The following is a 56,189-nucleotide window of genomic DNA, read 5'->3' as shown; positions in this document are numbered from 1 at the left end:
CGCTCGGCCCGGAGCGGCTCGAGCAGGCGACGTCGCTGCTCGTACGGAGCCGGTCGGTGACGGTGGCGGGCTTCCGCAACAGTTACGCGCTGGCGCTGCACCTGCGGTCGCAGCTGTCGCAGAGCCGCGCGGGCGTGCAGCTCGCGCCGCAGCCCGGGCAGACCCTCGCCGAGGAGTTCGCCGAGCGGGATGCCCGCGACGTGCTGGTGCTCTTCGGCTTCCGCCGCCGGCCCGCGGGATTCGGTCGTCTCATCGCGGGCGTCGCGGCGCGCGGGATGCCGATCGTGCTGATCGGCGACCCGTCGGCCCGGCGCTACGCCGAGTTCGCGACGGTGTGGATCGAGTGCCCGATCGACAGCGTGTCGGCGCTCGACAGTTACGCCAGCGCGATGAGTCTCGTCAACGTGCTCGCGAGCAACGCGCTCGCCGCGCACACCCGCGAGAGCCGCACGCGCATCGCCGAGATCACCGGGCTCTACGAAGAGCTCGGCGAACTCGAGGGCTGAGGCCGCGCCGCGCCGCGTGCTACCGGGTGGCTTCGGCCAGACGCGCGCGCACCTCGTCGGCCGTCATCCGCACGCCGTACGCGGGCGTGTCGCGCTGGAAGCGCCAGCCCTCGGCCAGCGCACCGGCGTCGACCGCGTCGAAGCCGAACTCGTCGAAGAGAGCGGTGACGGTGGCTTTCGCGTCGGCGTCGTCACCCGCGATCGGAAGCGCCCGGCGGTCGGGGGTGCCGGCCGGCGCGCCGTCGGTGGTGAGGTCGGCGGCCATGATGTTGTTGACGCCCTTCACCACGCGGGCACCGGGGAGGTGGGCCTGCAGCATCTCGGAGACGGTGGTCGAACCCTCCTCGAGCGGGGCGATGCGACCGTCGCGCTCCCAGTAGTAGTTGTTGGTGTCGAGCACGGTCTTGCCGGCCAGCGGCTCGGCGGGCACCTGGAGGTAGTTCTTGAACGGCACCGTCACCACCACGAGGTCGCCCGCTGCCGCGGCGTCCGCCGCGGTCGCCGCTGTGGCCTGCGGCCCGAGCTCTGCGACGAGGTCGGCGAGCGTCTCGGGACCGCGGGAGTTGCTGAGCACGACCTGGTAGCCGTGCGCCACGGCGAGCCGCGCGAGCTGGCTGCCGATGTGGCCGGCGCCGATGAATCCGATCGTGGTGAGTCCTGTGGCTGTCATGTCTCCAGTCAACGCGGCTCGGGCCGCCAGGCTTCCCGGTCGCGGTGAACTGACGGGTGACCGTCAGCGTTCGCGGAGCGGGAGCTCGTCGACGTCGTCACCGCCGCCCAGATCGGTGCAGTCGATCGCTTGCGCCCCGTGCGCCCTCAGGTAGGGGCGTGCACCGACGTCGCCGTGGAGCGCTGCGCGGAGCCCGGCGAAATGACCGGCGCCGATGAGCACCGGATGCCCGGGGCGGCCCGCATAGAACGCCTGACGCAACGAGTCTGCCGTGGCGCCGTTCGCGACCCGGCGGATCGCCTCGGCGCTGAGCTCCGGCAGGTCGACGAGCGTCACCACCGCGAAGCGTGCGGCGGGGACGCCCGGGCTCGGCTCGAGGGCGGCGAGCCCGGCGCGCAACGATGCGCCGATGCCCTCGCTCCAGTCCGTGGCCACCACGACGGTGGGCGACGTGTGGGCCGGCTCGGCGGCCGGCAGCAGGGCGCGGGCTGCGGCGGCCTCTGCGCCGAGCACGACAACGACCCGGCCGCAGCCGGCGTCTTGCAAAGTGCGCACCCCGCGCGCGACCCAGGGCTCGCCGTCGGGACTGCGCACAAGGGCTTTGGGACGACCCATCCGTCGACCCGCTCCCGCGGCGAGCAGCATGCCGACGCCGCCCTCCGGCACGGCCGCCGAAGCCGGTTGCGGAGGCGCGCTCATGCCCTCATCGTAAGCTGGAGCACATGGCCGAACCCTCTGCTGCCGTGCTCGATTCGCCGGAACTCCGCGACGCCCTCCGCTCCTGCCTGGGCGTCGACCGCTTCGTGGCGGAGGTCGCCGACGGGGCGCCTTATGCGACGGCTGCCGAGCTGCACGCCGCCGCAGCCCGGGTGGCGTCGAGCCTCACGGCGGCCGAGGTCGATGCGGCGCTCGCGCACCATCCGCGCATCGGTGAGCGCGCCGCCGGAGACGGTCAGGCGCAGCGCTTCAGCCGCGCCGAGCAGTCGGCGGCCGACGCCTCGGACGCCGGCCTCGCCGAGGCGATCGCCGCTGGCAACGCGGCGTACGAGGAGCGCTTCGATCGGGTGTTCCTCATTCGGGCCGCGGGGCGGTCGCGTGCCGAGATCCTCGCCGAGCTCAACCGACGGCTCGAGCTCGACGACCAGGCCGAGGCGGCGACGGTCGCCTCGGAGCTGCGCGACATCACCCTGCTGCGGCTTCAGCAGCTCTACCCGGCCTGAACCGGGGCAGTCCACCCGCGCATCCGCCCGTCCACCCCTCACGACAGGAGCACCATGGCACCCGCGAACGACTCCGAGAGCAGTCACGTCACCACCCACGTGCTCGACTCCACGATCGGCCGGCCGGCGGGCGGGGTGCCCGTCGTGCTCGAGCACGACGACCTCGGCAACTGGGTGATGATCGGCGCGGCCGAGACCGACGCCGACGGCCGGGCGAACTCGCTCGGCCCGGTCGCGCTGCCGGCGGGCCGCTACCGGCTGAGCTTCGACACGAAGACCTACTTCGCCGAGCAGGAGGTGCACGCCTTCTACCCCGAGGTGCAGATCGTCTTCGAACTCGCCGACACCGCGGCCCACTACCACGTCCCCCTCCTCCTCAGCCCCTTCGCCTACTCCACCTACCGCGGCAGCTAGCTGGTCAGCAGCGGCAGCTAGCCAGTCCGCAGCGCCTCCCGGGCACCCCGAGGCCACGTGATGGTCCGGAGAACCTCCACAGCGACCCCACGCATCAGGCCGTACCCGACGACCCAAGGTGAGGGTGTGGCCGCGAAGCGACCGCACCCTCACATGTCGCGCGGCGCCGGGCAGGGACCGGCGACGCCCGAGGACGCCGCGCGAAGCACGGCGCCCGAGGCAAAGATCGCGCGAAGCACGGTGCCCGAGGCAGCAACTACGCGAAGCCCCCCGCAATGGTCCACGCCGGCCCCGCCGGCGGGGCGTCGTCGCGGAGCACCGAGGCCTGGATGAGGCCGTAGGGGCGGTCGTCGGCGTTGTAGACCTCGTTGTCGTTCGTGACACCGAAGGGGGAGAGGTCGTAGAGGAAGTGGTGTTTGTTCGGCGCCGTCATGCGGATCTCGGCGAGGAACGGGTAGGCCTCGAGCACCGCTTTGCCCATTTCGTAGAGCGTCTGCTGCAGGGCGAGCGAGTGCACGGCGGCGAAGGTCGACACCATGATCTGCTTGATGCCCGCGTAGGTGGCTTCCCAGTCGATCTCCGTCGAGGTGAACCGCCACTGCGCCACGAGTGAGGTGGCCATGATGCGGTCGTCGGTGGGCTGCAGCAGCGTGTAGTCGTCGGTGAGGAACCCGTGGAACTCCGAACCGGTCGTCTTCAGGAGCACGAGGTCTTTGAATCCGCCGATCACCCATTCCTGGCGAGCGTCGCCCTTGCCTTCGACGGTGATCGCGGCGGTGCGGATCTCCTGCCCCTTGCGCACGAAGGTGAAGTCGTGCTCGGAGCCGTCGACCAGCGCGCGCTCCCACGCGAACTCCTCGATCTCGATGCGGGCGCCCGACACGGGCGCCACGTCGTCGACGAAGTGCCGAGCGAGCTCGAGCCCGTAGGTCTCGATCGAGGTGAGGCCCTTCTCCTTGGCGTAGGAGTACGCGGTCTGCTTCTGCGTGTCGGTGGGGAGCACGGTGCCCTGGTCGCCGTGCAGGTGGGCGGCGTCGAAGTCGCCGCGCAGCGCGGTCGACACGTTCACGTCGTGGATCTCGTGGCGGGGGCTGTCGCGGTAGACCCGCACGATGCGGTTCTCCGCCTTGCCGTACTGGTGCGGCCCGAGGACGATCGACATGGTTCCTGCTTTCTGAGCGACTGTCGGCGCGATGGGATCTCGCGGTGCCGCGCCGTACCAGTCTGGCGTGCGACACGCCCGGGAATACGCCGGAGCGGGGTGCAGCGGGCGGAATTTACGCCCAATTTACGTGGCGGATCAGAGCGTGGAACGGCGTTCGAGCAGCCGCCCCCGCGGTGCCCGCTCGGCATCGTCGCCGCCCCGGGCGTGCACCACTTCGCCGGCGAGCCACGTGGTCTCCACCTGCCCGTAGAGGGTGCGGCCGTCATAGGCCGACACGGGGTTCTTGTGGGCGAGCGCCGAGGCCTCCACCGCGAACGACACCTCGGGCGAGAAGGCCACCAGGTCGGCATCCGCGCCCACCGCGATGACACCCTTCGCGCCGGTCAGGCCGACGAGTTCGGCCGTGTTCGCGGCCATCCAGCCGAGCACCCGCTTGAGCGGGATGCCGCGCTCCCGCGCCGCCGTCCACACCGCCGGGAAGCTCACCTGCAGCCCCGCGATGCCGCCCCAGGCCTCCTGGAAGTCGCCGTCGCCGGCGAACTTCAGCTCGGCGGTGGAGGGCGAGTGGTCGGAGGCGATCAGGTCGATCGTGCCGTCGAGGAGGGCCGCCCACAGCAGGTCCCGGTTCGCCTCGTCTCGGATGGGCGGGCAGCACTTGAACTGCGTGGCACCGTCGGGGATGTGCTCGGCCGCGAAGCTGAGGTAGTGCGGGCAGGTCTCGACCGTGATCGGCAGCCCCTCCGCCTTCGCCGCACGGATGCTCGCCAGGGCCTCGCCGCTCGACAGGTGCAGGATGTGGGCGCGCGCCCCGGTGGCCCGCACGCCCGCGATGACGTGGGCGATCGCATCCTCTTCGGCCGGCTCCGGCCGGGAGGCGACGAACGCCGCGTACTCCGGCCCCGCGGGCCCCGCTGCCGCGTCGAGCACCTCGGGGTCTTCGGCGTGCACGATGAGCAGGCCCCCGAAGCCGGCGATCTCGGCCAGCGCCTCGCGCAGCTGCTCGGTCGACAGGTGGGGGAACTCGTCGACGCCCGAGGGGGAGAGGAAGGCCTTGAAGCCGAACACCCCCGCCTCCCACAGCGGCTCGAGGGCGCCGAGACTCGACGGGATGGCGCCGCCCCAGAACCCCACGTCGACCCGCGCCTGCGGCGCCGCCGCAGCCCGCTTGAGTTCCAGCGCCTCGACGGTGGTGGTGGGCGGAATGCTGTTGAGCGGCATGTCGACGATGGTCGTGACCCCGCCCGCGGCGGCCGCCCGGGTGCCCGTCGTGAACCCCTCCCACTCGGTGCGGCCGGGTTCGTTCACGTGCACGTGCGAGTCGACGATGCCGGGCACGAGCACCTGGCCCGCCGGCAACGTCACCACCGTGTGCGCCGGCACCTCCTCGTCGAACTCGGTGATGGCGGCGACGAGTCCGTCGCGCACGAGTACCGTCGCCGGGCGCCACTGCCCCTCGACGAGAGCCGATTCGGCGCGGAGGGCGAGGTCGTAGGGCTGGGTCATCCGGGCTCCTGGTGAGTCGATGCGGTCGATGCGAGCGGTGCGGTCGGGTGGGTGGCCTCCAGCCTAAGCCGCCGCGGTTAGCATGAGCGGATGGTGGTCTCCCTCGAACTTCGCCGCTCCTGCCCCAAGCACATGGAGTACGGGCCGTGCGGCGGCGTGGAGTTCGACGGCACCTGCGAGGTGGCCGAGTTCCGCTGCGTCTTCCTCGAGACGCCGACCGTGCCCTGGCACGGGATCGCGCCGAACCCGGAGTCGCCCGCCGGCCTCGCAGGCGCCGATGTGCACCACCTCGCCGACGCACACGAGTTCCCCGTCGAGGCCCAGCCCGGTGCCGCGGCCATGCGCGCCCTGATGGCCACCCGGCCGATCGTGGTGGCCGACTTCCCGGGCCGCTCCGTCGACCGCGCGTCGCTCACCGAGTGCGCGCAGGCGCTCGCCGGGCGCGTGGATGCGACGCTCGCCGGCGACTCCGGCCGCTCGCGCGTGCAATTCTCGCCGAGCTACCGCGCCGAGCTGGTGCAGCAGCAGGGCCTCGCGGTCTGGACGGGCCTCAACTGCCGCGACCGCAACCGCGTCGCGCTCGAGGGCGAACTCGCCGGCCTCGCCGACGTGGGGGTCGCGGGTGTGCACTGCGTGACCGGTGATCACACCGCCACCGGCAACCGGCACGACGCGCTGCCGGTGTTCGACCTCGACTCCACGCAGCTCGCCGCGCTCGCCCGGCAGACCGGACACCTGGTCTCGGTGGCCGAGGCGCCGCTCACCCCGCCGGTCGACCGCCGCGCCGCGCGCCTGCGCGAGAAGGTGCTCGCGGGTGCTGACGTGTGCTTCGTGAACCACGCCGGCGGGGTCGAGCCCGTGCGCCGGTTCATCGCCGAGAGCCACGAGCTCGGTGTCGCGCCCGGCTTCATCCCCTGCGTGCCGATGGTGATCGACGCCGGGAGCGCCGCTCTGCTGAAGTCGTTCACCACCCTGGTGCTGCCCGACGGGTTCCTCGACGGCATCCTGCACGCCGCGCATCCGTTCACCGCAGCGCTCGACGCCATCACGCGGCTGTGCGAGGAGTTCCTGGCGGTGCCCGGGGTCGCCGGGGTCAACCTCTCCGGCGGGCCGGCCGCGGGGGCCGAGGCGGCGTTCGCGGATGCGATGGGTGCCGTCGCCGATCGGCTCGGGTTGCGCTAGACAGCGACCACCCCCGGGGTGAGAAGCTGGTCGACATGAGTGACCAGACACAATCCGGAAACCCCGCCCCCCTGACCGTCACCCTCGGTCAGTACCTCGCCACCCGCCTCGTGCAGCTCGGCGCCCACCACGTCTTCGGCCTGCCGGGAGACTTCAACCTCAGCCTGCTCGACCAGATGGTGACCGTCGACGGCTTCCACTGGGTCGGCTCCACCAACGAGCTGAACGCCGCCTATGCCGCCGACGGGTACGCCCGGATGCGGCGGGGCCTCGGCGCCCTCGTCACCACCTTCGGGGTGGGCGAGCTCTCGGCCATCAACGGGGTGGCCGGCAGCTACTCCGAAGACGTGCCGGTGGTGCAGATCACCGGCATGCCGACCACGGCCGCCCGCGCGGCCGGCGCGCACCTCCACCACACCCTCGTCGACGGCGACTACGACCACTTCGTGCGCGCCTACCGGGAGGTGACCGTGAGCGCCACGGTCGTGAAGGCCCAGACCGCCACGCGCGACATCGACGCCGCGCTGATGACGGCGCTCCGCGAGTCGAAGCCGGTGTACCTCGGCATTCCGAGCGACCTCGCCGCCCTGCCGGTGCACGCGGCCAACCTCCGCACCCCGCTCGTCGCCGCGTCGAGCGACCGCGCCGAACTCGAGCGCTTCACCGAGGCGCTCGCCGAAACGGTGGCTGCGCACGAGCGGGTGACCATGCTCGTCGGGCCACAGGTGCACCGCTGCAGCCTCGAGCCGCTGGTGCGGCAGATCGCCGACCACGACGGGGTCTACATCGCCTCGCAGAACATGTCGAAGGCGGTGCTCGACGAGTCGCACCCCGCGAGCCTCGGCACCTACATGGGGGCGTTCACGCGCATCCCGGCCGCGCGCGACGCCGTCGACGCGGCGCCCCTCCTGGTGCTCGCCGGCACGGTGATGAGCGACTTCCTCACCGGCTTCTTCACGCAACGCTTCGACGAGGACGACGCGATCGAGCTCGGGCTCACCACCGCGCGCATCGCCGACACCACCTTCTACGGCGTGCGGCTGGAGGACTCGCTGCGCGCCCTGCACGAGGTGCTCGGGCGCACACCGCGGGCGGAGGTCGAGCCGGTGGGGCATCCGGATGCCGCCGTCGCACCCGCGCCCGTCGACGGCGCCGGCCTCGACCACGCGTTCTTCTGGGCGGCGATCCAGGGGTGGCTTCAGCCGGGCACCACGGTGATCGCGGATGCCGGCACCTCTTTCTACGGCGCGCTCGACCTGGTGCTGCCCGACGACTCCGACCTCCTCGGCCAGCCCGTCTGGTCGGCGATCGGCTACACCATCCCGGCCACCCTCGGAGCCTGCCTCGCGCTGCCACGACGCCGTTCGGTGCTCTTCGTCGGCGACGGCGCCGCGCAGCTCACCGTGCAGGAGCTCGCCTCGATCCTGCACCGCGGGTTCACCCCGGTGATCTTCCTGATCAACAACGACGGCTACACGGTCGAGCGCAAGATCCAGAGCCCCGACGCGGTCTACCAGGACATCACGCCCTGGGACTGGACGCTCGTGCCGGCCGCGTTCGGCGCCGCCGACCGGGCGGTGACCGCGTCGGTGCGCACCCAGGACGAACTCGCCGCGGCGCTCGCCGTCGCGCACGCCACCGCCGAGAAGGCCGTGCTGATCGAGGTGCACCTGCCCGAGCTCGACTCACCGCGCCTGCTCAGCGTGCTCGCCGACGCCATCTCGGGGGCCGCGCCGAAGGCGTAGGGGGCCCTATCATCGGGACATGATCTCGTTCGCCAGCTGGCTCACCTTCGCGCTCGCGGCGCTCGCGCTCATCCTGCTGCCCGGGCCCAGCGTGCTGTTCGTGATCGGGCGGTCGCTGGCCCTCGGCCGGCGGGGCGGGCTGCTCAGTGTGCTCGGCAACGGGCTCGGCATCCTGCCGCAGGTGGTCGCGGTGGCGCTCGGCGTCGGGGTGATCGTGGCGCAGTCGATCGTGGCCTTCACCATCGTGAAGTTCGTCGGGGCCGCCTACCTCGTGTACCTCGGCATCCAAGCCATCCGGCACCGCAACGAGATCACCGGGGCGGCCGGTGCCACGACCCAGCGGTCGTCGTGGCGGCTGCTCGCCGAGGGCTTCGTGGTGGGCCTCACGAACCCCAAGACGATCGTGTTCCTGGTGGCGGTGCTGCCGCAGTTCGTCGACTACCACTCCGGCGCGGTGGCGGTGCAGATGCTGGTGCTCGGCGCGACCTTCATCGTGATCGGTCTGGTCTGCGACTCGGTCTGGGCGCTCTCGGCCGGTTTCGCGCGCGACTGGTTCGCGAAGTCGCCGAAGCGGATGGCGCGGATGCGCGCCACGGGCGGCGCGATGATGATCGGGCTCGGCGGCACGCTGGCCCTCACCGGCAACAAGTAGCTGCCCGGCGACAAGCACGGGTTGCGGCTCAGCCGGCCCGCACGGAGCGCTCCCAGGCGCCGGACTCTTCGCGCGTGAACTCCGTGCGCCGGCTCGCGGTATCGGGGCGCCCCTCCCAGAACGTCAGACGCACGGGCCGCACGAGGTAGCCGGCCCAGGTCGGCGGCGGATCGAGCGACGGATGCGCGGCGTCGAACTCCGCCCAGCGCGCCTGCCGCTCGGCCAGCGGCACGGCGGCGAACTCCGGGGTGTTGAGCCAGGCGAGCAGCTGCAGGTACCGGGAGCGGTGCCGGTAGGCCCACAGCTCCTCGTCGCCGTCGGCGCGTGACACGTCGCCCTGCACCACGAGCTGGCGCCCGGGCCTGACCAGGGTGAGGGAGGCACGCGGGTCGCCCGTCACATCCTCGACCTTGCGCGACCGGGAGTCGGTGTGGAAGTAGAAGCCTCGCTCGTCGTACTCGCTCAGCAGCACGCTGCGCGCATCCGGATACCCGCTCGACGAGCGCGTGCCGAGCGTCATGAGCGGGCGCGCCGGGTCGTCGTTCGCGGGGAGCCACGTGGCCAGCAGGGCGAACGGGTCGGCCGCGCCGATCTCGCCGTCGATTTCCGCGCCGGCCCCGCCGTCGCTCATGCCGCGCCGGCGGCGTCGAACCGCGCCACCTCGGCCAGCGCCTCGACCGCGTCGGCCACCGACGCCTCGAACAGCTCGGCGCCGTAGGCCGCGTTCGCCCCGGTCGGGTCGCCCAGCGTGCCGTTCGTGCCGAAGTCGTTCGAGAGCCAGCCGAAGGTCACGCGCTTCTTGAAACCGATGTGCTCGAAGGTGTCGAGGTGCTCCGGCACGCTGCGCTCGGCCAGCGACAGGTCGACCAGCTCGGGCCGCAGGTGCAGCACGAGCGAGGTCTCGGAGTGACCGGCATGGATGCCGAGCCCCAGCTCTTCGGGGCCGTCGTGGGCGCCCGGCGGCACGGTGGCGCCCATCAGGAAGGTCTGCAGCCCGAAGCGCCGCCGCAGCTCGCGGCAGGCCACCTGCAGCAGGGCGAGGTTGCCGCCGTGCCCGTTGAAGAACACGAGCTTCTTCGCGGGGGTGGCGGCGATCGAGTTGCCGAGCTCGACCACGGTCTGCATCAGCGTGTCCCAGCTGATCCACATCGTGCCCGGCGCCCAGTGGTGCTCGTCGGACTTCGTGTAGGCGATGGTGGGCAGGATCCAGACGTCCTGGCCTGCCTCGGCCGCGCGCTCGACCGCCGCGTTCGCGACGCTGTCGGCGATGAGGCAATCGGTCATGAGCGGCAGGTGCGGCCCGTGGAACTCGATGGCACCGGTGGGCAGCACGATCACCGAGTCCGTTGAGAGCGCGGCGGCGGCGGCGGTGCCGGAGAGTTCGACCAGACGGCGGGTCATGCCCACTTCACCCCGGTCGGCACGGTCTCGTTCAGCGGGATCTTGCCCGGGTTGAGCAGACCCTCCGGGTCGGTGGTGGCGGCCAGTGCCTTGGTGCGCTCGACCTCGTGGTCGACGAACCACTGGTGCGGGCTGTGGAACCGCACGCCGATGGCGGTCAGCCGGTCGTAGCCCGCGTACACCTCCTCGGCGCTCACGTACGGCGCGGCGAGCATGCCGATCGGGTGGTCGCGCTGCGCCTCGATGTGCAGCATCGCACCGGGGTAGACCTGGTGCACCTCGTCGAGGCGCTCGACCAGCGCCGGCCCGGAGACCTCGACGTGGAAGTAGGTCTCGTCGGTCGACTTCTGCAGCCACTCGATGGGGTGGTTGTACGAGAGCATCGAGATCTTCACGGTGGCCTGCGGGCCCTCGCGCACGTCTTCGACGCGGCCGCCTGCACCCTCCACCAGGGCCGAAGCGGCCTCGACGGTGGCGGGGTCGAGGATGGCGCGGAGCGACGCCCGACCCTTCGGGATAGCGGGGTCGTCGGGGAGCGCGTCGGCGATGCGGGGCAGGTCGGCCGAGACGAGGCGCGGCGTCGGCTCGAGCCAGCCGATCTGGCGGATGACCGAGGTCGCGTCGGCGAAGCTGGGGAAGCTCGCGTAGAAGCCCACCCACTCCTGCATCGGCTCGAGGGCGATGGTGGCGCGGGCGATGATGCCGGCGGTGCCGTAGGTGTGCACGTACGGCTGGGCGTCGGCGCCTTCGAGGTGCACGAGCTGAGCATCCGGGCTCGCGTACACGACGTCGAGCGCCAGCACGTACTCGCCGCTCATGTTCGAGCCGTGCTTGATCGAGCCCGTGCCGCCCGAGCCGCCGGAGAGGAACCCGCCGATCGAGGACTGCGCGGTGGAGGGGTACATCAGGATCTGCTGGCCGGCCTCCCGCGCGGCCTGCTCGATGACCACCATCGGTGTGCCGGCCTCGGCCACCAGGTAGCCGTCGCCGACCTCCACCACCGCGCGGGCCTTCGACATGTCGAGCACCAGGCCGCCTTCGAGGGGGATGGCCTGGCCGTAGTTGCCGGTGCCCTTGCCGCGCGGTGTGACCGAGACGCCGTGCCGCACGGCGGCGGCGACGGTCTGGGCGATCTGCTCGGCGTTCGCCGGGAAGGCGACGATGTCCGCGAGCCCCAGCGGCAGCTGCTCGGCGAGGATCGGCGACATCTTGGCGCCGTCGAGCGAGGCCTTCTCGCGTCCGCGCAGCTCGGTGGTGACGCCGCGTTCGCCGAGCAGGGCGGTGAGTTCGGCCTCGAGGGCGGCGATCTGATCGGGGGAAGCGGTCATCAGGGGATCCTTCGGTTCAGTGCATGATCATGCCGCCGGTCACATTGACGGCTTGGCCCGTCATGTAATCCGAGTCGGCGGAGGAGAGGAAGGCGGCGACGCCCGCGACGTCGTCGGGTTCGGCGCAGCGGCCGAGCGGGGAGAAGCTCGACCACTCGGCGACGTCGGCTTCGGTGCGGGTGGCCGCACCCATGTCGGTGAGCACGTAGCCGGGGCAGATGCAGTTGGCGGTGATACCGGATGCGCCGAGTTCGAGCGCGGTCACGCGGGTGAGGGCGATGACGGCGGCCTTCGAGGCGGCGTAGTGCGCTTGCCCGGCGCCGCCGGCCTTGCCCGCCATACTGGCGAGGTTGACGATCTTGCCGCCGGTGCCGGAAGCGATCATCGAGCGGGCGGCCACCTGGGTGGTGACGAGCATGGCGGTGGTGTTGACGGCGAAGACGGTGTTCCAGTCGTCGACCGTGATGTCGAGGAGCGGTGAGAAGCGGAGGATGCCGGCGTTGTTGATGAGCACGTCGATGCCGTCGAGGGCCTCGACGGCCCGGCTCAGCGCATCCGTCGTCTCCGCAGGATCGCTGAGGTCGGCGGCGACGAAGTGGCCGCCGACCTCGGCCGCGAAGGCCGAACCCTGGTCGGCGAGGAGGTCGAGCACGGCGATCTCGGCGCCCTCCGAGGCGGCGCGGCGGGCGATGGCGGCACCGATGCCACGCGCCCCGCCCGTGACCACGATCCGTCGGCCGAGAAGGCGCGGAGCGGGTCGGGTGGTCACGGACGGGAGCGTCATGGTGTCGGGTCCTTACGGGTTCTTCGGTCGGTCGCTACGGCCGGGTTACTTCAGGCCGATGGAGCTGTCGATGAACTCGTTGGTGTAGAGGTCGTCGGCGGTCAGGCCGTCGGCCGGCGTGATGCCGATCGACTCCAGGATCGGGACGGCCTTGCCGAAGAACGAGGTCATGCGCGACTCGTCGAGGTCGCCGATGGTGTCGTTGGCGCCGTTCGAGACGAGGCCGAGGTCGATCATCTGCTTCACCGAGAAGTCGGCGACGCCCTGCGAGTACACCCAGCCGGTGTCGAACTGGTCGACCAGGTCAAGGATGAGGTCGTTCACCGGCTGCGGGTCGGCGAAGTAGTCGACCTCGGCCTGCTGCAGCACGGGCACGAGAGCCTTCAGGCAGTCGGCGTTGGCCTCCAGGTCACCGGTGCGGGTGGCCATCACCGACTGGTAGTAGTCCCACCCGGTGTCGTTGATGAGCTGGAAGTCGACCGGCTTCATCCAGTCGCTCACCTCGTTCTCGTAGATGTACGGCTCGGCCGAGGCGAAGCCCTGCTGGGCGGCCTTGCCGCCGTCGGCCACGAAGTTGGCCGGGGTGCCGTCGTAGCTCGAGTCGGCCTGCGCCTCGGGCACGATGCCCTGCGCCTTCAGGTACTCCATGTAGGTGGAGTCGGCGAAGTAGCGCACGATCGCACCCTTCGAGGTGACGTCCTTGATGGTCTTGGCGTCGGGGTAGGTGGCCGGGTCCCACATGATCATGAGCGGGCTCTTCTCCAGCGGCGCGAAGACGCCGGTGGTGGGGAAGTCGGCCGAGTTCTGGATCTGCTCGTCGGTCGAGACGTAGCCGAGCATGATGTCCGGGTCCTGGTACATGATCGAGGTCACGCTCTGGAAGCCGATCGCGGGCCCGCCGGAGCGGATCTCGACGTTCACGCCGGTGTACTCGCCGCCGGAGTAGAGCGGGCCACTGACCTTCTTGTTGGCGGCGTCGATCTTCGGGTCGGGTCCGAGCAGTTCGTAGAGGTGGCCATGCTCGGCCTCCGGGTTCCAGTCGGTCTGGAGCACGATGTTCGCCGGGCAGACGCCGGAGAGGTCGACCGCGCCGATGGCGGTGTCTGCCGACGGCGTCGAGTCGTCGGTGGCCGACGAGCTCGAGCTACAGGCTGAGAGGGCGATCGCGGTGGTCGCGACCAATCCGGCGGCGAGGACCAACCGGGTTCGGGTGCTGCGCATGTCTTCTCCTTCTGGGTGGAGCGGTGTGGTGCAGGGAATGGGATGGTGCGGATGGAACGTCTAGTTGGCCGAGAAGTCGTACCACTTGCCGACGACGCGCTTGCCGATCCAGCCGAACAGCGCGAAGATCGCGACGCCGAGGAGGGCTGCGACGAAGATGGTGGCGAACAGCTCGGCCGAGCGGAGCCGGGCGGTGTAGGTGCTGAGGAGCGACCCGAGACCGGGCTCGCCACGACGGAAGAAGAAGTCGCCCACGATCGCACCCACCACGGCGAGACCGGCCGAGATGCGCATGCCGGCGAAGATCGCGGGCAGGGCGGCCGGGAACTCGAGCTTCGAGAGCACCGTCCAGCGGCTCGCCCGCTGCAGCTGGAACAGCTCGCGCTGACCGGGGTCGACCGACTGCAGGCCGAACAGGGTGTTGGAGACCATCGGGAACAGCGCGATCATGATGCACACGATCACGCGCGCCGGATACTCGAAGCCGAACCAGAAGCCGATGAGCGGCACCAGCGCGAGGATCGGGATGCACTGCAGCACCACCGCGTAGGGGTAGAGCGAGCGCTCCACCCACTTGGCCTGGCTCATCGCCACCGCCCAGAGCACGCCGATCACGATCGCGAACGCGAGGCCGACGAGCGCGACCATCGTGGTGCGGCCGAGCGCCTGCACGATCTCGAGGAAGGTCGCCGGGTCGAAGAACGCGGCGACCACCTCGTGCGGCGGCGGCATCAGGAAGCGGCGCTTCTCGTCGAGGATGAGGTAGGTGATGGCGTACCAGACCGCCAGCACGCCGAGGAAGACCAGCACCGGCGGGATCCAGGTGGCGGCGCGGCTCTTCGACCGCTTCACGGTGGCGGGCCGGACGGGCGCGCCGGTCGTCGGCGCCGAGGAGGTGGTGGTCATGAGTGTCCCTCTCGGAGAGCGTGGGAGACCTGGCCGCAGAGTTCGGCGAACTCGGCCGTGAAGCGGATGTCGGGGTCGCGGGGGAACGGGAATTCCACGGGGAACTCGTCCACGATGTGCCCGGGTCGGCCCGACATGACGATGACCCGGGTGGAGAGGTAGACCGCCTCCGACACCGAGTGGGTGATGAAGAGTCCGGCGAACTGCTGCTCCGTGAACAGGCGGATGAGTTCGTCGTTGAGGCGCTCGCGGGTGATCTCGTCGAGGGCGCCGAACGGTTCGTCGAAGAGGAACAGCTCCGGGTTGAGGGTGAGGCTCCGCGCGAGGCTCGTGCGCATCTTCATGCCGCCGGAGAGCGTCTTCGGCAGGTGCTTCTCGAAGCCGGAGAGCCCGACCAGGTCGATGGCCTCCTTCGCCGTCTTCTTGCGGGTCGCCTTCGGGATGCCGTTGAGTTCGGCGAGCAGCTCGACGTTCGACTGCACGTCCCGCCAGGGCAGCAGGGTCGCATCCTGGAAGACGTAGCCGATGCGGTTCGTGTCGACCTGGGTGACGCCCTCCGTGGCGGGCGTGAGGCCCGACGCGATGCGCAGGAGCGTCGACTTGCCGCAGCCCGACGGCCCGACGACGGTCACGAACTCGCCGCGGTTGACCGTCAGCGAGACGCCGGAGAGGGCGGTGGTGCCGTTCGGAAACGTCATGGCGACGTCGTCGAAATGCAGCAGCTGATCGGTGGTGGTCGCCGGGGCGACGGGGGAGGGTGCGATGGTCATGGAGCTTCTCACCTCGTTTCGAGAATGGGTTCGATGGCTGGAGCGGGGCTGATCGGGCTCGCAGGAGCGGGCCGGCGGGCGGCGGCGATGGTCTCGGGTACCGCGATGGTGCGGGTCACGACGGATCGGGCGACCACCCGGCCGGCGTGCACGACGACGCGATCGGCGCTCGCGTTCGCGATGGCATCCGCGAGGCCGCCGGCGCGCACGGCGAGGAACTCGGCCCGCGCGCCGACGAGGGCGCCGGCGACCGGCAGGCTCATCACGTCGCGGGCGCCGGCGCTGACGGCGGTGTAGGCCTCGTCGAGGGTGAGGTGCCCGGCGGTGACGAGCAGCGATGCGGTCTCGAGGGCGTCGCTGCGGCCCACCGGGTTGAACGGATCGCGCACGTTGTCGGCGCCGGCGCCGAGGCGCGCACCCGCGTCGAGCAGGCGCCGCACCGCGGTGAGTCCGCGAGGGGTGGCGACCGGATGCTCCCAGCCCTGCAGGTAGAGGTTCGTGATCGGCAGCGTCACCACGCCGATGTCGCTCCGCACGATCTCGGCGATCACCTCGTCGAGTTCGGCGAGTTCCATCGTGCCGAGCCGAACGCAGTGACCGGCGGTGACCGGCCGGCTCGCGTCCCAGTCGCGCACGACCTCGGCGAGGGTGCGCATCGTGAGGGCGCCGTCGAGGCTCTCGTCGGTGTGCATGTCGACGCCCACGCCGCGGGTGGTCGCGAGGGCGAGGAGGCGGCGCAGGTCGGCGTCGGGGTCGTCGGCGAGGTGCGGCGCGCCGCCGACCAGGTCGACGCCGAGGTCGAGCGCTTCGAGCACGTGCTCGTCGGGCGCGGTCGGCCCGGCCAGCGCCACGAGTTCGAGGTCGAGCAATCCGCGGAGCTCCTCGCGCACCTGGGCGAGGGCGCGCACGCCCCGCATCGGCTCCGGGCCCTGCAGGATGTCGACGTGGCAGCGGATGGCCGTGGTGCCGTTGGCGAGCATCCGCAGGGCCTGCTCACGCGCACGCTCGGCGATGCTCTCGGTCGACATGGTGGCCGCGTAGCGCCGCCAGGACTCGATGGCGAGGCCCAGGTCGCCCATCGGCGGCTCGATCAGATCCCAGGAGAGCGCCTTGTCGAGGTGGGCGTGCGGCTCGGCGGGAGCGGTGAGGAGGAGGAAGCCGGTGAGGTCGAGCGTGGTGGGCTCGGCGGAGTCGGCGCGGGCGACGCGGCCGGCCGACGGCGTCACGGCGGTGACCCGGTCACCCGCGATCTCCACGTCGACGACGCTGCCGTCGGGGAGCGTCGCGCCTGTCAGCCGCTGCAGCTGCTGGGGGAGTGCGGTCATTCTCGGGCTCCCCGTCGTCGGTGGGCGCGGCGCCCTGGCTGGTGATCATCGCGACGTCGGGGTGATCGATGGATGTTGATGGGTTCAACAGGGCTCACGCTACGGACGGCTCGTTTCGGTCACGTAACGCGGTCATTTCCGAATGTAAATTGCGGCCCGCGCCGATTTCGCGCGTGGGCGGGTTCGTGGTTACTGTCTGAGGTGTCCGCCGGGAATCGGCCCGGCGACGACCGGAAGGGGTGTCGATCGTGTCCGTCGTCCTCGACGAGCAGACCGAGCGTCTCGGCGCGCGCATCCGCTCCTTCCGGCAGGCGCGCGGCCTCACGCTGGTGGAGCTGGCCCGGCTGGCGGGGCTCTCGCATCCGTTCCTCAGCCAGCTCGAGCGCGGTCAGGCCCGGCCGAGCATGCTCTCGCTCGAGCGGATCGCGCGGGCACTCGGCTCCAGCCAGATCGAGTTGATCGCCGCCGCGACCGACGACCTGGTGCCCGGCGCGAGCGTCGCCCGGGTGTCGCTCGTGCGCAAGGCCGAGGGCCTGCAGGGGCCGTTCGGTGGCGGTTCAGCGCGCATCCTCGTGCACGGCGAGGGACCGTTCATCCCGATGGAGTTCCGGGGCTCGAACCGCGACCCGGGCGAGTTCTACCACCACGCCGAAGACGAGTTCCTGCACGTCGTGAGCGGTCGCGTGCTGGTCGACCTGGCCGACGACGGCGAGTTCGAGTTGCTGCCGGGCGATTCGATCCACTACGCCGGCGGCACCCTGCACCGCTGGTGCTCGGCGGGCGACGGCGAGTACCGCCTGTTCATCGTGAAGGAACGGCGGGCCGAGGCATGAGCGCCGGGGCGCTGCGCGAGATCGACGCCGTCGTGGCGTCGGCGAAGCGGGTGGCCGACGACGTGGTGCTGCTCGAGCTGCGGGCGGCCGACGGGGCGCTCCTGCCCGCGTGGGAACCCGGGGCGCACCTCGACGTGCTGGTGCAACCGGGGGTGGAGCGGCAGTACTCGCTCTGCGGTGACCCGGCCGACCGGTCGCGTTACCGGGTGGCGGTGCTGCGCGAACCCGACGGACGCGGCGGGTCGGAGCACGTGCACGCGCACATCGCCGAGGGGTCGGTGCTGCACATCCGGGGTCCGCTGAACCACTTCGCGCTGGAGCCAGTGACGGCTGCGTCGCGCCTGGCCTTCGTGGCGGGGGGCATCGGCATCACGCCGCTCCTGCCGATGATCCGGGCCGCCGAGGCGGCGGGCTCGGCGTGGACGCTCGACTACGCCGGTCGCGCCCTCGAACGCATGCCGTTCGTCGACGAACTGGTGCGCGACTACGGGCCGCGCGTGCGGGTGCACGTGCCGTCGGGGCCGGGGGCCTCGCGGTTCGACGTCGGATCGCTCAGCTCGGCGGTGCGGGCGGACGACGCCGAGGGGCCGCTCGCGGTCTACAGCTGCGGGCCGGCGCGGATGCTCGCCGCACTCGAGCAGGAGGCCCGCGAGGCCGGGTGGCCGGCCGGCACCCTGCACCTCGAGCGCTTCGAAGCCCGCGAGGTCACCGAGCCCGTTCGGCACGAGGCGTTCGAGGTCGAGTTGGAGCTCTCCGGGCTCACGCTGACGGTGCCGCCGGACCGGTCCATCCTCGACGTGGTCGAAGAAGCCGGCGTGCTGGTGCTCTCCTCCTGCCGGGAAGGCACCTGCGGCACCTGTGAGACGCCGGTCGTGTCGGGCGAGGTCGATCACCGCGACTCGGTGCTCACCCCGGACGAGCAGGAGTCGAACGAGGTCATGATGATCTGCGTGTCGCGGGCGGCGTGCCCGCGATTGGTGCTGGAGCTGTAGGGCGGGGTCCTTTCAGCGGCGGGCCGCCAGCAGACCGTTGAGCGCGCTCGCCAGCTCGCGCTCGTCGTGGTCGACGAGCTCGTAGTCGCGCACCACCACGCGACCGCCCACCACCACGTGCCGCGGCCGGCGGCCGGGCGACGCCCAGAGGAGTCCGGCGACCGGGTCGGCCACGCCCGCGTCGGCGACGCCCGAGACGTCCCAGACGCAGAGGTCGCCGGCGGAACCGGGGCGGAGGTGACCGAGTTCGCCGCGCCCGAGTCCCTGCGCCGATCCTTCGGAGGCGATCGACAGGATGCTCCGGGCATCGATCGGCGGCCCGGCGAGCGGTGCCACCTGCAGCGCGAGCCGCGCATCCGCCAGCAGATGGCCGGCGTCGTTGCTGCCGCCGCCGCTGGTGCCGAGGCCCACCGTGATGCCCGCGGCGCGGAGTGCGGCGACCGGCGCGACGCCCCAGCCCATCGGCAGGTCGCAGCCCGGCGCGTGCGTCGCGGTGACCCCGCGCTCGGCGAGCAACGCGATCTCGTCGTCGGTGACGGCGCAGAGGTGGGCGAGGGTGACGTCGGGCGCCAGCCAGCCCCAGTCGTCGAGCAGGGCGATCGGCCGCTTGCCGTACTTCTCCAGGGCGATGACGACATCCACCTGCTCGTTGGCCTGCGTGCGGCGGCGCAGACCGCGGCGGGCGGCGACCTCGCCGAGCAGGCGGAAGGTCGCCTCGCCGTCGCTGTGCACGCCCGCGGGACCGACCGCGACCTGCAGCAGGCCGTGGGCGCTCACGCCACCCGGCGCATCCGCCACCAGCGCGTCGGCGATGGCGTCGGCCGAGGCGGCGGCCTCCGCCGGGTCGTCGCGCGCCGCACCCCGCACGAACACCAGCCGGCCGCCGAGTTCGCGCGCGGCGGCCGCGGTCGCCTCGGCGATGCCGACGCTGTCGCAGCCGGCGGGCCAGGTGAGGTGGTGGTCGGCGACGGTGGTGACCCCGTTGAGGAGGCCTTCCGCGACCCCGACCCGAGCGGCCGCGCCGGCCAGCTCGGGGTCGATGCCGACCTCGGCATAGGCCGCCGCCATGGTCGGCAGCCACTCGCGCATGGGCACGCCACGGGTTCCCGGCAGGGTGCGGAACGCGGTCTGCAGGAGGTGGTGGTGCGCGTTCACGAGGCCGGGGGTGACGATGCCGCCCCGGGCGTCGAGGTGCTCGTCGGGGTGCCCGTCGGAACCGGCCCCGGGGGAGCCGACCTCGAAGCGGCTCGCATCATCCGCGGTGCGTTCGGTCTCGGCGTCGATGACGATGTGGCTGGCGTCGTGGATCGTGAGCATGGTCACGTTCTAACACGTTCATGTGTCAGGCTGATGACGCGCGGGCCGTCGGCTCCTGCGCCCGGAAGCGAATCGGAGGACGGATGCTCGAACTCGCCTCGGCCCTGCTCGCCTCACTCGCGGCGGGGCGACGACTGGCCGTCGCCACGGTGATCGGCGTCGACGGCAGCGCGCCGCGCGCGCTCGGCACGTCGATGGCGGTCGACGACGAGGGCCGGGTGATCGGGAGCATCTCGGGCGGCTGCGTCGAGGGGGCCGTGTACGACGTCTGCGGCCGCGTGCTGGAGTCCGGCACGGCAGAGGTGTGCGAGTTCGGGTTCAGCGACGCCGACGCGTTCGCGGTGGGCCTCGCCTGCGGCGGGCGACTGCGGGTGGTGGTGCAGGAGCTCGGCCTCGCGGAGGCACGGAATGCGCCGACGGCCGCGGTTCGCCGGGCGCTGGAGCGAGCGCGGGACGGCAAGGCCGCGGGGGTCGCACTCGTGGTCGCGGGGGAGTCGGGGGACGCCGTGGAGGTTCTGGCGCAGGGCGAGGGTGCCTCTGGCGGTGCCGTCGGCGACGCACGGGCGCGGGCGGTGCTCGCGGCTCTGGACGCTGCCGTGCAATCCGGTCGCACCGAACGCCGGACCGTGGCGTGCGAGGGCGAGGAGCTGTCGGCGGTGCTGCTCGTGAGCGCCCCGCCACCGCGCCTGATCGTGTTCGGCGCGGTCGATTTCTCGGTCGCCCTGGCGAAGGCGGGTGCGCTGCTCGGCTACCGGGTGACGGTCTGCGACGCGCGGCCGGTGTTCGCGACGCCCGAGCGTTTTCCGGGGGCGGAGGTCGTGAACCGATGGCCGTCGGACTACCTGGCGCAGACGGAGGTCGACGAGCGCACCGCCGTGTGCATCCTGACGCACGACGACAAGTTCGACCTGCCGTTGCTCGAGGTCGCGCTGGCCCTGCCGGTCGCCTACGTCGGGGCGATGGGTTCCCGTGCCACGCACGAGCGGCGGGTGCGTGCCCTGCTAGAGCGGGGGATCGACCCGGCGGCGCTCGAGTCGCTGCACTCGCCGATCGGGCTCGACATCGGTGCGTCGTCGCCGGAGGAGACGGCGGTGTCGATCCTGGCCGAGATCATCGCGGTGCGCACCCGGCGGCCCGGGGTGCCCCTGCGTGAGACGTCAGGCCCCCTGCATCGGCAGGCTCCCGTCGCAGCCGAGGGCGGGTTCTGAGATGACGCAGCCGCGCACGGTGATCGAGGGCGCCTACGTCGCCACCGTCGACATAGCCGGAACGGAATATACCTCGGGACACGTCGTGATCGACGGGCGAGAAATCGTCGCGGTGGGCGCGGGGCCCGCCCCTGACTGGGCCACGGCGGATGCGTCACGCCCGGTGACGCGGATCGATGGCACCGGGCACCTCCTCACGCCCGGCCTCATCAACACGCACCACCATCTCTACCAGTGGCTGACACGCGGCCTCGCCCAGGATGCCATCCTGTTCGACTGGCTGACCGCCCTCTACCCCACCTGGTCGCGTATCACCGCCGACACGGTGGGCGCCGGCGCTCTCGGCGGCATGGCGGTCGGGGCGCTGTCCGGGTGCTCGACCATGGGCGACCACCACTACGTCTTCCCGCGGGGGAGCGGCGACATCCTGGGCAGCATCGTCGCGGCCGCCGACGATCTCGGTGTGCGCCTGCACGCGACCCGCGGCTCGATGGACCTGGGCGCGTCGCAGGGCGGACTGCCGCCTGACTTCGCCGTCGAGACCACGGCCGATGCGTTGCAGGCGAGTGCGGATGCGGTGGCGCGCTTCCACGATCCCGCGCGAGAGGCGATGGTGAAGATCGCGATCGCGCCCTGCTCGCCGTTCTCGGTCACCGCCGATCTGCTCCGCGAATCGGCGGTCCTCGCCCGGTCGCTCGATGTGCGCCTGCACACGCACGGTTCGGAGACGGTCGAGGAGGACGCCTTCTGTCTCGAGCGGTTCGGGCGCACCCCGACCGAGTACCTCGACGATCTCGGCTGGTTGGGCGCTGACGTGTGGATGGCGCACTGCGTGCACCTCGACGAGCGGGCCATCGCGCGGTTCGCGGCCACCGGCACGGGCGTGGCGCACTGCCCGTCGTCGAATGCGCGCCTCGCCGCGGGGATCGCACCTGTGCCGCAGCTGCTCGCCGCCGGGGTGCCGGTCGGCCTGGGGGTCGACGGGTCGGCGTCGAACGAATCCGGTCAGCTGGGCACGGAGATCCGGATGTCCGTGCTCGTCAACCGGCTGCGCGCGGGTGCCGACGGCATGAGCGGGCGGTCGGGTCTCCATCTCGCGACGATGGGCGGTGCGCGGGTGCTCGGGCGCGATCGGGAACTCGGCTCGATCGAGGTGGGGAAGCTGGCGGATCTCGCGCTCTGGAGGATCGACGGGGTCGAGCACGCGGGAATCGTCGATCCGGTTGCGGCGCTGACGCTCGGCGCGCAGCCACCGCTCACACTGCTGCTGGTCGACGGGCGCGCGGTGGTGCGCGACGGCGAGCTCGTCCGGGTCGCCGAGCGCGAGGTCGCGCGGGGAGTGGCCACGGCGGTGGAGACGTTGCTGGGAGCCTGATCCTGCAGCAGAACCGCGGTCAGATGCCGAGCAGGAGGGACACGGCGATCGCCAGCATCACGATCGCGATGGCTCCGTCGAGGATGCGCCAGGAGATCGGTTTGGCGAACACCGGCCGGAGCAACCGCGCGCCGTAGCCGAGCGCGGTGAACCAGATCAGGCTCGCGAGCACGGCACCGATGCCGAACAGCCAGCGTGACTCGCCGTGCGAGTTGGCGACCGAACCGAGCAGCACGACGGTGTCGAGGTAGACATGCGGATTGAGCCAGGTGAGCGCGAGGCAGGTGCCGACCGTGGCGAGGAGGCCCGGCGACGGGCGTCCCGCGGCGTCGTCGGCGTCGGCGCCCGGACTGAGGCTCGCCGGGCGGAGCGCTCGCCGGGCGGCGAGGATGCCGTAGACGGTGAGGAAGACGGCGCCGCCGATGCGCACGACGACCATCAGCACCGGCAGTCGATCGACGGCCAGACCGACACCGCTGATGCCGACCGCGATGAGCACGGCGTCCGACAGGGCGCACACGGCGACCACCGCCGCAACGTGCCGACGGAGCAGTCCTTGCCGCAGCACGAACGCGTTCTGGGCACCGATGGCGACGATCAGCGAGAGGCCGAAGCCGAGTCCGGCGGCGACGGCGAAGGGGTCGAGGGCGGTGAGCACGGGTCGACGATATCCGCGTTTTTCGCAACAGCCCAGCTAATGTTTCTTGTGCGCCATTAGCATTGCTGTTCATGGATCTCGAGTTGGGCCATCTCGCCGCGTTGAGCGCGGCGGTGCGCGAGGGCACGTTCGACGCGGCTGCCCGGGCGCTCAACATCACGCCCTCGGCCGTCAGTCAGCGCATCAAAGCGCTCGAGACGACGGTCGGCCGGGTGCTCCTGCAGCGGAGCAAGCCGGTGCGGGCGACGGAGTCGGGCACGGCGATCCTGTTGCTGGCGCGGCAGATCGAAGTGTTGGCCGACGATGCGGTTCGCGGCCTCGGCTCCGGGGCAGCCGCGGATGGCCAGTCGGGCGCGGTCGCCGGATGGGAAAGCACGCAGCCCATCCGTATGCCGATCGCTGTGAACGCCGATTCGCTCGCGACGTGGATTCTGCCGGCCCTCGCGCCGCTGGCGGCAGAGATGGTGTTCGAGTTCCATCGGGAGGATCAGGCGCACACCACGACGTTGCTGCGAGAGGGAACTGTGATGGCCGCGATCACCGCCGTTGCGGAGCCGGTGCAGGGCTGCTCGTCACGGCGCCTCGGCACCATGCGGTATCGCCCGATGGCCAGTCCCGGATTCGCGGCCCGCTGGTTCGGCGGCGGCGTCACACCCGAGGCCCTCGCCGCTGCGCCGGTCGTCGTCTTCGATCGCCGCGACGATCTGCAGGACGAGTACCTCCGCACCCGGACCTCGGGGCAGCACAGTCCGCCTCGCCACTTCGTGCCGGCGTCAGGCGACTTCGTCGAGGCGGTGCGGCTGGGTTTCGGCTGGGGCATGGTGCCCGACCTGCAGAGCGCTCCGGATGCTCCCGCCGCAGACCGTGCTCCGGCGGCAGTCGGTCCTACCGCGCCGGGCCGCGCTTCCGCGCCGAGCCGTGCTCCGGCGGCCGACCCTGTTCCCGCTCTCGTCGAGCTCGACCCGGAGGGCGCCATCGACGTGCCCCTGTACTGGCAGCAGTGGCAGCTGCACACGCCGTCGCTCGAGCGACTGGCCGCCGTCGTCGCGGAGGCCGCCCGGCGCACCCTGCGCTGACCCTGCGGGCACTCAGCCCTTCAGCATCCTCCAGACTCGATCTCGCGAGATCGGAAGCTCGTGCGGGCGCACGCCGGTCGCGCGCCGAACCGCATTCGCCAGCGCAGCCGCAACCGGGTTGTAGGGCGCTTCGCTCATCGACTTGGCACCGAACGGACCCACCTCGTCGTCCGTCTCGGCGAAGTAGACCTCGGTCTCGGGCACGTCGGCCAGTTGCGGCAGGTGATAGCTCCGGAAGACCTGGGTCGTCACGCGCCCCTGGTCGAGGATCATCTCCTCGTACAGCGCAGAACCGATGGCCTGGGCCACTCCACCTTCGATCTGCCCCCGCAACTGCTGCGGGTTCATCACGAAACCGGGATCGGCGGTCTGCACCGACTGCAGGATGCGCACCTCACCCGTCTCCGAGTTCACGGCGACCCGGAAGCCGTGCACGTTGAAGGCGAGCGACCGGCGCGACCCGTCTTCGGAGCCGTCGGCCGAGACGCTTCCGCCGCCGGCCGCCGCGATCTCCGCCAGTGTGATCAGCCGCTCACCGACGCGCACACCGTCGGGCCCGAGCTCGCTCGGCTCGGCGGGGGTATCGACTCCGGCGAGTTCGGTGGCGATGCGGAGCAGCTCGGCCTTCAGCGCAAGCGAGGCCGCGTGCACGGCTTTGCCCGCCACGACGATTCCCGCCGAACCGAACGCGCCCGTGTCATACCGCGCCGCATCCGTGTCGGATTGCCGCAGTCGCACCCGGTCGACGCCCGTGCCCAGCACGCTCGACGCGATCTGCGTGTGCACGGTGCTCGTCCCGTTGCCGAATTCGGAGGTGCCGACGCCGATCAGGTACCCGCCATCCGCCTCCAGCGTCACCCGGGCCTGCGAGAAGTGCCCGCGCGGCGGCAGCGTCGCGATCATGGTCGACGCCATCCCCTCACCGACCGACCACTCCTCGCCCGACGGCGGCAGTACGCCGTTGCCGCGGGCGAGGGCCTCCTGGGTGAGATCGAGGCACTGGTCGAGGCCGTAGCTGCCGAACACCAGATCACCGCCCTCGACGTGCGACGCGACCAGTGGCTCGCCCGGTCGGACGGCGTTGATCCGGCGCAGGTCGAACGGATCGATGCCGAGCTCATGGGCCAGTTCGTCCATCGCCGACTCGATGCCGAACACCACCTGACCGAGGCCGTAACCGCGGAAGGCACCCGACGGGATGTTGTTCGTGTAGACGACCTCCGCGTCGACCTTCTTGTTCGGCGCGGTGTAGATGCTCACCGTCTCACCGACGCTGTGGAACATGACCCCGGGACCGTGATTGCCGTAGGCCCCCGTATCGCTCAGCACATCGACCGCGATCGCGGTGAGCTTGCCGTCGCTCGTCGCGCCGAGTTCGACCGACACGCGCATCGGGTGCCGGCAGGGTGCCAGGGTGAACTCGTCGGTGCGGGTGAACTCGAACTGCACCGGCAGCCCGGTCTTCAGCACGGCGAGCGTCACCACGTCTTCGGTGAGGATCTCCTGCTTGCCGCCGAACCCACCGCCCACCCGGGCCGTGAAGACGCGAACCCGGTCGGCGTCGAGACCGAAGATGTGACTGATCTCGTCGCGCACCAGGAACGGCACCTGCGAACTGGTGCGGAGCACGAGACGGCCGTCGTCGTCGATCCAGCCGATCGAGCCGTGGGTCTCGAGCGCGGCGTGGGAGACCCGATGGGTCTGCCAGGTGCCCGACACCCGCACGTCGGCCGTGCGCAGTCCCGCTTCGACCGACCCGATCTCGGTGTGCACCGAGGCGATCACATTGCGCTCCGGCTCGGCCACTCTCGACTCGGCGGGCGACTTGTCGGCATGCAGGAGCGGCGCGCCCGGCCGGCGGGCCTCTGCGGGATCGAAGACCGCGGGCAGCAGCTCGTACTCCACGTCGATCAGCCGGCATGCTTCCTCGGCGATCGCGATGGAATCGGCGACGACGGCGGCGACGCGCTGGCCACGGAACCGGACCACGGTATCGAACACCCGGGTGTCGTCGGGATCGTCGGTGCGGAACTCGTGCCGAGCCGTGGAGTAGAGGGTCTCCGGCGAATCGGCCGCCGTGAGCACCGCGTGCACGCCGGGCAGGGCCTCTGCGGCACTCGTGTCCATCGACACCACGCGAGCGTGCGCGTGCGGGCTCTGCAGCAGCTTGAGGTGCCGGACACCCGGCACCGCCACGTCGAGCGTGTAAGGCTCGCGCCCGGTGACGATGCGCCGGCCCGCCGGGGCGCCGACCGACGTGCCGACGGTGAGTGGAGCCGCGCCCGTTGCCGCCGAGTCCGCGCGCGGCGCCGTGTCCGCTCGCGTCGCCGTGTCCGCTCGCGCCGCCGTGTCCGCGCGCCCGGTGCGCCGCACCTGGCCCGACCCGCCGCAGACGCCCTGCCGGATCGATTCCTCGATGGCGCGGTACCCGGTGCAGCGGCAGAGGTTGCCCTTCAGCAGGCGCGGCAGGTCGTCGAGCTGCTCGGGCTTCAGGGTGCTCGCCGTCACCACCATGCCGGCGGTGCAGAACCCGCACTGGAAACCCGCATTGTCGACGAAGCTCTGCTGAACGGCGCTCAGGTCGTCGGGATCGCCGAGCCCTGCCACCGTCGTGACCACCGAGTTCTCGGCGCGATAGGCCGGATAGATGCACGAGTGCACGGGTGTGCCGTCGACGATGACCGAGCAGGCGCCGCAGTCACCCGAGTCACACCCCTTCTTCACGGCGAAATGACCCTGATCCCGGATGAAGGTGCGGAGGCACTGGCCGGGCGCCGGCTCCGCATCGAGCTGTTCACCGTTCATGACGAACTTCATCGCACGACCTCCGCAGTGCTCGCCGCGGCGGACGGAGCAGTCAGCTCCGCGAGGATCTCCTCCGCGAGCAGGCCCGACACCGATCGGCGCCAGTCGGCCGCCCCGTGCGGGTCGGTGAACCAGGTCGTGATGGCGTCGACGTCGGCTCGAAGGCGCCTGGCGTCCGGGGCCTCCGGATAACGCAGCTGTTCGGGATGCACGGTCGCACCCGACACGGTGAGGGTGAACGCGCCGTCTCGGTCGAGGCGCCCGATGATGACCGCCCCCGAGCGGCCGAGCGGAGACAGGGCGATCTTGCGGTAGGCCGTGCGCGCTTCGAGGGAGGTGAGCGGCACCTCCAGCGTCCGCAGGATGTCGCCGCTGCCCAGCATGTTGGTGCCGTTCCCGGTCACGAACGAGGCGACGGGAACACGTTCGTCACTGCCGTCGGCTCGCCACACGACGGCGACGGCATCGAGCGAGGAGAACAGTGACGTCATCGGCCCGGCCGGCAGCGAGGCGCAGATGTTGCCGCCGACCGTGGCCACGTTCCACACCTTGAACGACCCGAGCAAGGCCGTGCAGCACTGGAAGAAGAGCGGATGCGCGGGCCAGCCCTGATCATCCGGCATCGCCGCGAGCTCGGCGAAAGTGCAGGTCGAGGCGATCTCGAGGCCTGCCGGTGTCACGGTGATGGCCGGCCACTCGAACGCCATCAGATCGACCAGTGCCGCCAGATGGTCCTGGGGTTCCGAGAACAGCCAGGAGCCGCCCGCCAGGGGTGCGGCTGTCGAGCCGAGCGCGGCGAGGTCGTCGCGCGTGCGGGCCGGCAGGATGGCCGTGATGGTGTTCAGATCCACGTGCTGTGCTCCGTTCGAATGTGCTGCTGCATCATTAGTAGACCTCAGCCATGTGTCGGGAGTGTAACGGGGCTCGTTCTGGGGGTAATTCCTCCGAGAGCTCCGGATGTGCAGAACAGGTCGCCAAGCGCCCCGGCCGCGCCGGCGCGATCAGCCGATCGACGCGACCCACTCGGTGGTTCCGTCGTCGAAGGCCTGTTCCTTCCAGATCGGAACCCGCGCCTTCACCTCGTCGACGAGGTCGGCGCACGCCGCGAACGCCTCGGCACGATGCGCTGACGACACCGCGCAGGCGAGCGCGACATCGCCGATGCCGAGCTGGCCCACGCGGTGTGCCACGGCCAGCACCACAGCAGAATGCGAGCGGGCGACGTCGACGGCCACCGCCTCGATCACCTCGGCCGCGCTCGGATGCGCGGTGTAGGCGAGCGCGGTCACTCCGCGCCCCTCGTCGTGGTCGCGCACGACCCCGGCGAACGTCACCACCGCTCCGGCCGAGGCGGCTTCGACCGCGGCGGCGCACTCCTCCACCGTGATGGGGGTGTCGTCGACCCGCGCGAATCGCACGCGATCGCCCACCGCCGCGTCGTCCGCCGGTCGGCCCTGGGGCCCGGCGTCCGGCGCCGAGCCGCCGATGTCAGTCGTGTCTGGCATGGTCGCCCCCATGGATCTGATCGAGGACATGGTCGAGCACCCCCGCCAGCACGGCGAGTCCGTCGCGCACCCCACCGCTCGAACCCGGGAGGTTCACGATGAGCGTGCGCCCCGCCACCCCGGCGAGCCCCCGGGAGAGCACGGCGTGGGGCGTCTTCGTGGCGCCCACCCGCCGGATCTCCTCGCCGATCCCGGGAATCTCCAACTCGATGACCGCCCGGGTCTGCTCAGGAGTGCGATCGGTGGGGGAGACGCCGGTCCCCCCGGTCGTGACGACGAGGTCCACCCCGGCCTGCACCGCGCCTCTCAGCGCCGCGCCGACCGGCTCGCCGTCCGCCACCACCGAGATCGCAGCGTCCCACTGCCGTGCCTGCAGCCAGTCGCGGATGATCGGGCCCGTCGTGTCGTCGTACACACCCGTCGAGGCGCGATTCGACGCCACCACGACCCGGGCGACGCGAGCCACCGCTTCGGGCAGGTGCCCGTCGAGGGCGGTCATGTCCTGCTCCAGTCGCCGCTCGCGCCCCCCGACTTCGAGAGCACCTCGATGTCGGTGACGGTCGCCGAACGATCGACCGCCTTGATCATGTCGTACACGGTGAGCGCGGCCACCGACGCGGCCGTGAGGGCCTCCATCTCGACGCCGGTGACGCCGGTCGTGGTCACCGAGGTGACGATGCGGATGCTGGAGTCGTCATGGGTGAAATCCACGGTGACCCCCGAGATCGGCAAGGGGTGGCACAGCGGGATCAGCGCCGACGTCTGCTTGGCGGCCAGGATGCCCGCCACCCGGGCCACGGCGAGGGGCTCACCCTTCGGCAACTCGCCGGCCACGAGCAGGTCGATCACGTCGGGTCGCGTCCGCAGCACCGCTTGGGCGCTCGCCACGCGCTTGGTCACGGCTTTGCCCGAGACGTCGACCATGCGGGCCGATCCGTCGGGTGCGACATGGGTGAGTTCGGAGCCCTCAGCCATCGATCCTCCAATAGTCGAGTTCGTCGCCGGCCGCCACCGAGTTCACGCCCACGGGGACGTGCACGAGCACGGTCGACTCGGCGTACGAATGCAGCAGGTGGCTCGACGGGCCACCGACGAGTTCGAGCGCCCCGTCGGCTCGCACGCGCCCGCGCCGCAGTTGATGGCTGCCGGCCGGCGACTCGAAGGAGTGGGCGGCCGGCCCGCGGCGCAGCTCTCGCACGGCCGGGTCGACACCGAGCACGGTAAGGAGCGCCGGCCGCAGGAACGCCTCGAACGACACCAAGGCGCTGACCGGGTTGCCCGGCAGGCACACGATCGGCAGCGAGCCCGTTGCGGCACCCTCGCGGTGATCGGCGACGACCGGAAGCGCTACCCGCCCGAACCCTTGCGGGCCGCCGGGTTGCATGGCGACCTTCTCGAAGCGCACACCGCGGGTCGTGAAGGCGTCGCGCACGACCTCGCGCGCGCCGGCGCTGACGCCGCCGACCGTGACCACCAGGTCGACGGCGGAATGCGCGGCGACGATCGCGATGAGGTCGGCAGCATCGTCGGAGCGGCACGGCACCGCCGTGACGACGCAGCCGATGCTCTGCAACGCCGCGGTCAGGGCGACGGTGTTGGAGTCGAAGATCTGGCCCGGCTGCAGTTCCGATCCGGCATCACGGATCTCGTGCCCGGTCGCCACGAGCAGCACCCGCGGCCGTCGCCGCACCTGCACCGTGGTGGCGCCCGTGCCGGCGATGACGCCCCACTGGGCGGGCCCGAGTCGCGTTCCCGACCGGAGCAGCAGATCGCCTCGCGTCACGTCGGAGCCCGCTGTCCGGACGAAGGTGCCCGCCTCGACCGGCCGCACGAAGCTCACGGTTCCGGAGTCGCTCCCCTGCGCCGGGAAAGCGGGCGGGTCGGCGTGCTCGACCGGCACGATCGCATCCGCTCCCACCGGAACCGGAGCTCCCGTCATGACGGGAGTGGCCGTGCCCGGCGCGTGCCGTGCGCCCGGGTCTCCCGCGGCGACGCGGGCGACGACCGGAAGGGTGACCGGTGAGCCGGCCGATGCCGCCGTCAGGTCGGCCGACAGCACGGCGAAGCCGTCCATCTGGGAGTTGTCGAACGCGGGCAGGCTCGACGGCGCGAGCAGGTCGACGGCGAGCACACGGTGGAGGTACCGCTCCGGATGCGCGGTCATACCCTCGCCCGAGACGGCCAGTGACTCGGCCTCGAGCGCCTCCGCGATGGGGGAGACGAGGGCCGTCACGTCACGGCGATGCTCCTCGATCGTGCGCATCGTCCTAGTCTGCACCATGCTCATCCAGCCGGCGGCGCGTAGGCTCTCACCATGAGCGTCGTCCTGGGCATGCCGACCCCCCGCCGCACGGGTGCGTCCGCCGCCCGCGGCGCGACCCCCGTGCCGCTGCCGAGCGACCGGCCGGTCGCATCCGCGCTCATCGACCGTTTCGGGCGGGAGGCGACCGATCTGCGCATCTCGCTGACCGACCGGTGCAACCTCCGGTGCACCTATTGCATGCCCGCGGAAGGTCTCCCCTTCCTCGCACCACCGGCCCTGATGTCACTCGATGAGATCACGCGTCTGGCACGGATCGCGGTCACCGAGTTCGGCGTGCGGCAGGTGCGCTTCACGGGGGGCGAGCCCCTGCTTCGCAAAGACCTCGTCGAGATCATCCGTTCGGTGGCCTCGCTCGACCCGCGCCCCGAGATCTCCCTCACCACCAACGCGATCGGCTTGAGCAGCCGCGCCGAGGCGCTCGCCGAGGCGGGCCTGGACCGCATCAACGTGTCGCTCGATTCGATCCACCCCGAGACGTTCGCCGAGATCACCCGGCGGCCGTTCCTCGACCGGGTGCTGGCGGGCATCGACGCCGTGCGGGCGGCGGGCCTCCGCTCCACCAAGATCAACGCCGTGCTCATGCCCGGCATCAACGATCACCAGGGCGTCGAGCTGCTCGAATGGGCGCTCGCCGGCGGTCATCAGCTGCGCTTCATCGAGCAGATGCCGCTCGACGCCGACCACAGCTGGGCGCGCGAGTCGATGATCACGGCGGCCGAGATCCGGGAGCGCCTGGCCGAGCGCTACCTGCTCACCCCGGACGACGCACCACGCGACGGAGCGCCCGCCGAACTGTTCCAGGTGCGCGAGCGATCGGCCGGCAGCGACGGCCCGGTACTCGGGCTCGTCGGCATCATCGCGTCGGTGAGCGAACCGTTCTGCGCCGATTGCCGTCGCACGCGCCTGACCGCCGAGGGCGCCGTGCGCAGCTGCCTGTTCTCGCACACCGAGACCGACCTCCTCGGCCCGCTCCGGGCGGGGGCCGACGACGACGAGCTCGCCGACCTCTGGCGCGGTGCCATGTGGGCGAAGCCCTCCGGTCACCGGATGAACGAGGTCGGGTTCGCGCAGCCGGACCGCCCGATGAGTGCGATCGGCGGCTAGGTGAGCGTGCACATCCGGTACTTCGCCGCGGCGAAGGCGATTCTCGGCGTCTCCGAGGAGCAGCGCGCGGCCGCGGGGCAGACGATCGGCGAGCTGATGACCGAGCTCGCGACCAACGCGCCCGACGCCTCCGCGGCGGGCACCGTGCTCGACCGGTGCTCGTTCCTCGTGAACACCCGCGCCACGACCGATCGCTCGGTGCTGCTGCGCGATGGCGACCAGCTCGACGTGCTCCCGCCCTTCGCGGGCGGCTAGCGGCCGAGCGGCGCCTCGGTCACCGGGGCTGCGGCTCAGTACCGGGGCTTGCCCGGCTCGATGTCGCGCACCCAGGCGTCGATGCCGCCGCGCACGAACACGACGTCCTCCCAGCCGTTCTCGCGGAGCGCCGCGGCGGCCCGCTGCGACCGCGCGTCGTGGTGGCAATGCACGATCACCTTCTCCTGCGGCGGCAGGATCTCGCGCGCCGCATCCGTGAGGATCTGCCCGAGCGGCACGAGCTCGGCGCCGTCGATCGACACCAGGGCGTGTTCGTGGGGCTCGCGCACGTCGACGAGCACGAAGTCGGCCTCGCCCCGCTCGCGCGCTGCGAGCAGCTCCTGCAGCTCGGCGGGCGAGACCGAATCGAGCGGTGCGGGCGGGGTGGGGGAGACGGATGCGTCGGTCACGGCGTGCCTTTCGAAGAGCTTGGTCGCGGGGCCGGTTGCGCCCGCTCCCTGGTTGGTAACGCTGTAGGGCTCGCCGATATTCGCGGCACGAGCGCGCGGTGCGGCGTGGCCGAACGGCACCTCCCGCCATGAGGCGTCGAGCGCGTCGTGCACGAGCAGCCGGCCGAGGAGGGGCACTCCGTAGCCTCCGATGAGCTTCACCGTCTCGGTGGCCATCACGGCCCCGACAGCAGCGCACACCGGTCCGAGCACCCCCGCGACGGAGCAGGACTCGGCCGGGTCGGCATCCGGCTGCTCGGGGTAGAGGTCGTCGAGCGTGCGGTCGAGTCCGTCGGGCGCGGTCGCCCAGAAGACGGTGACCTGACCGTCGAAGCGCAGCACGGAGCCCCAGACCAGCGGCTTGCCGACGAGAGCGCAGGCCGCGTCGACGACGTACTGAACCTCGAAATTGTCGGTGCCGTCGATGACCACGTCGTACTCGGAGACGAGCTCGAGCACGTTCGAGGTGGTGACCTCACCGTCGTGCTCGATGACCTCCACGAGCGGATTGAGCGCGCGCACCGCGGCGGCGGCGGAGGCCGTCTTGCGCTCCCCGACGCGAGCGACCGTGTGGATGGTCTGCCGCTGCAGATTCGACACCTCGACCGTGTCGGAGTCGGCGATGCCGATCACGCCCACGCCGGCGGCCGCGAGGTACTGCAGCACCGGCGATCCGAGACCGCCGGCACCGAGCACGAGCACGCGCGCGTCCTTCAGCCGGCGCTGCCCCTCGAGCCCGACATGGGGGAGCGAGATCTGGCGGGCATACCGCACGAGCTCCTCACGGGTGAGGTCGGGGCCGGGCGAGACCAGCGGTTTCAGCGCCATCGGGGTTTCCTTTCGCAACCTCTCCAGCGTACGGCTGTGGAGAAGCGGTCCGGCGCGCCGACTTCTTCACACCCCTTTCCGGGGGCGGCGCTGACGCCTACCGTGGTCGGCATGACACTCACCTGGACCCAGATCGTGATCGACTCCGAGAATCCGCACACGCTCGCCCACTGGTGGAGCGATGTGCTCGGCTGGCCGGTCATCTATGAAGAAGACGGTGAAGACGAGGTGGAGGTGGCGCCGCACGCCGACGCGCAGCCCACGCTGCTGTTCGTGCCGGTGCCCGAGCGGAAGTCGTTGAAGAACCGCCTGCACCTCGACTTCCGGCCGGATGACCAGGCCGCCGAGGTCGAACGGATGCTCGCCGCAGGAGCCACCCGGGTCCACGTCGGCCAGGGCGACGACGTCACCTGGGTGGTGCTCGCCGACCCGGAGGGCAACGAGTTCTGCATCCTGCGGGCCCGATGAGGCCGTTCTTCGCCGCCATTCCGCGCCGTCATTGCGCGGTAACGCCCTCGGCGTTCGATACCGTAGTGCACACCGGAGACGCGAGAGCAGGATGAGAGGCGGCGCGTGTACCTGAAGAGCTTGACCCTCAAGGGATTCAAGTCCTTCGCCAACCCCACCACCTTCGCCTTCGAGACCGGTGTGACCTGTGTCGTCGGCCCGAACGGGTCCGGCAAGAGCAATGTCGTCGACGCGCTGGCCTGGGTGATGGGTGAGCAGGGGGCGAAGACCCTCCGCGGCGGCAAGATGGAAGACGTCATCTTCGCCGGCACGAGCACCAAAGGCCCGCTGGGTCGCGCCGAGGTCACCCTCACCATCGACAACTCCGACGGTGCTCTGCCGATCGAGTACTCCGAGGTCACGATCAGCCGCACGTTGTTCCGCAACGGCGGCAGCGAGTACGCGATCAACGGGGACAGCTGTCGGCTGCTCGATGTGCAAGAGCTGCTCTCCGACTCCGGCCTCGGCCGCGAGATGCACGTGATCGTCGGCCAGGGCCAGCTGGATGCGGTGCTGCACGCGACTCCCGAGGGCCGGCGCGGCTTCATCGAGGAGGCGGCGGGCATCCTGAAACACCGTCGGCGCAAGGAGAAGACCCAGCGCAAGCTCGAGGCGATGCAGGCGAATCTCACCCGGTTGAGCGACCTGGCGGGCGAGATCCGCCGGCAGCTGAAGCCGTTGGGCCGCCAGGCCGAGATCGCCAAGGAGGCCCAGTCGATCGCGGCGATCGTGCGCGATGCGAAGGCCCGGCTGCTAGCCGACGAGATCGTGACCTTGCGCACCGCGCTGGATGCACACTCGCGCAGTGAGAGCGAGCGGCACACCGAGCGCATCGTGCTGCAGGAGCGGCTCGAACAGAACCAGCTGCGCATCAACCGCCTCGAACAGGCGCAGGTCGGCGATGCCGTCGATCTGGCCCGGCGAACCAGCTTCGGTCTCGAGTCGGTGCAGGAGCGACTGCGCAATCTGTACAACCTCGCCAACCAGCGGCTCGCTCTGCTGGGCAACGAGGAGAGCGTGCCCGACGCCGGCCCCAGCGTCACCCCCTCCATGGTCAGTGACTCGAAAGCGGAGGTGGTGCGCCTGCAGGGCGAGGTCGCCGCGGCGCAGGCGGCCTGGGAGGCTTCGCAGGCGGTGACGGTGAAGGCCCGTGGATCGCTCGATGCGCTCGACGAGCAGATCGCCTACCAGAGTTCCCTGGTGTCCAAGCACGACCTGGAGCTGTCCAAACTCACCGGCCAGCTCGAATCGGCGAACACCCGGCTCGCGACCGTGCGCGGCGAGGTGCTGCGCCAGCAGAACGCCCTCGACGCCGCGACGGCCCGACGCGAGACGGCTCAGGCCGATTTCGCCCTGGCCGAGGCCGAGGCCGCGGTAGGGGAGATCGACGAGACCGATCTCGACGAGGCGTACGAGTTCGCCCAGTCACAGGTGTTCGAGGCCGAGGCCGAGATCGAGCGCCTCCGGGAGGAACTGCACACGCACGAGCGCGAACGCGACGCGCTGGCGGCGCGCACGAGCGCCCTGACGATGGCGCTCGATCAGAAGGACGGCTCAGCCGAACTGGTCGCGGCACGTCTGGCCGGCATCCGCGGCCTCGTGGCGGAGCACGTCAAAGTGACGCCTGGCTACGAGGCGGCGATCGCCGCGGCGCTCGGCACCCTCGCCGACGCGGTGCTCGCCGACACCGTCGAAGCGGCGGTCGACGCCGCGACCGCCGCGGCCGAGGGGGACATGGGGCGGGTGGAACTCGTGATCGCCGACGCGCTTCCGGCCGGCGAGGCTGCGACCGGCCGGGATGCCGCCGGTGCGGGGGCCGCGGCGTTCGCCGGGGTCGACGGCATCGTCCCTGCGACCTCCGTGGTCGCCGCTCCCGGCGGTGTGCTGGGCGTGCTGCAGTCCATGGTCATCGCCGACGACCTCCCTACCGCCCGCCGGGCGTGGGGTGAGCTCGAGCCCGCCGCGGGAGCCGGATTGACCGTCGTGACCCGCAGTGGAGAGGTGCTGACGCGGTTCCTGCTGCGAGGCGGCTCCGGCGCCACGCGGTCGCGCATCGAATTGGTGGCCGAACGGGATTCGGCGGCGATCGCCCTCGACGAGGAGAACTCGACCATCGAGCGTGCTCGGTTCGCCCTGGCCGAGCAGCGCGGCATTGCCCAGGTCGCCAAGGAGCAGTCGCAGGCGGCGCTCACCGCGTTGCGCGAGTACGACGCGAAGCTCGCCGCCCGCACCGAGAAACTCGGTCGGCTCAAGGCCCAGGTCGACGCGGGCACCGGCGAGCTCGAGCGTCTGCAGAAGGCGCTTCAGCTCGCCCAGGACGCCGTCGGCCAGGCCGAGCAGGCCGCCGAGAAGGCCCGTGGTGAGCTCGAGACGGTGCGTGAACGCCCGCGGCCCATCCTCGACGTGAGTTCGCGCGACGGCCTGCTGGCCGAACTCGAGGCCGCGCGCGACCGGGAGGTCGAGGCGCGCCTCGGGGTCGAGACAGCCCGGGAACGGGTGCGCGCCGAGCAGGCCCGCACCGGTGCGCTCGAGAAGCAACTCGAAGCCGACCGGGCGGCGGCCGAAGCGGCGGCGCGGCGCGCGGTCATCCGTCGCCGGCAGATCGAGGCGGCGACCGACGTGGTCGAATCCCTGCCGCCGGTGCTGGAGTCGATCGACCGTTCCGTCAGCGAAGCCCGGGTTCAGCTCGCCCGACGTGAGGCCGAGCGGGCCGAGCAGAACGAGGAACTGGTGGCGCTCCGCCGGGACGAGGCGGCGCTCCGCGAACGGCTGCAGGCGATCACCGAGAACGTGCACGGCCTCGAACTGCAGATCTACGAGAAGAAGCTGCACCTGTCGAGCCTGCTCGAGCGCGCGGGATCGGAGCTGGGCCTCGTGGAGGACGTGCTGGTGGCCGAGTACGGTCCCGATCAGCTCATCCCCGACGACAGCGCGGTGGCGATCATCGACACCAGTCCGTCGGCCGTGGCGGCCGCCAGTGCCGAGGCGGCGCAGGCCGCGGCCACGGACGCGGACACCGATGCCGACACCGATGACGCCCGCGACCCCGATCCCGACGCCGGCTTCGACGAGAGCAGCGTCCGCGCATCCGCCGACGCCCTTCCCGCCCCGACCGGACGCCCGTTCGTGCGCTCCGAGCAGCAGACGCGCCTCGCGAAGGCGGAGCGCAAGCTCGCCGAGCTCGGTCGCGTGAACCCCCTCGCGCTCGAGGAGTTCGATGCCCTGGAGCAGCGTCACAAATTCCTCACCGAGCAGCTCACCGACCTCACGAACACCCGAAAAGATCTGCTGACGATCATCGAGGAGATCGACGACCGCATGCAGACCATCTTCGAGAGCGCCTTCGCCGACACGAAGGAGGCGTTCGCGCAGGTCTTCCCGGTGCTGTTCCCGGGCGGAACGGGTTCGATCCACCTCACCGATCCGCAGAACATGCTGACGACGGGCATCGAGGTGTCGGTGAAGCCGGCGGGCAAGAAGATCGAGCGGCTGTCCCTGCTCTCCGGCGGCGAGCGGTCACTGGCGGCGGTCGCGCTCCTGATCGCCATCTTCAAGGCGCGCCCCAGCCCGTTCTACATCATGGACGAGGTGGAGGCCGCGCTCGACGACGCGAACCTCGGCCGCCTGCTCACCATCTTTGAAGATCTGCGCCAGACCTCCCAGCTCATCGTCATCACCCACCAGAAGCGCACCATGGAGATCGCGGATGCGCTCTACGGCGTCTCGATGCGCCAGGACGGCGTCTCGGCTGTCGTGGGCCAGCGCGTGAAAGTCGACGAGCCCGCCTGACGCGAACGACTCGTCGCGAACCGGGCGGAATTCGGCGTGGCATCCCGGTTGCGACGAGTCGTTCGGCGCTCAGTGTGCGCGGCTCAGCGCACGCGGCTCAGTGCGTGCTGGGCTCGGTCGCGATCTCGGTGCGGTCGCCCGACCACAGGGTGTGGAACACGCCCTCCTCGTCGACGCGCTTGTAGGTGTGGGCACCGAAGAAGTCGCGCTGGCCCTGCACGAGCGCGGCGGGCAGCCGCTTCGAGGCGAGGGAGTCGTAGTACGACAGCGCCGACCCGAACCCGGGCACCGGCACACCGGAGAGCGCGGCGGTCGACACCACGCGGCGCCACGCCTCTTCGCCCGACGCGACGGCCGAGGCGAAGTACGGGTCCTCGAGGAGCGACGTGATGTTCGGGTTGTTCTCGTACGCCTCGACGATGCGGTTGAGGAACTGGGCGCGGATGATGCAGCCCGCCCGCCAGATCTTCGCCACGGCGCCCTTGTCGATCTCCCACCCGTACTGCTTCGCTCCGGCGATGATCTCGTCAAAGCCCTGCGCGTACGCCACCACCTTCGATGCGTACAGCGCGGCGCGGATGTCGTCGGCGAAGGAGTCCACGTCCACCTCCACCACGTCCGGCCGCGAGGTGATGGTGGCCTGCACCGCGGCGCGCTGCTCGGGGTGCGAGGAGACCGAGCGGGCGAACACGGCCTCGGCGATGCCACCGACGGGGGTGCCGAGGTCGAGGGCGTTCTGCACAGTCCAGGCACCGGTGCCCTTGGCGCCGGCCTGGTCGAGCACGATGTCGACGAACGGCTTGCCGGTCTTCGCGTCGATTTGCTTCAGCACCTCCGCGGTGATCTCGATCAGGTACGACTCGAGGTCGCCCGAGTTCCAGGCGGTGAAGACCTCGGCCAGCTCGGCGGGCGTGCGCTTCGTGATGGTGCGCAGCAGGTCGTACGCCTCGGCGATCAGCTGCATGTCGGCGTACTCGATGCCGTTGTGCACCATCTTCACGAAGTGCCCGGCGCCGTCGGTGCCGATGTGCGTGACACAGGGCTCGCCTTCGGCGACCGCGGCGATCGACGAGAGGATCGGGCCGAGCGTCTTGTACGCCTCGGCCGTTCCGCCGGGCATGATCGAGGGGCCGTTCAGCGCGCCCTCCTCGCCGCCCGAGATCCCGGTGCCGACGAAGTGGATGCCCGTGGCCGAGACGTCCTTCTCCCGGCGGATGGTGTCGTGGAAGTTCGCGTTGCCGCCGTCGACGATGATGTCGCCCGGCTCGAAGCGTTCGGCGAGCTCGGAGATGACCGCGTCCGTGCCGGCTCCGGCCTGCACCATGATGATCGCGGTGCGCGGCTTCGCGAGCGACGCCACGAAGTCGTCGATCGACTCCGACGCCACGAACCCCGCCTCCGGATGCTCGGCCATGAGTTTGCGGGTGCGCTCCGGCGAGCGGTTGAAGATCGCCACGGTGTTGCCCTCACGGCTGGCGAGGTTACGGGCCAGGTTCGACCCCATCACCGCCATCCCGACGACTCCGATGTTGGCGGTTCCAGCAGGCGTTGACATGGCGATGCTCCTCAGACGTTGGGGTGTCTCCAGCGTAGTAGAGCGGATGCGCTAGGCTAGGCCACTGAACTTCGGCGAGGGATGCACGCCCCAGTGCGCGCATCCGTTATCGACGCGGTGGATTTGGCTCAGCACAGTCTTTCCTCTCGCTTCATGCGGTCGAGTTGAACACATCGAGTGCGGGCCAACTGCCCGCGAAGGAGCACATCATGGCAGAAGACACCCGCGTCTCCGCGGAAACCCGTACCACCTTCGGCAAGGGCGCGGCTCGCCGCATCCGTGCCGCCGGCAAGATCCCCGCGGTCATCTACGGTCACGGCACCGACCCGCAGCACGTCACCCTCCCCGGCCACCAGGTCGCCCTCATCCTCCGCAAGGCCAACGCCGTGCTGGAGCTCGACATCGAGGGCAAGGAGCAGCTCGCGCTGGTCAAGGACGTGCAGAAGGACCCGGTACTGCAGATCATCGAGCACATCGACCTCATCGTGGTGCGCCGCGGCGAGAAGGTGCAGGTCGAGGTTCCGATCCACCTCGAGGGCGAGTCGTTCTCGGGCACCATCGCCACGCAGGACACCGCGACCATCCTGGTCGAGGTCGAGGCCACCCACATCCCCGAGCGCCTCGTGGTGTCGATCGAGGGTCTCGAAGAGGGCACCCTCATCCACGCGAAGGACGTCGAGCTGCCGCGCGGCGCCGTGCTGCTGAGCGACGAGGAGCTCGTGGTCGTCGGTATCACCGTTCCGGCTGCGGTCGAGAGCGAAGAGAACGCCGCCGCTGCCGAGGGTGAGTCGGCCGGCGCCGAGGCCGAGGCCACCGACGAGAGCGCCGAGTAGCGCTCACCCCCCTCGATCCCGTGAATTCGATCTCGTGAATTCGGATCTCTGGCTCGTGGTCGGGCTCGGTAACCCCGGGCCCGGCTACGCCGCCAACCGCCACAACGTCGGGCAGATGGTGCTCGACGAGCTGGCCGGCCGGATGCGCGCGACCTTCAAGTCGCACAAGGCCAACGCGGTCGTCGCCGAAGGCCGAATCGTGCCCGGCGGCCCGCGCTACGTGCTCGCCAAGGCGAATACGTACATGAACGTGTCCGGCGGCCCGGTCAACGGGTTGCTGAAGTTCTACGGCATCGCTCCCGACCACCTGATCGTGGTGCATGACGAGCTCGACATCCCGTTCGACAGCCTGAAGCTCAAGGCGGGCGGTGGCCACGGCGGCCACAACGGTCTGCGCGACATCATCGCCGCGTCCGGCAGCTCCGACTTCATCCGCGTGCGCGTCGGTATCGGCCGCCCGCCCGGGCGGCAGCAGGCCGCCGACTTCGTGCTGCAGAACTTCTCGACGACGGAACGGCAGACGCTGCCGAATCTCATCGTCGACGCGGCGGATGCGGTCGAACTGATCGCCTCGGAGGGCCTCACCGCCGCTCAGCTGAAGGTGCATACGGCGCCGTCGGCCTGAGGGCCGGAGCTGTCCGCGACTCAGCGCTGGAGCAGCTCCGGGACGGTGGTGAAGACCACCGTGTAGAAGGTGATCACGCAGACGATCGGCGTCAGCACGCTCACCACGATCGCCAGCACCCCGAAGGCGCGTCCGCGCCGCGTGGCGGTGGCGACGATGCCCTGGATCAAAGCCCACAGCCCGAGCAGCGTGCCGAGGCCGAGCACCGCGAACATCGCGAAACTGACGCCGGCGAACGAGCTGAGCTCGTCGGCCGGGATGTCGGAGACGTCGAAGGTGCCGTCGGTCGAGTAGCGCAGCAGGGGAGCGAAGCCCTGGGCAACGAACGCGCTCGCGATCGGCGCGCCGACGAGCAGCACCAGCCCCACCACGAACGCGATGACGCCCACGGTCGTGGGCCGCGAAGCCTCGGCGACGGGCCCAGGAAACCCGTAACCGCCGGCGCCGTAGCCGAGTGGGCTCTGATATCCGGTGTACGGATGCGGTGCCGCGGAAGGCGGTGCGGGCGGCCCGGTGGGCGCGGCAGACGGTGCGGCCGTCGCGGGAGCGGAGGTGGGTGCGTATTCCCCGTAGCGCGGTCGCGGCGGCGTGGGGTCGGTGTGGTCGTCGGGTGGCGTCGTGGTCACGGTGTCCTCGTGCGTCGTGGTGCAGTGGCACGACTCTACTCGCCGCGCCCGCGTCGCGGCGGCGCGTAAACTAGCACGGTGCTGTCTGGCTTGATCGATGCGCTTTCGCGCGCCTCCACGTTCGAACGAGCCTTGGCCGAGGCCGGGCGCAACGCCGACTTCTCGTTGCCGGAGGGCCTCCGTGCGCCGCTCCTGGCGGCGCTGCTCGACCGTCGCGTCGAGCGCGAGCTGCCGGGCGCCCTCCTGGTGGTCACGGCCACCGGCCGTGAGTCGGAGAAGCTCCGCGAGTCGCTCGCGAGCTTCCTCCCCGGCGCGCAGATCGTGGAGTTCCCGGCTTGGGAGACGCTGCCGCACGAGCGGCTCAGCCCGAGCGCCGAGATCGTCGGCAAGCGCATCGACGCGTTGCGGCGCCTGGAGGAGTGGCAGCGGGCGACGGCGGCGGCCGAGGCCGACCCTGCGGCGAACCCGGCACCCGCGCCGATCGTGGTGGTCGCATCCGTGCGGGCCGCGCTGCAGCCGATAGCGTCGAACCTCACCGAGCTCGACCCGATCGAGCTCACCCGGGGCGCCCGCGGCTTCGACCTCTCCGCGCTCAGCCTGCGGCTGGTCGAGCTCGCCTACTCGCGCGTCGACATGGTGACGCGGCGCGGCGAGTACGCGGTGCGCGGCGGCATCCTCGACGTCTTCCCGCCCGTCGCCGAGCATCCGTTCCGCGTCGACTTCTTCGGCGACGAGGTCGACGAGATCCGCGCCTTCTCGGTGGCCGACCAGCGGTCGCTGCCGGATGCGGTCGACCGGGTCACGCTGCCGCCGAGCCGCGAGCTCCTGCTGAGCGACGCGGTGCGGCAGCGCGCCCGGGAGATGCAGCACGAGTTCCCGAGCCTTTCGGGCATGCTCGAGAAGATCTCCGCGGGCATCCCGGTGGAGGGCATGGAGTCGCTGGCGCCCGCCCTCGTCGACCGCCTGGTCACGGTCGCCCACTACCTGCCGGCCGGCGCCGCCATCGCCGTCGTGTCTCCCGAACGGGTCGCCACCCGCGCGGTGAACCTCTCCGAGACGAACCGCGAATTCCTCGCCGCCGCCTGGACGGCGGCGACCGCCGGTGCCGAGGCGCCCATCGACCTCGCCTCGGGGGAGTTCATCACCCTCAACCAGCTGCGCGAGGCCGCGGGGGTCGACCGGGCCTGGTGGACGCTGAGCGAATTCCAGCAGGGGCCGGCCGAAGACGAGGTGCTGCCCGAGCATCGCGAACTCGAGGAGCACCTCACCATCCGGGTGGCGGCGGATGCGGTGCCGAGCTTCTCGGGCAATGCCGACGGCGCCATCGAACACGTCGCGCGCCGGCTCGGTGAGGACTGGACGGTGGTGGTCGTCGCCCAGGGCCAGGGCCTGGTGGAGCGCGCCGCCGACGTGCTGGCCGAACGTGAGCTGCCCGCCCGCATCGCCGACGACTACCCGGCCGACGCCGAGCCGCACATGGCCTACCTCGTGCAGAGCTGCGTCGAGCACGGCTTCGAACTGCCCGAACTCAAGCTCGCGGTCATCGGCGAGACCGAGTTCTACGGCCGCACCGCGGGCTACGACACCCGCCAGGTGAAGAAGCTCGCGAGCCGCCGCAAGAACGTGGTCGACCCGCTGCAGCTGAAGGCGGGCGACTTCGTCGTGCATCAGACCCACGGCATCGGCAAGTTCCTCGAGCTCACCCAGCGCGAGGTGTCGAGCGGTGGGCGCAACGCCGTGAAGACCACCCGTGAGTATCTCGTGATCGAGTACGCGCCCTCCAAACGCGGCTACCCGGGCGACAAGCTCTACGTGCCCACCGACCAGCTCGACCTGCTCTCGCGCTACGTCGGCGGCGAGGCCCCCGCGCTCAGCAAGATGGGCGGCAGCGACTGGGCGGCGGCGAAGGGCAAGGCGCGGAAGGCCGTGCGCGACATCGCGGTGGAGCTGGTCAAGCTCTACTCGGCGCGGATGGCCTCGAAGGGCTACGCGTTCGGGCCCGACACGCCCTGGCAGCACGAGCTCGAGGAGGCGTTCCCGTTCCAGGAGACGCCCGACCAGCTCACCGTGATCGACGAGGTGAAGGCCGACATGGAGCGGCCCATCCCGATGGACCGGCTGCTCTCGGGCGACGTCGGTTTCGGCAAGACCGAGATCGCCATCCGGGCGGCGTTCAAGGCGGTGCAGGACGGCAAGCAGGTGGCGGTGCTCGTGCCCACCACGCTGCTCGTGCGCCAGCACTTCGAGACCTTCCAGGAGCGCTTCGCCGGGTTCCCGGTGCATCTCAAGGCGCTCAGCCGCTTTCAGACCGAGAAGGAGTCGCGCGAGACCATCAAGGGGCTCGCCGACGGAACGGTGGATGTGGTCATCGCCACCCACCGCATCCTCGCCGACAACATCGCCTTCAAAGACCTCGGTCTCCTCATCATCGACGAGGAGCAGCGCTTCGGCGTCGAGCACAAGGATGCGCTGAAGAAGCTGAAGACGAACGTCGACATCCTGGCGATGAGCGCCACCCCCATCCCGCGCACGCTCGAGATGGCGGTGACGGGCATCCGTGAGATGTCGACGCTGGCGACCCCGCCGGAGGACCGGCATCCCATCCTCACCTTCGTCGGGCCGTACTCCGACAAGCAGGTCGCGGCGGCGATCCGGCGCGAGTTGCTGCGCGAGGGTCAGGTGTTCTTCGTGCACAACCGGGTGTCGTCGATCAACCGGGTCGCCGCGCAGATCGCCGAGCTGGTGCCGGAGGCGCGAGTGGCGGTGGCGCACGGGCAGATGAACGAGCACGTGCTCGAACAGGTGATCGTCGACTTCTGGGAGCGCAAGTTCGACGTGCTGGTGTCGACCACCATCATCGAGACCGGCATCGACATCGCCAACGCGAACACGCTCATCGTCGACCGGGCCGACAAGTACGGTCTGTCGCAGTTGCACCAGCTGCGCGGCCGGGTGGGTCGTGGGCGGGAGCGGGCCTATGCGTACCTGCTCTTCGACGAGAACAAGCCGCTCTCCGAGACGGCCAACGACCGGCTGTCGACCCTCGCCGCCAACAACGAGCTCGGGTCGGGCATGCAGGTGGCGCTGAAAGACCTCGAGATCCGCGGGGCGGGCAACCTGCTCGGCGGCGAGCAGGCGGGGCACATCGCGGGGGTCGGTTTCGATCTCTACCTGCGGATGATCGGCGAAGCGGTCTCGACGTTCCGGGGCGATGTGGCCGAGGGCCAGACCGAGCTGCGCCTCGAGCTGCCGGTGGATGCGCACATCCCCGAGGACTACGTCGACAGCGAGCGGCTGCGGCTGGAGGCGTATCAGAAGCTCTCGACGGCCTCGGCGCCCACCGCATCCGACGACTCCATCGATCGGGTGATCGAGGAGCTCACCGATCGCTACGGCCAACCGCCGGCCGAGGTCACGAACCTCATCGCCGTGTCGCGGCTGCGGCGGCGAGCGCAGAAGGCGAACCTCAGCGAACTGGTGACGATGGGGTCGAACCTGCGGATCGCGCCCGCGGAGCTGCCGGACAGCATCCAGGTGCGGCTGCAGCGCATGTACCCGGGGTCGAAGTACTTCGCGCAGACGCACGCGGTCTCGGTGCCGATGCCCGTGGTCGACGGGAAGCCGTTGCCCGATGCCGAGCTCATCGACTGGGCGGCGGCGCTCCTCGACGCGATCTTCCCGCTCGCGAAGGTGCCGGTGCCCGAGGCGAATTAGGCTGCTGGCATGCCTGAGATCCCGGATGCCCGCACCAAGCTCGATCAGCTCGTCGCGGTCACCGCGATGCTGCGGGCGCCGGGCGGATGCCCGTGGGATGCCGATCAGACGCACGAGTCGCTCGTGCAGTACCTCGTGGAGGAGACGCACGAGCTCATCGAGGCGATCGAGTCCGGCGATCGCGAGGAGATGATCGAGGAACTCGGCGACGTGCTGTACCAAGTCATCTTCCATGCCGACATCGCGGCGCACACGCCGGGGGAGGAGTTCGACCTCGACGACGTGGCGGAGCACATGACCCAGAAGATGGTGGGTCGCCATCCGCACGTCTTCGGCGATCTCAAGCTCTCGTCGGCCGACGACGTGGTGGCCGCCTGGGACGACTTCAAGGCGGCCGAGAAGCCGGCGCGCACGAGTGTGCTCGACGGCATCCCGCTCGGCATGCCGTCGCTGGCGCTCGCCGACAAGCTCCTCGGCCGGGCGGCGAAGGTGGGCGTGGTCGTCCCGGGGGCGGCGATTCCGGTCGAGACCGAGGCCGAGCTCGGCACCCTCCTGCTCGAGCTCGTCGCGACCGCGAAGTCCCGCGGCCTCGACGCCGAGCGCGCTCTGCGCGGCACCCTCCGAGCCCTCCGTGCCGACATCGCCGCCGCCGAGTCCACCTCCGCCGTTTGACATCCCCACGGCGAGAACGACGGAGTCGGACGCGGGATACGGCGACAGAGTCCGTCGTTTCCGCCATCGGGTCCGTTAGTCCGTCGTTACGGTGCGTGAAGCTTCGGTGCAATGGGCGGGCTGGGCGACCTGCGCGAGTCGGTAATCTGGAGGGATGGCTGCACCCGTCACTCCGCCGCGCGGCATGCGCGACTTCCTGCCCGCCGAGAAAGCCCGACGGGAGCGCGCCCTCGGCGTGATCCGGGCGAGCTACGCGGCGCACGGGTTCGATGAGATCGAGACCCCGGTGGTGGAGGACTTCGGGCGGCTGCACTCGGGTCTCGGCGGCGACAACGAGAAGCTCGCCTTCAACGTGATGAAGCGCGGGCTCGACGCCGAAGCGTTGCGGGCGGCGGCCGACGCCGACGAGCCCGACCTGCTCGCCGACCTCGGGCTGCGCTTCGACCTCACGGTCCCGCTCGCCCGCTTCTACGCCAGCCACCGCGCCGAGCTGCCCACCGTGTTCCGCGCCGTGCAGATCGCGCCGGTCTGGCGCGCCGAACGGCCGCAGAAGGGCCGGTACCGCCAGTTCGTGCAGTGCGACATCGACATCATCGGCGAGGCCGGCATCCTCGCCGAGATCGAATTGCTCACCGCAACACTGGCCACGCTCGACGCGCTCGGGCTCGAGGGCTGCAGCATCCGCATCAACGACCGGCGGCTGCTTATCGGGATGCTCGAGGCGTTCGGATTCGCGGCGGAAGAACACGCATCCGTTCTGATCACGATCGACAAGCTCGACAAGGTCGGGCCGGCCGGCGTGGTCGAGGAGTTGCGGGGGCGCGGCGCGACCGACACCGCGGTGGATGCCCTTGCCGCCTACCTCGACGGCGTCTCGACCGGAGCCGCCCTCGTCGAGGCCGAGGTCGCGGCGGCCCTTCCGGGCGGCGTTGCTCCGGATGCGATCGCCGACCTCGCCTCGATCGGCGACGCCCTGCGCGCTGCCGGTGTGGCCGGCACCCTCGTCTTCGACCCGTTCCTCGTGCGCGGCATGGGCTACTACACGGGCACGATCTTCGAGATCGAGCACCCGGACTTCTCGTTCTCGCTCGGGGGCGGCGGCCGCTACGACGGCATGATCGGGCGATTCCTCGGCGAAGAGGTGCCGGCCTGCGGCTTCTCGATCGGCTTTGAGCGCATCATCGACCTGATCGAGAGCCGCGACGCGGGCGATCGGTCGGTGGCGCTCATCCACGACAAGCGCGCGGAGCCGGCCCGGCTGCTCGCCATGAAGCGCCAGCTCGTCGAGCGCGGCTACCGCGTTCGCCTCGAACGCGAGACCAAGAACTCCGCCCACCTCCTGCAGCGTCTGCAGGACGCCGGCTTCACCGAGTACGCCTACCTGCGCCGCGAGCACGCGACCGCGGACGAGCTCGAGCTGAAGAGCTTCGCCCGCTCATAACGGCGCTGATTACGGCGTTCGTGACAGTTGCATAGCCGAGCTATGTATAATAGTTGACCGTGAACAACGAAAACACCACCACAGCTACCCTCCCCGAACGATCCGAGCTCTCCGCGCTCCTCTCCGACCTGGTGTCGGTCACGAACCGCCTCACCCGCATCGCCGCTCAGGCGACGGGCGACTCGACCTCGCCGGCCACCTGGCGCACCCTCAGCGTGCTGAGCTCGTTCGGCCCGATGCGGCTCGGTGAGCTCGCCAAGCAGAGCCGGGTCTCGCAGCCCACGATGACGAAGATCGTCGCGAACCTCAACGAGATCGAATGGATCCGCCGCATCGCCGACGTCGACGACGCCCGAGCGTGGCAGATCGCGCTGGCTCCGAAGGGCATCCGCGCCCTCGACGAATGGCGCGACCGGCTCGGCGCCGCCCTCGCCCCGCTCTTCACCGACCTCGACCGCGACGAACTCGACGTGATCAGCCGTGCGGTCGACCTCCTGCACGAGTGCACCGACGTCCGTGCCGCCGACGTCGTGAAAGCCGCCTGAGGATGACCGCGTCGGCAGCGAGCACGAACGGCGCCAGGAGCGCCACAGGCACCACGAAGAAGAACCCGATCTTGCACCAGCCCAAGGCCGTCTGGGCCGTCGCGTTCGCCTGTGTCATCGCCTTCATGGGCATCGGCCTGGTTGACCCGATCCTCCCCGCGATCGCGGAGAGCCTGCACGCCACCCAGACCCAGACCAGCCTGCTCTTCACGAGCTACCTGCTCATCACCGGGTTCGCGATGCTCTTCACGAGCTGGCTCTCCACCCGGATCGGCGCGCGCAAGACGCTCTTGTTCGGGCTCGCCCTGATCGTGGTGTTCGCGCTCGCTGCCGGCCTGTCGCAGAACGTGGAGTCGGTCATCGGCTTCCGCGCCGGCTGGGGGCTCGGCAACGCCCTGTTCATCTCCACGGCCCTGGCCACCATCGTCGGCGCGGCGAGCGGGGGTGCGAGCTCGGCGATCATCCTCTACGAAGCCGCCCTCGGCCTCGGCATCGCCATCGGCCCGCTGCTCGGCGGTCTTCTCGGCTCGATCAGCTGGCGCGGCCCGTTCTTCGGCACCTCGGTGCTCATGGCGATCGGCTTCATCGCCATCGCAACGCTCATGAAGAAGGAGCCCGAGCGTCCGAAGCCGTCGCCACTCAGCGCTCCCTTCAAGGCGCTCACGAAGCCCGCGCTGGCGGTGCTCGCCGTCGCGGCGCTGTTCTACAACATCGGCTTCTTCATCCTGCTCGCCTACACCCCCTTCCCACTGGGGCTGGATGCGATGGGCCTCGGCCTGACCTTCTTCGGCTGGGGGCTCGCCGTCGCCATCACCTCGGTCTGGGTCGCACCGCTCCTCACCCATCGGCTGCCGCGCACCCGGGTGCTCTGGGTGGTGCTGCTGCTCCTTGCGCTCGACCTTTTCGCGGCCGGCCTGTTCGTCTCGAACACCGTGGGGCTCATCGTCTGCGTCGTGCTTGGTGGCGCCCTGCTCGGCGTGATGAACACCGTGCTCACCGAGTCCGTGATGGCGGCGACGGATCTGCCCCGCCCGGTCGCTTCCTCCGCCTACTCGGCGGTGCGGTTCATCGGGGGTGCGGTGGCGCCTCCGGTGGCCTCGATCATCGCCGCGGCATTCACCGCCGCCATGCCGTTCTACGTGGCAGCGGGATCGGTGGTGCTCTCGTCGCTCATCATCATCGCGGGCCACCGGATGATCGCGCACGTCGACCACGAAGAAGAGGCGGAGCTCGAGGAGGCCGAGGCCATCACGGCGGGGGACCAGTCCTGAGAACTGCCCGTCGCGGCAAACCTGCACGGAAAGAAAGTTTGCACAATCTGCAGTAATTAGTTGATCTGCGTCAACAACGCGCGTATTGTTGACGCAGATCAACTTTTTGTCTGGAGAACCGTGTCACTGACTTCCACTGAACCGGCACCCGCTGTCGACGCCACCCGCTCGAGACGCAGTGTGCTCGTGCCCCTGTCGGGCCTCTTGCTCGGCATGTTCGTCGCGATGCTGGCGTCCACCGTCGTGTCGAGCTCGTTGCCCAAGATCATCGGCGACCTCGGCGGCACCCAGTCGGGCTACACCTGGGTGGTCACCGCGACCCTGCTCGCCACCACCGTGTCGACGCCCATCTGGGGCAAGCTCGCCGACCTCACCAACCGCAAGCTGCTCATCCAGCTCTCGCTGCTCGTCTTCGTGGTGGGCTCAGGCCTCGCCGGACTCTCGCAGTCGACCGAGATGCTCATCCTCTTCCGCGTGCTGCAGGGACTCGGCGCCGGCGGCCTCACCGCCCTCGTGCAGGTGGCGATGGCCGACATCATCCCGCCGCGCGAGCGCGGGCGCTACATGGGGCTGCTCGGCGCCGTGATGGCGGTCGCCACCGTCGGCGGCCCGCTCCTCGGCGGTGTGATCACCGACTCCATCGGCTGGCGCTGGAACTTCTACATCGCCGTTCCGTTCGCGGTCGCCGCGATCATCGTGCTGCAGCGCACGCTGCACATCCCGACGCACAAGCGCAAGGTCACCATCGACTACCTCGGCGCGGCGCTGATCGGCGGCGGGGTGTCGCTGCTGCTCATCTGGGTCAGCCTCGCCGGCAACCAGTTCGAGTGGGGTTCGGTCACGAGCATCCTGATGGTCGTCGGTGCGGTGCTGCTGCTGGCCGCCGCAGTGGTCACCGAGCTCAAGGTGAAGGAGCCCATCATCCCGATGACGCTCTTCACCAACCGCACCTTCTGGCTCGCGGTCATCGCGTCCATCTCGGTCGGTGTCGCCATGTTCGGCACGAGCGTCTTCCTCAGCCAGTACATGCAGCTCGCGCGGGGCAAGACGCCCACCGAATCGGGCCTGTACACGATCCCGATGATCGCGGGTGTGCTGCTCTCGAGCGTCGTGATCGGTCAGGTCATCAGCCGCACCGGGAAGTGGAAGCGGTACATGGTGACGGGCAGCATCCTGCTCACGATCGGCCTCGCGCTCATGGGTACGATCCGGTACGACACGAGCTTCGCCCTGGTGTTCGTCTACATGTTCGTGATGGGTGCCGGTGTCGGCATGGTGATGCAGAACCTCGTGCTGATCGTGCAGAACGCGGTGAATCCGCGCCAGATCGGGACGGCGAGCGCATCCGTCGCCTTCTTCCGGAGCCTCGGCGGCACCATCGGGGTGAGCGTGATGGGCGCCGTGCTCGGCAGCCGCATCACCAGCCTCGTCACCGACGGCATCGTGAAGCTCGGCATCGACCCGGCGCAGGCCGGCAACCTCGGCGACGGCGGCATCCCGAACCTCAGCACGCTGCCCGGGCCCATCCGCACCCTGGTCGAGTCGGCCTACGGCGAGGCAGTGGCGGATGTGTTCCTGCTCGCGGTTCCCCTGGCCGTCATCTCGATCATCGCGATCGCGCTGCTGCCGAACCGTACGCTCGGCACCAAGACCTCGGTCGAGCAGATCGCTGAATCCGAGGCGGCCACCATCATCGCCGTCTCGGGCGCCGAGGTCGCGGGGGACACCGTGAGCGACGAGGAGATCGAGGCCGAACTCGATCTCGAAGAGGCTTCCCAGCTGGCGCAGGGGGAGGCTCCGGAACGACGGTGAGTACTGCAGTTACCCTGGAGGCTGTGACCTCCGACGCCCGCGCCGATGCCCTGCTCTCCGTCGAGAACGAGATGGTGCGCATCCTGCGCGCGGTACGGGCCACTCTGCTCGAGAACGCCACACGCTTCTCGCCGGAGATCCAGCCCTCCGGGTACTCGGTGCTGCGTTTCGTGGTCGCGAACCACCCCACCCCGCCCGGCGCCATCATCGCCGGGGTGGGGATGGACAAGAGCGCCGTGAGCCGTCAGCTGCGCATCCTGAAAGACCTCGGCTTCGTCACGAGCGTCCCCGACCCGGACGACCGGCGCGCGAGCCTGTTCGCGCCCACCGCCGAGACCCTCGAACGGATGGAGCGCATCCGCCGGGAACTGCAAGCCGGCTATGCCGAGCGGCTGCGCGACTGGAGCGAGGACGACCTCGCCCAGTTCGCGCGCCTGCTCGGCGCCTTCAACGACACGATCGAGCGGAGGTGACGGTGCTGCACACCACCGAACGGCCCTCGCTCCGTGAACGCAAGAAGGTCGAGACCCGCACCGCCATCCACGAGGCGGCGCTCCGCCTGGTGGCCGAGAACGGCGCCGATCACGCATCCGTCGACGCCATCTGCTCCGAAGCCGGCGTCTCGACCCGCACCTTCTTCAACTACTTCCCCTCCAAGGTCTCCGCGGTTGTCGGACTCTCGGCTTTCGTGGTGACGGATGCGCAACGCGCGTCGTTCCTGGCGGGCACCGGCGAGAAGGGGCTGGTGCGCGATCTCTGCGCCCTCGTCGGCGGCATCATGGACGCCACGGCGCGCGATGGGGTCGACCGGCAGGCCATCCGCGAACTGCTCGGCCGGCGGCCTGAGTTGGCGCCCGACGTCATCAAGTTCGCCTCCGACCTCCGCCTGGACCTGATCGACCTCGCCGCGCAGCGCACCACCCCCGAGCGGGCTCAGCTCGCCGTGACAATGGTGATGTCGGCCGTCGACTGCGCCCTGCACCGTCCGCTCGACACCGCACTCGACGAAGAGTTCACCAGCTGGTTGTTCCGAGCGGTCAGCACCATGCAGGCCATCGCGCGCGAATCGTTAGACTAGCCAGCGGCGGGCGCACGGATCGGCGCTCCCACCTTGCCTGAACGAACCTGTTCAAGAACCTGAGGAGAAACCACCCGTGGCACTCATCGAAGCCGTTGGCGCTCGCGAAATCCTTGATTCCCGAGGAAACCCCACCGTCGAGGTCGAGGTCCTCCTCGAAGACGGCGTCGTGTCGCGTGCCGCTGTTCCCTCCGGCGCCTCCACCGGCGCGTTCGAGGCCTACGAGCTCCGCGACGGCGACAAGGGCCGCTACCTCGGCAAGGGTGTGGAGAAGGCCGTCGACGCCGTCATCGACGAGATCGGGCCGGCCATCGAGGGCTTCGACGCCACCGACCAGCGCCTCGTCGACGCCGCGCTCATCGCGCTCGACGGCACCGACAACAAGAAGCGCCTCGGCGCCAACGCCATCCTCGGCGTCTCGCTCGCCGTGGCGCGTGCTGCGGCCGACTCGGCCGACCTGCCCCTGTTCCGCTACGTCGGCGGCCCGAACGCACACACGCTGCCCGTCCCGCTGATGAACATCGTCAACGGCGGTGCGCACGCCGACACCGGCGTCGACATCCAGGAGTTCATGGCGGTGCCGCTCGGGGCCGAGACCTTCTCCGAGGCGCTGCGCTGGGGCGTCGAGACCTACCACTCGCTGAAGTCGCTGCTGAAGTCGAAGGGCCTGTCCACCGGCCTCGGCGACGAGGGCGGCTTCGCGCCGGAGCTGCCGAACAACCGCGAGGCGCTCGACTTCATCCTCGAGGCCATCACCCAGGCCGGCTTCACCCCCGGCAAGGATGTCGCGCTCGCGCTCGACTGCGCCGCGTCCGAGTTCTTCGAGGGCGGCGTCTACAACTTCGAGGGCCAGCAGCGCTCGGCCGAGGAGATGTCGGCGTACTACGCCGACCTCGTCGCCAACTACCCGCTCGTGTCGATCGAAGACCCGCTGAACGAGGACGACTGGGACGGCTGGGCGCACCTGACGAGCGAGATCGGCTCCAAGGTCCAGCTGGTCGGCGACGACCTGTTCGTCACCAACCCGGCACGCCTGGCCACCGGCATCGCGCGTGGCACGGGCAACTCCATCCTGGTGAAGGTCAACCAGATCGGCACGCTGACCGAGACCCTCGACGCGGTGTCGCTCGCGCAGCGCTCCGGCATGACCGCCATCCTCTCCCACCGCTCCGGCGAGACCGAGGACACCACCATCGCCGACCTCGCCGTCGCGACCGATGCGGGCCAGATCAAGACCGGTGCGCCTGCCCGGAGCGAGCGGGTGGCCAAGTACAATCAGCTTCTGAGGATCGAAGAGGAGCTCGCCGAGGCGGCCGTCTACGCCGGCCGCGGCGCGTTCCCCCGGTTCTCGGCCTAGCGGCTCCCGACTCCGGGTTTCGCCCGGAGTCGATCGAAGGTAGTTCTCATGCGGCAGCGTCATCAGCCCTCGGGCCCGGCCAAGAGCCGGCCCAGCCGGGTGCCGGTGGCGCTGCCGCAGAGCGCCGGGGGCGCGCCGGCCCCGGGCAACTGGCTGCGGAGCATCCGGTTCTCGGGCTTCACCGTGCTCATGTTCGTGGTGATCGTGATGTTCGTCGTCATCATCGCGCCGGGCCTCCGCGTGTACATCGAACAGCGGCAGCAGCTCGCGGCGTTGCAGGCCGCGGTCGACGCGAAGTCGCAGCAGAACGACGACCTGACGGCGCAGATCGCGCGCTGGAGCGATCCGGCCTACATCAAGGCCGAGGCGCGTGACCGGCTCTACTACGTGATGCCGGGGGAGACCAGCTTCCTCATCATCGACGACGTGCCGAGCACCGGGTCGACCGAGGCGCCGGTGAGCGACTCGATCAGCACCACCCAGGTCGACTGGCTCTCGTCGCTCTTCGCCTCGGGCATGACGGCCGGGCTGTCGACCCAGACCCCTGAGCAGCTGCAGTCGAACGGAACCGTGCAATGACCCCGCCCTTCGAGCCGGCCACGGAGCACGATCTCGCCGTCGCATCGGCGCAGCTCGGCCGGCCGGTGCGCAACGTGCTCGGAATCGCTGCGCGTTGCGTGTGCGGCAACCCGACCGTGGTCGCAACCGCACCGCGCCTGGCCGACGGCACGCCGTTCCCCACCCTCTACTACCTCACCCACCCCGCGGCCACCGCGGCGATGAGCGATCTCGAGGCCGAGCACGTGATGGTCGAGCTGCAGGATGCGCTGGCCGACGACGAGCTCGCCGCTGCGTATCGCGCCGCCCACGAGGCGTACCTCGCCGACCGTGCCCAGTTCGGCGAGGTGCCGGAGATCGCAGGCATTTCGGCGGGCGGCATGCCCACCCGGGTGAAGTGTCTGCACGCGCTGGCGGCGCACTCGCTGGCCGCCGGGCCGGGTGTGAACCCGATCGGCGACCGGGCGCTCGAGCGCGGCGACTGGTCCCCCCTCGTCTGCGAGTGCGTCGACTACCTGATCGACGCGTGATGGGCGCCACACGGCCGACCGCCGCCGGCTCCCTGGCCGGCGCGGTGGCGGTTGCGGTTGCGGTCGTCGTGGCCGTCACCGGCGCCGGCGTGCTCGGCCTGGGCCCCCTGGGCGCGGTCGGCGCCGCACGCGCCGACTCCATCCGCGACATGGAGTACTGGCTGAGCGACTACGGCTACCGCGCGGCCTGGGACACCACGCGTGGTGCCGGCGCTACGGTCGCGGTCATCGACACCGGCGTCGACGGCAGCGTGCCCGAGTTGCAGGGCGCGGTCGTCGACGGCACGGATGTCTCGGGCATCGGCTCGCCCGACGGCCAGAAGCCGGTGGGGGAGAGCTCCGAGCACGGCACCATGGTGGCGTCGCTGATCGCCGGCCGCGGCACAGGTGCCGGCAGCGGCGTGATCGGCGTCGCCCCGGAGGCCTCACTCCTGACGGTGTCTGTGGCGCTTGGCGCGGGCTCTGTCGACTCCGACGAGCAGATCGCGCACGCCGTGCGCTGGGCCGTCGACCACGGTGCCGATGTGATCAACATGTCCCTCACGCGCAACAGCCTCGACTGGCCGCAGAGCTGGGACGACGCGTTCTCCTACGCCTTCGACCACGACGTCGTGGTCGTCGCGGCCGCCGGCAACCGGGGGAGCGGAACCACCGAGGTGGGCGCGCCCGCGACCATCCCCGGCGTCGTGGCCGTGGCCGGCGTCGACACGGCGGGCGACGCGAGTTTCGACGCCTCGTCGCAGGGCATCACGATCGCCGTCGCCGCGCCCAGCGAGCAACTAGTGGGTATCGTGCCGGGTGGCGGCTACGTGCTCTGGGACGGCACGAGCGGCGCTGCACCGCTGGTCAGCGGCCTTGCGGCGCTGGTGAAGTCGGCGCACCCCGAGCTCGACGCGAACAACGTCATCAACCGCATCATCGCGACCGCTCAGCCGAAGGGCGATCCCGTGCCGGGCCCGATCTACGGCTACGGACTGGTGGATGCGGGTGGCGCGGTCACCGCGTCCGTCGACCCCGTCTCATCGAACCCGATGGGTGACCTGGCCGCCTGGATCGCCACCTACCGGCCCGCGTCCACCGGCGGGTCGCTCGACACGCTCGTCATTCCGGCGCCGAGCCCCGCGCCCGCCGCAGCGGGCCCGGACACGGATGCGGGCGGCCGTGGGCCGGATCGCCCGTCGGTGTACACTCTCATCCATTGGGCGGTGCCGCTGGGGCTCCTGCTCGGGTTCCTCATCCTGATGGCGACGTTCGCCCTCGGGGCGGTCTCGCATTTCAAAGGGCTGCTTCGCAAGTAGTAGATTGTGTATGAAGGCCCCCTACCTAGGAGATCGTTTCACTGTGCCCAAGATCCTCATCGTCGGCGGCGGTTACGCCGGGTTCTACACCGCGTGGAAGCTGGAGAAGTGGCTGAGGTCCGGCGAGGCCGAGGTCACGGTCGTCGACCCGCTGCCGTACATGACGTACCAGCCCTTCCTGCCTGAGGTGGCCGCCGGATCGATCGAGCCGCGCCACGCCGTTGTCGGCATCCGTCGCCACCTGAAGAAGACGCGGGTGCTCGCGGCCAAGGTGACGAAGGTCGACCACGAGGCCAAGACCGCCACCATCACCCCGGTGGCGGGGGAGCCGTGGGAGGAGTCGTACGACATCATCGTCGTCACGGCGGGTGCCGTGTCGCGCACCTTCCCCATTCCGGGTGTCGCCGACGAGGCCATCGGGCTGAAGACGATCGAGGAGGCCACGGCCATCCGCGACC

53 protein-coding genes (2 of these 53 running past the window's edge) are annotated in these 56,189 nt (G+C 70.6%); 30 read left to right on the top strand and 23 right to left on the bottom strand.

The genetic code is table 11. From position 1 onward, the window contains the following. A protein-coding gene (locus tag AC3WLB_RS17480) for a MurR/RpiR family transcriptional regulator (protein WP_492508143.1) crosses the window boundary here: on the top strand, window positions 1–506 show its 3' portion. It extends 322 nt beyond the left edge of the window; only the last 506 of its 828 coding nucleotides appear in the window; the start codon falls outside the window, past its left edge; its stop codon occupies window positions 504–506. 19 nt (window positions 507–525) lie between these two features. On the opposite strand, the gene AC3WLB_RS17475 is transcribed toward AC3WLB_RS17480, so the two are convergent. Both AC3WLB_RS17475 and AC3WLB_RS17470 read right to left on the bottom strand, forming a co-directional pair. Then, a complete protein-coding gene (locus AC3WLB_RS17475) occupies window positions 526–1,176 on the bottom strand; it encodes an NADPH-dependent F420 reductase (RefSeq protein ID WP_492508141.1) in 651 nt (216 codons plus the stop codon). A gap of 63 nt (window positions 1,177–1,239) precedes the next feature. Further along, window positions 1,240–1,875, bottom strand: a complete 636-nt coding sequence (locus AC3WLB_RS17470) for a nucleotidyltransferase family protein (RefSeq protein ID WP_492508139.1) — start codon at window positions 1,873–1,875, stop codon at window positions 1,240–1,242. A gap of 23 nt (window positions 1,876–1,898) precedes the next feature. Here AC3WLB_RS17470 and uraD point away from each other — a divergent pair, with 23 nt between their 5' ends. Both uraD and uraH read left to right on the top strand, forming a co-directional pair. Next, a complete protein-coding gene (gene uraD / locus AC3WLB_RS17465) occupies window positions 1,899–2,396 on the top strand; it encodes a 2-oxo-4-hydroxy-4-carboxy-5-ureidoimidazoline decarboxylase (protein ID WP_492508137.1) in 498 nt (165 codons plus the stop codon). 54 nt (window positions 2,397–2,450) lie between these two features. Beyond that, on the top strand, window positions 2,451–2,810 hold the full coding sequence (gene uraH / locus AC3WLB_RS17460; protein ID WP_492508135.1) for a hydroxyisourate hydrolase: 360 nt from the start codon (window positions 2,451–2,453) through the stop codon (window positions 2,808–2,810). 256 nt (window positions 2,811–3,066) lie between these two features. Here the strand turns inward: uraH and pucL are convergent, their stop codons facing one another. Further along, window positions 3,067–3,972, bottom strand: a complete 906-nt coding sequence (pucL, locus tag AC3WLB_RS17455; protein ID WP_492508133.1) for a factor-independent urate hydroxylase — start codon at window positions 3,970–3,972, stop codon at window positions 3,067–3,069. Between the two features lie 138 nt (window positions 3,973–4,110). Further along, window positions 4,111–5,478 carry an allantoinase AllB gene (allB, locus tag AC3WLB_RS17450; protein ID WP_492508131.1) on the bottom strand — a complete coding sequence of 456 codons (1,368 nt, stop codon included), beginning with the start codon at window positions 5,476–5,478 and terminating at the stop codon, window positions 4,111–4,113. A 90-nt stretch (window positions 5,479–5,568) separates the two neighbouring features. On the opposite strand from allB, the gene AC3WLB_RS17445 reads away from it, so the two are divergent. From AC3WLB_RS17445 to AC3WLB_RS17435, 3 genes are read left to right on the top strand one after another with little or no spacing between them, the layout of a single operon-like run. Continuing rightward, complete coding sequence (locus tag AC3WLB_RS17445) at window positions 5,569–6,660, top strand: methylenetetrahydrofolate reductase (RefSeq protein ID WP_492508129.1); 1,092 nt, start codon at window positions 5,569–5,571, stop codon at window positions 6,658–6,660. A 35-nt stretch (window positions 6,661–6,695) separates the two neighbouring features. After that, window positions 6,696–8,405 (top strand): alpha-keto acid decarboxylase family protein, encoded by a 1,710-nt coding sequence (locus AC3WLB_RS17440; protein WP_492508127.1) that lies wholly within the window; start codon window positions 6,696–6,698, stop codon window positions 8,403–8,405. Between the two features lie 19 nt (window positions 8,406–8,424). After that, window positions 8,425–9,057, top strand: coding sequence for a LysE family translocator (locus AC3WLB_RS17435; RefSeq protein WP_492508125.1), 633 nt, complete (start codon window positions 8,425–8,427; stop codon window positions 9,055–9,057). A 28-nt stretch (window positions 9,058–9,085) separates the two neighbouring features. Here the strand turns inward: AC3WLB_RS17435 and AC3WLB_RS17430 are convergent, their stop codons facing one another. Genes AC3WLB_RS17430 through AC3WLB_RS17395 form a run of 8 tightly spaced genes read right to left on the bottom strand, consistent with a single transcriptional unit; the run spans window position 9,086 to window position 16,792 of the window. Beyond that, a complete protein-coding gene (locus tag AC3WLB_RS17430; protein WP_492508123.1) occupies window positions 9,086–9,688 on the bottom strand; it encodes a pyridoxine/pyridoxamine 5'-phosphate oxidase in 603 nt (200 codons plus the stop codon). Continuing rightward, entirely contained in the window at window positions 9,685–10,458 is a 774-nt protein-coding gene (locus AC3WLB_RS17425) for a creatininase family protein (protein WP_492508121.1), read from the bottom strand. Before AC3WLB_RS17425 ends, AC3WLB_RS17430 begins: the two co-directional genes overlap by 4 nt. Further along, window positions 10,455–11,786, bottom strand: a complete 1,332-nt coding sequence (locus AC3WLB_RS17420) for an FAD-binding oxidoreductase (RefSeq protein ID WP_492508119.1) — start codon at window positions 11,784–11,786, stop codon at window positions 10,455–10,457. Before AC3WLB_RS17420 ends, AC3WLB_RS17425 begins: the two co-directional genes overlap by 4 nt. 16 nt (window positions 11,787–11,802) lie before the next feature. Then, entirely contained in the window at window positions 11,803–12,570 is a 768-nt protein-coding gene (locus AC3WLB_RS17415) for an SDR family NAD(P)-dependent oxidoreductase (RefSeq protein WP_492508117.1), read from the bottom strand. Between the two features lie 45 nt (window positions 12,571–12,615). After that, entirely contained in the window at window positions 12,616–13,791 is a 1,176-nt protein-coding gene (locus AC3WLB_RS17410; RefSeq protein ID WP_492508115.1) for an ABC transporter substrate-binding protein, read from the bottom strand. Between the two features lie 60 nt (window positions 13,792–13,851). Next, window positions 13,852–14,697 carry an ABC transporter permease gene (locus tag AC3WLB_RS17405; protein WP_022895092.1) on the bottom strand — a complete coding sequence of 282 codons (846 nt, stop codon included), beginning with the start codon at window positions 14,695–14,697 and terminating at the stop codon, window positions 13,852–13,854. After that, complete coding sequence (locus AC3WLB_RS17400) at window positions 14,694–15,467, bottom strand: ABC transporter ATP-binding protein (RefSeq protein ID WP_022895091.1); 774 nt, start codon at window positions 15,465–15,467, stop codon at window positions 14,694–14,696. The genes AC3WLB_RS17405 and AC3WLB_RS17400 overlap by 4 nt, the downstream gene beginning before the upstream one ends. 8 nt (window positions 15,468–15,475) lie before the next feature. Next, complete coding sequence (locus AC3WLB_RS17395) at window positions 15,476–16,792, bottom strand: amidohydrolase family protein (protein WP_492508112.1); 1,317 nt, start codon at window positions 16,790–16,792, stop codon at window positions 15,476–15,478. 248 nt (window positions 16,793–17,040) lie between these two features. Between AC3WLB_RS17395 and AC3WLB_RS17390 the strand changes: the two genes are divergently transcribed. Both AC3WLB_RS17390 and AC3WLB_RS17385 read left to right on the top strand, forming a co-directional pair. Then, window positions 17,041–17,625: a helix-turn-helix domain-containing protein gene (locus AC3WLB_RS17390; protein ID WP_492508110.1), complete on the top strand. Its 585-nt coding sequence runs from the start codon at window positions 17,041–17,043 to the stop codon at window positions 17,623–17,625. Next, window positions 17,622–18,617 carry a PDR/VanB family oxidoreductase gene (locus AC3WLB_RS17385; protein ID WP_492508108.1) on the top strand — a complete coding sequence of 332 codons (996 nt, stop codon included), beginning with the start codon at window positions 17,622–17,624 and terminating at the stop codon, window positions 18,615–18,617. The genes AC3WLB_RS17390 and AC3WLB_RS17385 overlap by 4 nt, the downstream gene beginning before the upstream one ends. A 12-nt stretch (window positions 18,618–18,629) precedes the next feature. Here the strand turns inward: AC3WLB_RS17385 and AC3WLB_RS17380 are convergent, their stop codons facing one another. Further along, window positions 18,630–19,934: an amidohydrolase family protein gene (locus tag AC3WLB_RS17380; protein ID WP_492508106.1), complete on the bottom strand. Its 1,305-nt coding sequence runs from the start codon at window positions 19,932–19,934 to the stop codon at window positions 18,630–18,632. 83 nt (window positions 19,935–20,017) lie between these two features. Between AC3WLB_RS17380 and AC3WLB_RS17375 the strand changes: the two genes are divergently transcribed. Beyond that, window positions 20,018–21,142: an XdhC family protein gene (locus AC3WLB_RS17375; RefSeq protein WP_492508104.1), complete on the top strand. Its 1,125-nt coding sequence runs from the start codon at window positions 20,018–20,020 to the stop codon at window positions 21,140–21,142. A gap of 1 nt (window position 21,143) precedes the next feature. Beyond that, window positions 21,144–22,517: an 8-oxoguanine deaminase gene (locus AC3WLB_RS17370; protein WP_492508102.1), complete on the top strand. Its 1,374-nt coding sequence runs from the start codon at window positions 21,144–21,146 to the stop codon at window positions 22,515–22,517. A gap of 19 nt (window positions 22,518–22,536) precedes the next feature. Here the strand turns inward: AC3WLB_RS17370 and AC3WLB_RS17365 are convergent, their stop codons facing one another. Beyond that, window positions 22,537–23,175 (bottom strand): LysE/ArgO family amino acid transporter, encoded by a 639-nt coding sequence (locus AC3WLB_RS17365; RefSeq protein WP_492508100.1) that lies wholly within the window; start codon window positions 23,173–23,175, stop codon window positions 22,537–22,539. Between the two features lie 71 nt (window positions 23,176–23,246). Here AC3WLB_RS17365 and AC3WLB_RS17360 point away from each other — a divergent pair, with 71 nt between their 5' ends. Beyond that, a complete protein-coding gene (locus tag AC3WLB_RS17360; RefSeq protein ID WP_492508098.1) occupies window positions 23,247–24,251 on the top strand; it encodes a LysR family transcriptional regulator ArgP in 1,005 nt (334 codons plus the stop codon). Between the two features lie 12 nt (window positions 24,252–24,263). On the opposite strand, the gene AC3WLB_RS17355 is transcribed toward AC3WLB_RS17360, so the two are convergent. The 6 genes from AC3WLB_RS17355 to AC3WLB_RS17330 form a co-directional block, all read right to left on the bottom strand. Continuing rightward, window positions 24,264–27,068, bottom strand: coding sequence for a molybdopterin-dependent oxidoreductase (locus tag AC3WLB_RS17355; protein ID WP_492508096.1), 2,805 nt, complete (start codon window positions 27,066–27,068; stop codon window positions 24,264–24,266). After that, on the bottom strand, window positions 27,065–27,907 hold the full coding sequence (locus AC3WLB_RS17350; RefSeq protein WP_492508094.1) for an FAD binding domain-containing protein: 843 nt from the start codon (window positions 27,905–27,907) through the stop codon (window positions 27,065–27,067). Before AC3WLB_RS17350 ends, AC3WLB_RS17355 begins: the two co-directional genes overlap by 4 nt. A 150-nt stretch (window positions 27,908–28,057) precedes the next feature. Next, complete coding sequence (locus AC3WLB_RS17345) at window positions 28,058–28,561, bottom strand: molybdenum cofactor biosynthesis protein MoaE (RefSeq protein ID WP_492508092.1); 504 nt, start codon at window positions 28,559–28,561, stop codon at window positions 28,058–28,060. Further along, a complete protein-coding gene (locus tag AC3WLB_RS17340; RefSeq protein WP_492508090.1) occupies window positions 28,545–29,060 on the bottom strand; it encodes a MogA/MoaB family molybdenum cofactor biosynthesis protein in 516 nt (171 codons plus the stop codon). Before AC3WLB_RS17340 ends, AC3WLB_RS17345 begins: the two co-directional genes overlap by 17 nt. Continuing rightward, window positions 29,057–29,536: a cyclic pyranopterin monophosphate synthase MoaC gene (gene moaC / locus AC3WLB_RS17335; RefSeq protein ID WP_492508088.1), complete on the bottom strand. Its 480-nt coding sequence runs from the start codon at window positions 29,534–29,536 to the stop codon at window positions 29,057–29,059. Before moaC ends, AC3WLB_RS17340 begins: the two co-directional genes overlap by 4 nt. Beyond that, on the bottom strand, window positions 29,529–30,824 hold the full coding sequence (locus tag AC3WLB_RS17330) for a molybdopterin molybdotransferase MoeA (RefSeq protein WP_492508086.1): 1,296 nt from the start codon (window positions 30,822–30,824) through the stop codon (window positions 29,529–29,531). The genes moaC and AC3WLB_RS17330 overlap by 8 nt, the downstream gene beginning before the upstream one ends. A 51-nt stretch (window positions 30,825–30,875) precedes the next feature. Here AC3WLB_RS17330 and moaA point away from each other — a divergent pair, with 51 nt between their 5' ends. After that, entirely contained in the window at window positions 30,876–31,988 is a 1,113-nt protein-coding gene (moaA, locus tag AC3WLB_RS17325; protein ID WP_492508084.1) for a GTP 3',8-cyclase MoaA, read from the top strand. Beyond that, window positions 31,989–32,243 carry a MoaD/ThiS family protein gene (locus tag AC3WLB_RS17320; RefSeq protein ID WP_492508082.1) on the top strand — a complete coding sequence of 85 codons (255 nt, stop codon included), beginning with the start codon at window positions 31,989–31,991 and terminating at the stop codon, window positions 32,241–32,243. It abuts the gene before it with no gap. 35 nt (window positions 32,244–32,278) lie between these two features. Here AC3WLB_RS17320 and AC3WLB_RS17315 read toward each other — a convergent pair whose 3' ends face one another. After that, the gene (locus tag AC3WLB_RS17315) at window positions 32,279–33,520 is read right to left on the bottom strand and encodes a ThiF family adenylyltransferase (RefSeq protein WP_492508080.1); all 1,242 of its coding nucleotides are present in this window, start codon (window positions 33,518–33,520) and stop codon (window positions 32,279–32,281) included. 111 nt (window positions 33,521–33,631) lie between these two features. Between AC3WLB_RS17315 and AC3WLB_RS17310 the strand changes: the two genes are divergently transcribed. Next, a complete protein-coding gene (locus AC3WLB_RS17310; protein WP_492508078.1) occupies window positions 33,632–33,988 on the top strand; it encodes a VOC family protein in 357 nt (118 codons plus the stop codon). 105 nt (window positions 33,989–34,093) lie between these two features. After that, window positions 34,094–37,816: a chromosome segregation protein SMC gene (gene smc, locus AC3WLB_RS17305; protein ID WP_492508076.1), complete on the top strand. Its 3,723-nt coding sequence runs from the start codon at window positions 34,094–34,096 to the stop codon at window positions 37,814–37,816. Window positions 37,817–37,913: 97 nt separating this feature from the next. Here the strand turns inward: smc and gnd are convergent, their stop codons facing one another. Then, window positions 37,914–39,371, bottom strand: a complete 1,458-nt coding sequence (gene gnd / locus AC3WLB_RS17300; protein ID WP_492508074.1) for an NADP-dependent phosphogluconate dehydrogenase — start codon at window positions 39,369–39,371, stop codon at window positions 37,914–37,916. 209 nt (window positions 39,372–39,580) lie between these two features. Between gnd and AC3WLB_RS17295 the strand changes: the two genes are divergently transcribed. Both AC3WLB_RS17295 and pth read left to right on the top strand, forming a co-directional pair. Continuing rightward, window positions 39,581–40,204: a 50S ribosomal protein L25/general stress protein Ctc gene (locus AC3WLB_RS17295; protein WP_492508072.1), complete on the top strand. Its 624-nt coding sequence runs from the start codon at window positions 39,581–39,583 to the stop codon at window positions 40,202–40,204. Window positions 40,205–40,238: 34 nt separating this feature from the next. Beyond that, entirely contained in the window at window positions 40,239–40,829 is a 591-nt protein-coding gene (gene pth, locus AC3WLB_RS17290; protein ID WP_492508070.1) for an aminoacyl-tRNA hydrolase, read from the top strand. A gap of 20 nt (window positions 40,830–40,849) precedes the next feature. Here the strand turns inward: pth and AC3WLB_RS17285 are convergent, their stop codons facing one another. Then, window positions 40,850–41,455 carry a hypothetical protein gene (locus AC3WLB_RS17285; RefSeq protein WP_492508068.1) on the bottom strand — a complete coding sequence of 202 codons (606 nt, stop codon included), beginning with the start codon at window positions 41,453–41,455 and terminating at the stop codon, window positions 40,850–40,852. A gap of 78 nt (window positions 41,456–41,533) precedes the next feature. On the opposite strand from AC3WLB_RS17285, the gene mfd reads away from it, so the two are divergent. The 13 genes from mfd to AC3WLB_RS17220 form a co-directional block, all read left to right on the top strand. Continuing rightward, entirely contained in the window at window positions 41,534–45,169 is a 3,636-nt protein-coding gene (mfd, locus tag AC3WLB_RS17280; RefSeq protein ID WP_492508066.1) for a transcription-repair coupling factor, read from the top strand. A 9-nt stretch (window positions 45,170–45,178) separates the two neighbouring features. Beyond that, complete coding sequence (locus AC3WLB_RS17275; RefSeq protein WP_492508064.1) at window positions 45,179–45,841, top strand: nucleoside triphosphate pyrophosphohydrolase; 663 nt, start codon at window positions 45,179–45,181, stop codon at window positions 45,839–45,841. A 154-nt stretch (window positions 45,842–45,995) separates the two neighbouring features. Beyond that, the gene (gene hisS, locus AC3WLB_RS17270; RefSeq protein ID WP_492508062.1) at window positions 45,996–47,282 is read left to right on the top strand and encodes a histidine--tRNA ligase; all 1,287 of its coding nucleotides are present in this window, start codon (window positions 45,996–45,998) and stop codon (window positions 47,280–47,282) included. A gap of 59 nt (window positions 47,283–47,341) precedes the next feature. Beyond that, entirely contained in the window at window positions 47,342–47,827 is a 486-nt protein-coding gene (locus AC3WLB_RS17265) for a MarR family winged helix-turn-helix transcriptional regulator (RefSeq protein ID WP_492508060.1), read from the top strand. Between the two features lie 2 nt (window positions 47,828–47,829). After that, window positions 47,830–49,098 carry an MFS transporter gene (locus AC3WLB_RS17260; RefSeq protein ID WP_492508058.1) on the top strand — a complete coding sequence of 423 codons (1,269 nt, stop codon included), beginning with the start codon at window positions 47,830–47,832 and terminating at the stop codon, window positions 49,096–49,098. A gap of 120 nt (window positions 49,099–49,218) precedes the next feature. Next, the gene (locus AC3WLB_RS17255) at window positions 49,219–50,910 is read left to right on the top strand and encodes an MDR family MFS transporter (protein ID WP_492508056.1); all 1,692 of its coding nucleotides are present in this window, start codon (window positions 49,219–49,221) and stop codon (window positions 50,908–50,910) included. Between the two features lie 23 nt (window positions 50,911–50,933). Beyond that, the gene (locus AC3WLB_RS17250; RefSeq protein WP_022898898.1) at window positions 50,934–51,383 is read left to right on the top strand and encodes a MarR family winged helix-turn-helix transcriptional regulator; all 450 of its coding nucleotides are present in this window, start codon (window positions 50,934–50,936) and stop codon (window positions 51,381–51,383) included. 2 nt (window positions 51,384–51,385) lie between these two features. Then, entirely contained in the window at window positions 51,386–51,988 is a 603-nt protein-coding gene (locus tag AC3WLB_RS17245) for a TetR/AcrR family transcriptional regulator (RefSeq protein WP_492508054.1), read from the top strand. A gap of 76 nt (window positions 51,989–52,064) precedes the next feature. Then, window positions 52,065–53,345: a phosphopyruvate hydratase gene (gene eno, locus AC3WLB_RS17240; RefSeq protein ID WP_022898896.1), complete on the top strand. Its 1,281-nt coding sequence runs from the start codon at window positions 52,065–52,067 to the stop codon at window positions 53,343–53,345. Window positions 53,346–53,393: 48 nt separating this feature from the next. Continuing rightward, window positions 53,394–53,924 carry an FtsB family cell division protein gene (locus AC3WLB_RS17235; protein WP_492508052.1) on the top strand — a complete coding sequence of 177 codons (531 nt, stop codon included), beginning with the start codon at window positions 53,394–53,396 and terminating at the stop codon, window positions 53,922–53,924. After that, complete coding sequence (locus AC3WLB_RS17230; protein ID WP_492508050.1) at window positions 53,921–54,433, top strand: DUF501 domain-containing protein; 513 nt, start codon at window positions 53,921–53,923, stop codon at window positions 54,431–54,433. Before AC3WLB_RS17235 ends, AC3WLB_RS17230 begins: the two co-directional genes overlap by 4 nt. Then, window positions 54,433–55,731: a S8 family serine peptidase gene (locus AC3WLB_RS17225; RefSeq protein ID WP_492508048.1), complete on the top strand. Its 1,299-nt coding sequence runs from the start codon at window positions 54,433–54,435 to the stop codon at window positions 55,729–55,731. Before AC3WLB_RS17230 ends, AC3WLB_RS17225 begins: the two co-directional genes overlap by 1 nt. 43 nt (window positions 55,732–55,774) lie before the next feature. Beyond that, on the top strand, window positions 55,775–56,189 hold the 5' portion of the coding sequence (locus AC3WLB_RS17220; RefSeq protein ID WP_492508046.1) for an NAD(P)/FAD-dependent oxidoreductase. Its footprint extends 1,163 nt past the window's final position; the window shows 415 of its 1,578 coding nt (coding positions 1–415); it begins with the start codon at window positions 55,775–55,777; its stop codon lies beyond the right edge, outside the window.

This window comes from Herbiconiux sp. FW305-C-125 (assembly GCF_058783455.1).
This window is presented reverse-complemented; position numbering and strand designations above follow the sequence as displayed.

What these genes read in the sequence shown, in the direction of transcription:
- AC3WLB_RS17475 (WP_492508141.1), bottom strand. Translation starts at nt 1,176, where the DNA reads ATGACAGCCACAGGACTCACCACGATCGGATTCATCGGCGCCGGCCAC.
- AC3WLB_RS17470 (WP_492508139.1), bottom strand. Translation starts at nt 1,875, where the DNA reads ATGAGCGCGCCTCCGCAACCGGCTTCGGCGGCCGTGCCGGAGGGCGGC.
- uraD (WP_492508137.1), top strand. Translation starts at nt 1,899, where the DNA reads ATGGCCGAACCCTCTGCTGCCGTGCTCGATTCGCCGGAACTCCGCGAC.
- uraH (WP_492508135.1), top strand. Translation starts at nt 2,451, where the DNA reads ATGGCACCCGCGAACGACTCCGAGAGCAGTCACGTCACCACCCACGTG.
- pucL (WP_492508133.1), bottom strand. Translation starts at nt 3,972, where the DNA reads ATGTCGATCGTCCTCGGGCCGCACCAGTACGGCAAGGCGGAGAACCGC.
- allB (WP_492508131.1), bottom strand. Translation starts at nt 5,478, where the DNA reads ATGACCCAGCCCTACGACCTCGCCCTCCGCGCCGAATCGGCTCTCGTC.
- AC3WLB_RS17445 (WP_492508129.1), top strand. Translation starts at nt 5,569, where the DNA reads ATGGTGGTCTCCCTCGAACTTCGCCGCTCCTGCCCCAAGCACATGGAG.
- AC3WLB_RS17440 (WP_492508127.1), top strand. Translation starts at nt 6,696, where the DNA reads ATGAGTGACCAGACACAATCCGGAAACCCCGCCCCCCTGACCGTCACC.
- AC3WLB_RS17435 (WP_492508125.1), top strand. Translation starts at nt 8,425, where the DNA reads ATGATCTCGTTCGCCAGCTGGCTCACCTTCGCGCTCGCGGCGCTCGCG.
- AC3WLB_RS17430 (WP_492508123.1), bottom strand. Translation starts at nt 9,688, where the DNA reads ATGAGCGACGGCGGGGCCGGCGCGGAAATCGACGGCGAGATCGGCGCG.
- AC3WLB_RS17425 (WP_492508121.1), bottom strand. Translation starts at nt 10,458, where the DNA reads ATGACCCGCCGTCTGGTCGAACTCTCCGGCACCGCCGCCGCCGCCGCG.
- AC3WLB_RS17420 (WP_492508119.1), bottom strand. Translation starts at nt 11,786, where the DNA reads ATGACCGCTTCCCCCGATCAGATCGCCGCCCTCGAGGCCGAACTCACC.
- AC3WLB_RS17415 (WP_492508117.1), bottom strand. Translation starts at nt 12,570, where the DNA reads ATGACGCTCCCGTCCGTGACCACCCGACCCGCTCCGCGCCTTCTCGGC.
- AC3WLB_RS17410 (WP_492508115.1), bottom strand. Translation starts at nt 13,791, where the DNA reads ATGCGCAGCACCCGAACCCGGTTGGTCCTCGCCGCCGGATTGGTCGCG.
- AC3WLB_RS17405 (WP_022895092.1), bottom strand. Translation starts at nt 14,697, where the DNA reads ATGACCACCACCTCCTCGGCGCCGACGACCGGCGCGCCCGTCCGGCCC.
- AC3WLB_RS17400 (WP_022895091.1), bottom strand. Translation starts at nt 15,467, where the DNA reads ATGACCATCGCACCCTCCCCCGTCGCCCCGGCGACCACCACCGATCAG.
- AC3WLB_RS17395 (WP_492508112.1), bottom strand. Translation starts at nt 16,792, where the DNA reads ATGACCGCACTCCCCCAGCAGCTGCAGCGGCTGACAGGCGCGACGCTC.
- AC3WLB_RS17385 (WP_492508108.1), top strand. Translation starts at nt 17,622, where the DNA reads ATGAGCGCCGGGGCGCTGCGCGAGATCGACGCCGTCGTGGCGTCGGCG.
- AC3WLB_RS17380 (WP_492508106.1), bottom strand. Translation starts at nt 19,934, where the DNA reads ATGCTCACGATCCACGACGCCAGCCACATCGTCATCGACGCCGAGACC.
- AC3WLB_RS17375 (WP_492508104.1), top strand. Translation starts at nt 20,018, where the DNA reads ATGCTCGAACTCGCCTCGGCCCTGCTCGCCTCACTCGCGGCGGGGCGA.
- AC3WLB_RS17370 (WP_492508102.1), top strand. Translation starts at nt 21,144, where the DNA reads ATGACGCAGCCGCGCACGGTGATCGAGGGCGCCTACGTCGCCACCGTC.
- AC3WLB_RS17360 (WP_492508098.1), top strand. Translation starts at nt 23,247, where the DNA reads ATGGATCTCGAGTTGGGCCATCTCGCCGCGTTGAGCGCGGCGGTGCGC.
- AC3WLB_RS17355 (WP_492508096.1), bottom strand. Translation starts at nt 27,068, where the DNA reads ATGAAGTTCGTCATGAACGGTGAACAGCTCGATGCGGAGCCGGCGCCC.
- AC3WLB_RS17345 (WP_492508092.1), bottom strand. Translation starts at nt 28,561, where the DNA reads ATGCCAGACACGACTGACATCGGCGGCTCGGCGCCGGACGCCGGGCCC.
- AC3WLB_RS17340 (WP_492508090.1), bottom strand. Translation starts at nt 29,060, where the DNA reads ATGACCGCCCTCGACGGGCACCTGCCCGAAGCGGTGGCTCGCGTCGCC.
- moaC (WP_492508088.1), bottom strand. Translation starts at nt 29,536, where the DNA reads ATGGCTGAGGGCTCCGAACTCACCCATGTCGCACCCGACGGATCGGCC.
- AC3WLB_RS17330 (WP_492508086.1), bottom strand. Translation starts at nt 30,824, where the DNA reads ATGCGCACGATCGAGGAGCATCGCCGTGACGTGACGGCCCTCGTCTCC.
- moaA (WP_492508084.1), top strand. Translation starts at nt 30,876, where the DNA reads ATGAGCGTCGTCCTGGGCATGCCGACCCCCCGCCGCACGGGTGCGTCC.
- AC3WLB_RS17315 (WP_492508080.1), bottom strand. Translation starts at nt 33,520, where the DNA reads ATGGCGCTGAAACCGCTGGTCTCGCCCGGCCCCGACCTCACCCGTGAG.
- AC3WLB_RS17310 (WP_492508078.1), top strand. Translation starts at nt 33,632, where the DNA reads ATGACACTCACCTGGACCCAGATCGTGATCGACTCCGAGAATCCGCAC.
- gnd (WP_492508074.1), bottom strand. Translation starts at nt 39,371, where the DNA reads ATGTCAACGCCTGCTGGAACCGCCAACATCGGAGTCGTCGGGATGGCG.
- AC3WLB_RS17295 (WP_492508072.1), top strand. Translation starts at nt 39,581, where the DNA reads ATGGCAGAAGACACCCGCGTCTCCGCGGAAACCCGTACCACCTTCGGC.
- AC3WLB_RS17275 (WP_492508064.1), top strand. Translation starts at nt 45,179, where the DNA reads ATGCCTGAGATCCCGGATGCCCGCACCAAGCTCGATCAGCTCGTCGCG.
- hisS (WP_492508062.1), top strand. Translation starts at nt 45,996, where the DNA reads ATGGCTGCACCCGTCACTCCGCCGCGCGGCATGCGCGACTTCCTGCCC.
- AC3WLB_RS17260 (WP_492508058.1), top strand. Translation starts at nt 47,830, where the DNA reads ATGACCGCGTCGGCAGCGAGCACGAACGGCGCCAGGAGCGCCACAGGC.
- AC3WLB_RS17235 (WP_492508052.1), top strand. Translation starts at nt 53,394, where the DNA reads ATGCGGCAGCGTCATCAGCCCTCGGGCCCGGCCAAGAGCCGGCCCAGC.
- AC3WLB_RS17230 (WP_492508050.1), top strand. Translation starts at nt 53,921, where the DNA reads ATGACCCCGCCCTTCGAGCCGGCCACGGAGCACGATCTCGCCGTCGCA.
- AC3WLB_RS17225 (WP_492508048.1), top strand. Translation starts at nt 54,433, where the DNA reads ATGGGCGCCACACGGCCGACCGCCGCCGGCTCCCTGGCCGGCGCGGTG.